Here is a 57,671-nt window from a genome sequence, read left to right as displayed (position 1 = left end):
GGTTCCTGGGAAAAATCCGGCGGCCCTATCGAGAAAGCCGATTGAATCCAGCCGGAAGCTGCGCCTCAGAGTTGGCGCAGTTTCTGGGTCACACCTTCTGCAGCGTGATGCACCAACATCCCCAATCGATCCTCGCCGCCGTCACTCATGTTGATATCAGGCAGTGAGATACCAAGCGCGGCGATTGCCTCACCGTCGGGCAACAGGATGGGGGCTCCGAAGCTCAGGATGCGGTCGCGGAACTCTCCGCGGTCAAACGCATAACCGCGTTTTAGCGTTTCCTGCATATCCTCGGCGACTTGTTCCAATGTCGTCAGGGTTTTGTCTGTGTACCGTGCCAACTGGCCCTCGAGCTTGTCGCGCAATTGATCAAAATTTCTCGACAGAATGGCCTTGCCCGTTCCTACGCAATGAATTGGGGCGCTGCCACCGACGGGATTCCAAGACCTGATTGGCTTCAGGCTTTCAACCTTGTCTATATAGATGACACTCAATCCTTCAGGCACCGCCAGATAAATCGCCTCACCGGTTTCCTGACTTAGATAGGCCATCTCAGGTGCTGCAGCAGCTCGCAGGTTGAGGTTTTCGACCGAACTGCGCCCAACCTGCCATGTCTTCAGCGTGGCGGCATAAGTCTTGTCATCAAGGTGTTTCACATACCCAAGCGTGATCAAGGTCTGCAACAGCCGGAACGTGTTCGATTTTGTCAGTTCCAGTTCGCGCGACAGTTCGGTCACTCCTTTGCTGCCCTGATGCGCTGCGAGATTCTCCAGAATGGCAAGGCCTTTGGATAGGGTCGAATCCACCTTTGGGGCTTTTGGTGCTTCACTCACTGTTCGTCCTTTCTGCGCAGTCTGTTCTGTATAGCAGAACGGGAAACGGCTTCAAATGATGGTTGATCATGAACCGTCAGATCAGGCACTTCACCTTCGAAACGGCGTATGTCCACCATGGTCGAATGTGACGCCGGGCTTTGGGTCAGGCTTGATGTGCGCAGATCATGGGTCAGGGCATTGGGGTTGCCGTGCCTGTCCCGTTCCTGAGGGGCATCATAGTCAGGGTCGTACCAGGCTCCTGTCCACAGGAAGACGCAGCCTTTCAGAATGTCCGGCGTCACACGAGCCCCGGCCAGACACCGCCCGCGATCGCTAAGAAGTTCCACGACATCGCCATCCGCGATCCCTTTGGCCGCTGCGTCGTCGGGGTGGATCAGAACTGGCTCCCGCCCCTGCACTTTCAGGCTGAGGCTATAGTCGCCATTGTCCAGCTGCGAATGCAAACGTGTGCCCGGTTGACCCGAAAGCAGATAAAGCGGCCGTGTGCCTGCTGCGGCATCGCGCGGCTCAAACCATGTCGGATGGCCGGGGCAATCCTCCAACTGAAACCCCGATATCTGATCTGAGAAAATTTCAATGCGCCCGCTTGGCGTCGGCAATGGATGCGCGTCGGGGCCGTGGCGGAACTCTGCCATGAACACCTGCGCCGGAGACGGATCGCGCAGTTCGACTATGTCGCCCTGAATGAAGGCATCCCAGTCAGGCAAGCTTTCACCGCTTGCCAATGCCGCGTCCTGTGTTTGGGTCCAGATCCGACGTAACCAGCCGTCGCAGTCCAGCCCGTCCGAGAACAGCTCGGCGTTGCCCATGCGGCTGGCGAGTTCTGTGTAGATGTCAAATTCGATCCGCGCCTCTCCGGGCGGTTCGGCGCTGGCGGGCATCGGGACCAGAGCGTTATCCGACTTGCCCCCACCAAAATCCGTCCGTTCCTGCGGGGCTGCAACTGGCAGAACGATATCGGCATGACGCGCCGTGGCAGTCCAGTTCAATTCGTTCACGATGATGGTTTCAGGGCGTTGAAAAGCCGCGTGCAGACGCCGCAGGTCCTGATGATGGTGGAACGGATTTCCTCCAGCCCACCAGATCAGGCGAATATCCGGGAAAACCCGATCTGTGCCCTTGTACGTGTAGGTGCCGCCGGGGTTAAGAAGCATGTCCGATATCATTGCCACCGGGATGAAGTCAGACACCGGGTTTTTGCCCTGCGGCAACGTCCCCCAGCGGAACGGACGCTCGATATTGCCGATATTGGCGTTCACACCGTAGCCGATCGTGTAACCGCCACCGGGCAACCCGATTTGCCCAAGCATCGCCGCCAGCGTGACCGTCATCCACAACGGCTGCTCACCATAGTCGGCCCGCTGAACTGCAGCGGCGCAGGTGATCATTGTACGGCCTGCCGCCATTTCCCGCGCCAGCGAAACGATGCGATCCGCAGGAACACCCGAGACCGACGCCGCCCATCGGGCGGATTTTGCGATCCCATCGGAGACGCCCATGAGATAGGCGGCAAACTTGTCGAATCCGACCGTATACCGGTCAAGGAATTCCGCGTCGTGCAGGCCTTCTGTCAGCAGCGTGTGCGCCAGTCCCATCATAACGGCGGTATCGGTGCCGGGCTTGGGCGGTACCCACTCTGCCCCGATCTCGGCATCGGCATCCGTTTTCAACGGGCTGAAGTTTACGAATTTCACGCCGGATGCGGCGCAGGCTTTCAGGTTGTCCACCATTCTGTGGCGCGCCACCCCGCCATCGCTGACCTGTGTGTTGCGTGTGGCCATACCGCCAAACATCACCACCAGATCAGAGTGTTTGGCAATCACCGGCCATCGGGTGGCCTGCGCAACATGCGCTCTGAACGGGCCAACAATATAAGGCATCAGCACAAGGGCCGCGTTGTAGCTGTAATTGCCCTCAGAGCGAACAAAACCGCCCTGCCCGTTCAGGAAACGCTTGAGCTGGCTTTGGGCATGGTGAAAGCGCCCCGCGCTTGACCAGCCATAGGACCCGGCAAAAATCGCCTGATTGCCATGCGCGCTGCGCACCCGGGTCAGGTCGGTGGCAATCAGATCCAGCGCATCGTCCCAACTGACTTCGACAAAATTGTCGCGTCCTCGCACCCCCTTCCCTTCCAGCCAGCCGCGACGAACCGCGGGTCGCAGAACGCGCGCTTTTCCATTCAGACTTGAAGCTATGTTGCGGTTGATCTCAGAGGGATTCGGATCATCCGGGTGCGCATGCACTGCCACCAGTTTGCCATTTCTGGTTTCAGAGATACCCGCACCCCAGTGGTTACCTGTCAAGGTTCGGGAGGTTTCTTCGGTCACGCTACTGTTCCGATATAATAAACTAATATTCCGAATATTGACACAATTTTAGCGGACTGTCATCATTCCGAAAGGCTTCAGAGGGCGCAAAAGTGCAGGACACCCCATTCAGTTTAGCAGACTGCCTGGTGCAGGATGGTCGGCCCGATCACGCAGAGGGTCGGCACGTGAACATGCCAATCGAACTTGGCTCAACAATGGTGTTTGACACCTTTGCAGCGTTCGACGCGGCCCGCGACGCCCGATACGAGAGCGGTACACTCTATTATGGGCGCTACGGAAACGCGGCAACGCACAAGCTGGAGCTGATGCTGGCAAAGCTTGAGGGTGCGGAAGCGATCACTCTGACATCTTCGGGCGTAGCGGCTATCACAACCGCGCTGATGGCCCTGACCCGGCCCGGCAGCCATGTTCTGGTCGCCGACAACGTATATGGTAATACAAGGGCCTTTTGCGACGGGTTGCTGACACAACAGGGGGTAATGGTCGAATACTTCGATCCCCTGATTGGCCGTGAGATAGGCAATCTGATTCGTTCGGAAACAGCGGCGATCATGTTTGAAAGCCCAGGCTCGGGAACGTTCGAGATGCCCGATATCCGGGGCATAGCGGCGGCTGCAAAATCGGCAAATGTGCCGACCATCCTAGATAACACATGGGGGACACCTGTTTTCAGCCAGCCCCTGTCCTGGGATGTCGACATTTTGGTGTATTCCGGCAGCAAATACATCTCGGGCCATTCCGATTGCATGCTGGGCATCACGGCAAGCAACGCGGCATATGCGCAGGTTATTCGAAAAGCGGTTATGCAGATCGGTGATAAAACCGGGGGCCAGGAGATCCTGCTGGCTCTGCGTGGCCTCAGGACCCTGAAGCTGCGGATGGAGTATTTCGACAAGGCCGGGCGCGAGATGGCGATGTGGTTTGCTGCGCAGCCGCAGGTCAAAACTGTTCTGCACCCCGCGCTGCCCTCCTGCCCGGGTCACGGGAACTGGGCGCGGGACTTTACCGGGGCAGCGGGTCTGTTCGGCGTCATCTTCCACACAACCAGCGAAAGCGCCGTCCACGCCTTTGTTGATGCACTGCATCATTTCGGAATTGGCGTCAGCTGGGGTGGATATGAAAGCCTTGCCTTGCCCGTCACGCCGGTGCGCACGGCAACGGACTGGCTGGAAACCGGCCAGCTTGTCCGCTTCAATATCGGTTTGGAGGACCTTGAGAGCCTGAAATCGGACCTCGCCCGGGCGCTTCCTTTGCTTGACGAATAAGGAACCAGAATGCTCAACAAAATTGACCACTTCGCCATCGGTGCGGACACACTTGAACAAGGCGTCGCAGCGATGAAGCAGGCCTTGGGCGTTGACGTGCCTCAAGGCTCAAAACACGACGCCATGGGTACGCATAACTGTGTCATGCAAGCCGGGAACGACAGCTTTTTCGAACTGATCGCAATTGACCCCACAACCCCCGATCCGGGCCGGGTCCGGTGGTTTACTCTGGACGATCCTGACACACAAACCCTCCTGAACGACCGCCCGCGTGCCTTGTGCTGGGTTGTGAATACCGACGATCTGGACGGCGTTATCGCTGCAAGCCCTGTCGATCTGGGCGAAGTCGTCAATTTCCAGCGCGGTGATCGAACCTGGCGTCTGACCGTTCCCAAAGACGGGCATCTGCCGGAAAACGGGCTGCTTCCGGCGTTCATTGAATGGTCTCCGGGTCCGCACCCGTCTAAGGGTCAGCAGAATCTGGGTGTCACTTTGGCCAAAGTTCAGGTTCAGACACCGGATGCCGACCGCATGAAGGACCTGTTTGCGAAGCTGCAGATCTCGCATTTGGCCGACATATCCGAGGGTCCGGCCGCGCTGTCATTTGTTCTGGAAAGCCCGAACGGGACTGTAACGCTGGATTAAACGATAGGTGCCGCATAGCGGTGCCTTCGGTCGACCTGAGCCCAAAGCCGGATGGCCAGGTATCCATTACGATCACTTAGGTCATTCGCGACGCCGCCTCTGCGACCGGTGCATTTGCTTGCGCAGGGCAGCCAGAGAAGTTGGGGGGTTACCGCTCAGCAACTTTCATGCGCCGTTTGAGGTATTCACCATACTGGCCAAGCCCGAACAGGAAGACCCAGTAGATTGCCGCGACAAAGGCCAGAACCTCGATGTAATAGGGTGCCCATTCGCCCGTGCCAAAGGCCGCATTGGCCGAGGCGAGGATATCGAAGAACCCGATGATGATGACGATGGCGGTTTCCTTGAAGGTCACAACCACATTGTTGACCGTCGCTGGCAGCGCATGGCGGAACACCTGCGGCAGCACGATCCGCCCGAGGATTTGCCAATAGCTCAGCCCCAGCGCCTTGCCCGCTTCGAACTGGCCCTTGGGGATGGCCTGAAAACCGCCACGCAGAACCTCGGCCTGATAGCAGGCGAAGAATAGGCCGAAGGCGATGATCACCCGCCAGATCTTGTCCCCTTCCAGCCAGCTGGGCAGCAGGATCGGAATCACAACAGCCGCAGTGAACAGGGTTGTCAGCAGCGGCAAAGACCGGATCAGGTCGATCACCAGCGAGGCAAAGCCACGCACCACCGGCATTTCCGAGCGGCGCATCAGCGCCAGACCCAGCCCCATCGGCATACCGATCAGCACCACGCTGGAGAACAGGAACAGCGTCAGCGCCAGCCCGCCCCACTGGTCGGTGGTGACCTGCGGCAGACCCAGCAGGCTGCCCTCCATCAAAAGGTAGTAGATCGCAAAACCGGCGATCCAGATGGTCGACAGTCGCCTGGCGGTCCAGGTCCACGGGAAACAGGAAATCACCACAGTGCCTATAATCGACAGGCATGCCAGGGTGGATCGCCAGTGCTCTTCATAAGGGTACAGGCCGAACAGGATCAGACGGTGCCGCGCGTCGATAACGGACCAGCAGGCTCCGCCATGGCCACATTGCTCCACGTCATCAGCACTCCAAACCGCATTGAGGATGCCCCAGTTCAACGCCTGCCAGACCAGCCATGCGAGGCTTGCAAAGACAACAACGGTGATAACCGAGTCCATCGGCGTGGCAAAAGAGCGACGGCGAAATTGCTGCCAGTCAAATTTCCTGGTGAGGACCGCATCAGCCATATCAATGCGCCTTCAGTTTGAGGCTTTCGTTCAGCCAGTTGACGAATTGAGCAATTGAGAAGTTGACCAGCAGAAACGCGCCCATAAGGATGGCGATCAGCTCCAGCGTCTGCCCGGATTGCGTGATCGAGGTTGAGACGATGTAGAACAGGTCCGAAAACCCGATGGCAACGCCGATCGTTGTGGCTTTCATGATGAAAATCCACTGGTTGCCAAGCGGCGGAATAATCGTTCGCAGTGCCATCGGCATCTTGATCCGCGCCCAGATCGCGCGCCGGGTCAGCCCCAGCGCCTCGCCAGCCTCGATCAGCCCCTTGGGCACTTCGGCAAGGCCGCCGCGCACAACCTCGGCGATATAGGCCGAGCCGTACAGCGTGATGGCAATGATCATGACCAGCAGTTCAGGAGAAATGGTCAGACCACCGACAAAGCGCAGCCCCTTGAGTTCAGGCCACGAGATCGCGCCCTCACCCGCGGGAACCGACAGGCCGGTTGCGATCAGGACCATGAAGAACCCCAGACCAATCAGGGCGAGCGCAATCCTGAAAACGCTGATTTTCATCCGCGCCATGAAAAACGCCGCAGCGATCAGGGCCAGCACCATGAAAAGAGCAACGGTCAGTGATACGTTCAGCAACGGGATCATCAGCCCGCGATTGGACAGAAAGATCGCCTCACCCACGGACATCGCCTGTCTGGGTCCCGGCAGGTGAATCACGATGGCGTACCAGAAGATTCCCTGAAGGATCAGCGGAATGTTCCGAAACGTCTGGATATAGACGGCAGCTGCGGTTTTCAGCGCCGGATTGCGCGCGTCACGAAACGTCCCGATGAGGAAACCGAAAACAGTGGACAGCACAATGGTCAGAAAGCCCAGAAAAACCGTGTTCATGAACCCGATTGTCAAGGTCCGGGCATAGCTGTCGTTGATATCCCGCTCGATCAGCGAGAAAGAGTAGGACCAGCCGGTAGACCGCTCGAGGAACCCAAAGCCGCTGGCAAGACCCAAAGCACTCAGGTTTATCCTGGCACTTTGGATGGCACCGATAACGATAAGCGCGGAAAAAACGATCAGCCCGCTTTGGATAATCAGCTTGCGCCTGTTGGCGCGCGCCTTCAACTCGGATGCGTCCATGGCTTTTAATCTTCTGATTTTCAGGGAGAATACGGAGCCGCAATACCACGCGGCCCCGCGTCTAGGTTAGCTTTTAGTCAAGCTGCGGCGCGTACAGAACACCGCCGTGGCTCCAGAGGTTGTTCAAACCGCGTTCCAGTTTGTACGGGCTGTTGTCGCCCAGATTGCGGTGGTAGATTTCACCATAGTTGCCCATGGCCGCGATCATCTCTTTCGCCCATGTGTCGCGCAGCCCCAGACGTTCGCCCATGCCCGGTTCGGCGCCCAGCAGACGGGCGATTTTCGGGTTGGGCGGGTTGGCTGCCATGTCTTCCACATTCTCGGACGTGATACCCTCTTCTTCGGCAATCAGAAGCGCCGCCAGCATCCAGTTGGTGAAATCGACAAAGCCCTCATCCCCCTGACGCATTGCGGCCGAGATCGGTTCGTTCGACAGTTGATCATTCAGAATGACATGCGCATCCGGGTTTTCCATCTCGGTGGCACGCAGAACGGCCAGGAACGGGCCCCATGCCACAAAGCTGTCGCACCGGTTGGCCAGATAGGCAGCACGCAGTTCGGACGCCTTTTCATAGCTGACCATGGTGTGTTCGACGGCAATGCTTTGCAGATAGTTCGCGGCAATCCGTTCAATAGTCGTACCTGCCTCGACGCAGATGGTGCCACCTTCCAGATCTTTCGCTTCGGTGATGCCCAGGTCGCCATGCGCCATGAACTGTGCGCCTCCGAAGAAATAGGGGATCGAGAACTGCAGACCCAATTCGGTGTCGCGACCCATGGTCCAGCCGGTCGCCTTGATGATGACATCGACATCACCCGATTGCAGTGCAGGGAACCGCTGCGCCCAACTCAGAGGAACAATCTGGGCTTTGCTCGGATCGCCGAGCAGCGCTGTGGTCATCGCGCGGCAGAGGTCAATATCAAGCCCTTTCCACTCGTTCTTATCGTTCACTTCGACAAAACCGAAATACGACCCGTTATGGCCCGAGCACAACATGGTGCCACGCTCTTGGATTGCCTTGATCGTCGGGCTTTCCGCCAGTGCCAGGTCAGGGAACGCCATCCCTGCCACCACAGCCAAACCTGCCGCCAAACCTTTGATTCGCATTTTTCCAACTCCACTGTTGTTCTGTATATCAGCACATTTGTATTGATATAGAGAATGTATAAGTTGACCCAGCGAGTCAATAGTTTCGAAACTGAGACTTAAGTTTTGTCGGAACGGACCGGTCGGACTTGCTCAGACTTTGAGCAATCAATGTTCGAGACCTCACGAAACGCGCCTTTGAAATCGAAATGCGAACTCCACCCGCCCTAAAAGAATCCGTCGACTTGATCGCGCGTGGGTGACTGATGTCACGTATTTGAGGACACACGGGGGTTTCGCATATCTCTGTATCGTCATCGGCCTGTTCTCTCGGCGTGTTGTCGGCTTGGCGGTCCAGTCGCGACAGACACCAGAACTTTCTTTGCAGGCTTTGCTGATGGCGATTTTGCGTAGAAAGCCCGAGCTTGGTCTGCTTATCCGCTCCGACCAAGGTGCCCAATTCACAAGCCGTGAATGGGCGGCGCTCTTGCGCGAATTCAATCTGGAACACTCCATGCACCGCAGGGGAATTTGCCATGATAACGCAGTGGCCGAGAGCTTCTTTCAGCTTCTGAAGCGGGAAAAGTCAGAGGGCCGAAGTCTCGTACCCACGCAGAAGCTAGGGGCACCTCAAACACCGATGTTAGCCAGAATACGAACCCAAACTCTTAGAACATCATGCAGTCTCCGCCCGGGGGAAGCGGCGGTGATCCTTCAGGCAAGGTGGGCGTGTAGTCAAATGTCACAATCTTCGCGCCGCCGTCGAATGCCACGAACAGTTGGTTAGATCCCGGCCTGATGGCGATGCCTTCCGGGTCAGTTCCGAATTCCAACAGACTTTGCTGGGCGAGCAGTTGGCCATCCGCCGTGAACTCATACAGGCTGTTTGATCCTTCCCAGTCATCAACGATCAGCATGTGACCGGTGCGTGGGTCAATCGCGATGCCCTGTGCCTCGCTTAAAGGGGGAGAGAGTTTCATGGTATCCAACCTCGCCGCCAAAGCACCCTCGGGAGTGAACCAGGACAACCGTTCGGGGTCATCCTCTACGGTTACGATCTGCCCCTTCGCATTGATCGCGATCCCCTCGGTGTCTGCGAACCCGCCGTCCAATCTGAAAGGTGCTCCGAGTGGCTCGCCATCTTTGGTGACACGTTGAAGACTGCCAAGACCATCGCCGAGCAACAAGTGATCCCCTTCAATAGCAATCGCTTTGATACGGAAGAGATCGCTGGATATGCGGCGCAACTCATCACCTTGCAATGTAACGAGAATGGCTTCGGGACCCTCGTTCGCAATCCACAACCCGCAAAACGTCGGATCGTAGTCGAGACTTGCGGGTTGATTGAGCTCATAACGCCCTGTTTCGCGAAGCTGCAATGCCGTGGCCGGGGTCGACACAGCAAAAATCAATAAGGCAGTGGTCCTCACAAACACTCAGTATGCTCCTAGCTGACGTAGAAAGGTGGGACGGTGTCGTGACGGGTCAATACAAAGAACGATTGATCTCCTAACACAGAGGCCACCACATTGCCTGGTCAGAGAGACAGAGAACGCCAAGAAAAGGCGCAAGGTTGCGCGAGTTCAAACTTCCCGCGCTGCCAACCAAGGTGAAGAACTGGAGCAGTTTCTTGCATCGCTGCGAGACCCGAGATGCCGTATCTCGCAACACCTATAGAGGGGTTTGTCGCGTTACCACTCCCGGCGCTAAGTGCTGCTTGGCTTTGGTGCTACCAATTGCAGAATTTGATCTGATTTATCCAAATTCACAGAAGGTTTGGTGTTGTGCCCAGAAACGCTCAAGCTTCGGCGATCAATGTGCCCCAACTGGAAAAGCCACCGTCTGTCTCGCAGATGATCGTCTCCATCCCGGTTACCGCATCGTTCCCAAAATAGCAGTCCGCAAACACACCAGTGCCAACAAATGATACGGTCAGGGCAACAAGGCCCAAAGCTGCAATCCTCTTCATGATACTCACTCCTTCAGATAAGCGTCATGTGGGAGTTGTTCTTTGCTGAAAGGACTTTGCTTTGATTAAGTTATTTTAATTTATGAGTGTCTGTGGAGTTGCCTCATCGGAAAGCAGCACGCTCTGAACGCTCGCCAAGGAACGGCGGGTTCAGCAGCCAAAATGAAGAAACCGCCCATCCGCGTTCAGGAATTGGCACTATTCGACCTCAAACGGTGTCAAGCAGACCTATTTGAAGATCACAGACTTCTCTTGGGAGGCTTTCAGTAAAACCCAATCTCGTTGACATCTACACGGGCCTCGTGATCACGCCCGTAGGCTACAACTCCAACTGAAGTGATTTCGTCAGCAACCGGAATAGCGCGCAACATGGCGCCTGAAGCCCTAAAGCCTGATAGTGGTAAGTAAACTTCGGCCCACTCGTCAGAAGTTGCGAACTCGGCCTGATAGTATTGCCACGGAAGCACCGTGCCTCGCGTTCTGAGGTGAACGAAATATGTCTCGCCATTCCCCCGCACCAATAGCCTGACGCCTGATACACCTGCATCTGGCCGATCAGACAACTTGCGCCGGAACTGGATGAAGCCGCCGTTATTTTCCGTACTGATGGTTCCGGTCAGCCGCGCGAATGCAACATCACCTTCCGAACGAAACTGCACCTGGCCTGAAGAAACTCCTCCCATGACGGTGTCGGCAACGTAGTCCCAACGCGTCTCCGGAGACTTGGAGAAGTCTTCAGTTAATTTTTCATCAGCCTGAACCATTGTGCATCCGATGATAACAAAACCTGAAACAAGCCCAATGAAATTGGCACGCATATTGTTCCTTCTCAATTCAGTATCGCAATGGAGAGGTTCAGCGCCGTGGCAAATGCGACCCATGCAAAGTAAGGCATGAAGGCCAGTGCGGAAACCCGATCTGAAGCCCTGACCCGAGCGATGAACATAGCGATCACAATCAGCAACCCGACAATGACCACAAGTGCAAACCATGGCAGTTGCAGTACGAAAAAGGCTGGGGACCACAAAAAATTCAGACCCACCTGCGCCCACCACAGTCTCATCGCAGTCGAGCTTCGGTCTGTTTCAAACTGACGCCAACCAACCATCGCGATCAAGACATATAGCACCGTCCAAACTGGTCCAAAAATCCAATTTGGTGGATTGAAAGCCGGTTTAGAAAGCTGAGCATACCATTCGCCAGGTGCGGTCAGTGTTCCGATCAGGATACCGCCGCCCACCATGAGCGCAAGGAATGCTACGCGGATCAACCAATTGAACATTTTGGGATAGCTTTCAACAGTCCTTGGTCGTCACGTTCACAAGCGCTTCGGAAGAGAAGGTCGCAGTATTGGCCTCATCCGCATCGGTATAGGACACCGTGGCGCCTTCGATCTCGGACCCCGTTACGGTGATTTCGCGTTGCCCGATAGTGTCATCTACATCAATGGTAAAGGCGAGTGTGTCCCCGGCTGCGAGAGTGGCGATCTCAAGTTCAATTGTGTCTTGCCCGTCAACGACCGCTGGAATTTGCCGCAGAGCATCAGCACCCTCCACGAATTCAAGCGGTTGGTATACCTCTACACCTGCGCCTTGTTCGGTAACGTCGAAAATCAGACGTCCCGCAGATTGCGACAAGTCAATTCTGAGGGTCGAGGCTTCAACATCGCAAGCTCCGACATTTGTCAAAACAAAACGGTCTTTGGGTGCGCCTTCTATAAAGCGAATTTGCACGCCAGCTTGAAGCGAAGTAGCTGCAAATAATCCGAGGGTCGCTGCAAGAGCACTCTTCGGGAGCATATTTATCTCCATTCTAAAGATTTCTTGGTAGATACGCTTCGGCGGGTTTCTTGGATCAGGCTTACGTCCTTTGACCATCGTGGTTCAGTCGACAGGAACTTTCGAAGCTCCATGCACCGCTATCATGGGGGTTAAGTCAAAAAATGATCGCGCAGCATCGGTCACAATAGGTTCGTTGCCGAGTTCGAAGGCGATGTAGCAATGGCGAGGACTGCATCGCCCATGAAGAGCATGGACGTCGTTAGCGCTCCGATAAAGTTACTGCGGTCGCAGCCCGCAGAGCTGCCGTTCGGTGCAACTGCTCAACTTGAGTGATGGCCAATGTCTTGAGAGCGGACTTTCGTTGTGGCAAACGCTAAGGTTTGCGGCCAAGGTCAGGCAGGCTCGGCGGCAGCCGACAATCAGGATTTTCCTCTCGGCTCCAGTCGCGCCATCCTAGCCGGTTGCGATGGATGGATCACCCGCACAAAATCCCAACAAGTGTTACTACATACTGCCAGCTTTCACCCGCAGTAAGAAGTAAGTGCTAACTAACAAGGCAATAGGTTCTAAGAAAATCAAACGGGCAGCATGGCAAATCTAAAGAGACGAAGGCAGTTCTGCCGGCACAAACGAGCGTCGGTAGGCGTGTTTCCCGGCTTCCTAACGACAAAATACCGCTATTGTGTCGGATAGCTTACCTCTGAAGGACATGCTTCGTACGTGGAACTTAAAGCTTCCGGGCATTCGATCGCGTTCAGGCTATGCGGCTCGATACAGACACTGATGCTGAAAAAATAACTCTTCCCGTCGAGATTATTGATACACTGCAATTCTGGTGTCACACCAAAGGCATCCTTTATGGCGGCTTCAATTTTCGTAGTCTTCAAAAGCGAGCCAGAACCGGGGTCACTGGGTGTAATTCCAGCGCTCGTGAGTGCGGAAGTTACATTGAATTGGTCATGCAGCTTCGCGCCGATATCGAAGTACTGCTCCATAGAGGTCATGTTTGCGTCGCACTGAATAGAACACGTTCCATGTTTGTCCCATTCATGTTCCCACGTCCAGAATTCGTACTTATCTTCCAGATCAATCTTCTTCAGAATGGGGTTGGGCCACACGCGCTTGAGCTCACCCTCAATCGGATCAAGCAGATCGGCGTCAAAAGTTTCCCCTTGGCATTGAGCAAGGTAATTCTCAGTCCCTTCGTCTTCGGGCCAAAGACCATGGACGACCCAACCGTAGGATGCATCATATGTATCGCACGAACTTGAATCCGTCTTGAGACAGAGCGTCGGTATCCAATCCTGGACAAAACGATAGTACGAAAAGCCTTCACAGCTTGTGGTGGTGCCGGAATCGCTTTGATCCAACTCTTGGCCTTGCGCCAACACAGGGTAAAAAAAGGCCAAACATACAACGCAGACCACTCTAAGGGCCAAGATCGGCATAACTAGTGTATAAGAGGACCCGTATCGCATTGTGTTGATAAACGGCATTATTTTAATAAGGTTTTGTTGCTTCATCTGAAACAATTTTGCAGATTCACTGAAACAAGTCTAGCGAACACCAAGCGACCGAGGGGATCAACCGATGCCCGAAAGCAGGAGAATTTTGTTTGCAAACTCTCAACGGATGGTTCGAAAACGAGGCAAAAAAACAGAGCCACCTAGTTTCTCTTTACTCGTGCCTGCTCACGAACCGCCTCGCCCCCTATTTTGTGTTTAGACTGCGCTACCTCTTCGCGCTGGAGGTCCTGGCGCTTTGTGTACATGTTGCTGAATTCATAATTCTCTCGGCACATCTCCCGTCGTCCAGCGTAATCCTCATCTTTCTGTTTCGTGCAGGTGCATTGACAATCAGGGGAGCTTGGTGGGGTGCATTAGAAGTAATGAGAGAGCGCATACGCGCGTTTCGAGGGCAGGAAGCAACAGACCGAACCGGTGCTGAGATTTCAGTCTGGCTTGTATTTTCGATATTCATTGGCTCCGTCTTCGCCATTGGGATGCTTGGTCTGTCGGGTTGGAGCTACATCCAGGCAGGTTCCAACGAGGCGGCATTTCTGATCTCGGTCTACATTGCCGTCATCGCGATCGAACTGGCACTGCAATTTCCAATGCAGGTGCTGCATTCAGGTATCTACGCAAGACGGCGGATTTTCCGGTCCTTTTGGTCGGTCTTGATCCCGACCGTACTTCAGATTGCCGTATTGGTCACTCTGATACCAATTGCACCAGTCGCCGCGCTGATCGTGTCAATTCTTGCATCATCCGCTTGTGCACTTGTCGTCTCGCTTGTCTACGTGCTGAGGATGTACCAGATAACCGGAATACGGGCGAAACTGTCTCTTGGTTGGTCAGGTCTACACACGTTCCTTTCCAATTTGCCAGTTCGGGCTTTCGTGATCTCTGCGATATCCGGCCTGGCCCTTCGGGTGGATGGCATTCTCGTTCTGGCCATTTTGGGGCTAAGCAATTTTGGAGGCCAATCCATCTCGCTGGCCAATGGGCATCCTCAATGGAACTCGCCGCATCTGGGCGTGTATCTGTATCTCATTCTTCCGACTGTCCGCGCCGCCTATTCTTGGACCACGTTATTCTACTTTGATCTGGTCCGGCTGCGTTTGTCCCCACTTTATACGCAGATGCGAGCGCTTCTGTTCCGCCGGCTCACTTGGACAGCGATCGTTCTCGCAACAGTTTTTTGGGGTTTGAGTTTTGCTGTTTCGAGGATTGTCTACTCAGATATTTCGGTGACTTTTCTTGTTGCTTTGCTGCCTGTCTTTATCGTGAGGGCCTGGCTTGGTCTGTTGCAGATGCGCGCCTTTACAATGGGATATCACGTGCGCGTCATCTTATCCGTTGTTACGCTTGCAATGGCAATTTTTCTGATAGCGGTCAGCGAGTTTGCCAATCCCTATGAGTTGGCCGAAGTGATAGCAGGGTTCTGCCTGGCCTGTGCGATACTTTTATGTGCCGAGTGGTTGTTCAGACCAGGCACCCCATCGGTGCAGCAATCGCTTTACGACCTCAGAGCGCTCATCGATGAACTTGACGATCAGACACCTGTGTACAGGGCTCGTCTTGAAAATGGGCTTCGAAACAGCACGCGCGCATCGATCAGCTCGATGTTCAATGAACAGTTGGAGGGGCGCGGACACTGGGCCTGGTTGCAGCACAATTCGATCCTGTACTTCGAATCAAAAACAGAAGTTGGTAAATCGATCAATCCAAGGGACCTGGTGGCATGCACCGGAGGAGGTATCTATTCAGTAGAACGATTGTGCCATCCTCTGGAGAATTCGAAAGAGCGCGCAAAGTCAAAGCGGCGCGCATGGCACGCCAAACACCAGGCGGATGTCAGCACGCTCACCAACGCGTTCAGAACTTACTGGCCGAATGGAACGGTTATTGACCTCGACGCGCCTGGCTATAGACGTGAATTAGGTGTTTTTTCCCCCGCTTTGCTACGTTCCGTTCTACCTGTCGCGTTGCGAGCATTCAAATCGGGGGAAGCGTTTGTCACACATGAGGAAACGAATATCTACCCACTCGTCACCGGCGGGCGGATTAGGATGATCTTTCTCGTAAACGCCAGCGATGGTTCACCGCTAGGCTCTCCTTGGTTGGGTGAGCTGCGTGATTGGCAAGCGGGAACTCTCGTCAAAAGAGATGTTGGCTAGGGTGATGGATAAACCACTGAACATCGACAAGGTTCTGTCGGACCCCAATGCCTACGAAGACGCCATTCGACACATCTATGAGAAGCGAAGGCTCAAGAACCAGAGCTTTAGAGAAGCCCATCTAGGCGTCAACTACATCGCCATCGATATGAAGCGCCGGAGGCTTGCACGTTTGCTCGCAAAGACTGTTGCAAGCGGTGAATACAAGCTTTCTTCTGTGGACATGTGGATGTTGGAGCATGGTGGAAAATGGCGCCCTGCCCACCGTCCAACCCTGCCGGATCTGATTGTTGGCACAGTCATCGCAAAGGTCCTGTCACAGAATGCCCGCGTCATGGGGCAGCCCGGCGTATATGCCTATCAACCTGGGCTGAGCAATTACACAGCACTCTCCGATTTTGCACGATTTGTCCGAAGGCCAGAGCACAAGAACGGTCTATTCGTCATGCAGTCAGATTTTACACGCTATGGCGAAAACATCCCAGTACACAAGGATGCAATCGTCTGGGACGAGCTACGGCGAGTCGCAGATATTGGCACCAGTTCTGGCGCATCCGAGAACGCATGGGCATTGATTGTAGGGCTGGTCCGCCCGGTTACGATTGCACCAGATGGCACATCTTTTTCGCGCTTGTTTGGTATTCCCATGGGGACCCCAATCGTGGCCGTAACAAGCAATCTTGCGATCAATCAACTCGATCTCCGCATGTCCGCGTACCCCGGTGCATTCTTCGCGCGCTTCAACGATGATTTCCTCTTTGCGCATCAAGACCCGGATGTAGTCAAAGACGCCGATACTGCCATTGACGGCATGTTAGAGACCCTCGGCGTCACCCGAAAGCCTGAGAAAACCAAGCGCAGCTACCTGAATGGGGCCGGCAAAACCCTCGAGGATTGGCCTGAATTTACGGGCCGATCCAGGATCGAGTTTCTCGGCCTCGCCGCGCATCACTCCGGGACACTTGGCTGGACGCAGGAGCGTCTCAACCGCTTTTTCAAGTTCCTTTGCAAACGGCTCGATCAGGTATCAAACAACCTCAACGGAGTGCCTATGCACGATCGTGCCAGTGTGCTGGTTGAAACGGCCAAGACGCTTCTCGATCCGGCAAGTTCATTTTCACCGGTGATCACGCAGGCGCTCATCCGTGATACAACCAACCGGGCTGTTTTGACGGATCTTGATAACCGTATCGCTAAAAAAATTGCACAACTAATCACCGGGCGTTCAGGTGTGGTCGGGTTTCGATCCTATCCGCCCAAACGACTTCGTCAAATGGGGCTGCCGTCTCTGTTAGAAATCCGAAATTTGCGTTGATGCAGATATGCACTATACAGAACACGAGGGTCGCGGCTCGCGCGATTTCGCGCTATCTATGGCCGCCCAAAGAGACTGCGGTTTTCGGGCTGCTTGTTGTTAAGTTGATCCCCGCGGCCCTCATATACCCAAAGCGAAGAATGCTTTTACTCACAGATAAGTAAGCTGCCCGTCTTCGGAGTCCTTGGGACGGATCCGCTCCGGAGTTCTTGAGTTTTGGCAGTTCGCAATCCTACTCGGCACGAAACATCCCGATTTTCTGTAAGCAGACCTTTGGTCGGCTTGAAGGATGGGGCAGTGAGGGCTCACAGCGGTCGACCGACGGTTCGGTTCGCTCAGCCTAAGCCACTGCAAGTACCGGGCCGTCCAAGAGCCGAACGAGGTCACCGAAATAGCCACCTGATCGGGCAGGCAACGTGGGATCAGAAGTTATTGCGACGGCGAGGTTGCGTTCGAAGTGTGCTGCGATGATTTGGCCGCCATAGCCTCTCGCCAGGGCATAACCGGAAGACGACAGAAACCATCCGTATCCGTATGCGAGGCCTGACCAAGGGGATCGAGCGTGGGGTTTGGTTGAAGCCGCAATCCAACTTGTCGGAATGATCTGAATCCCGTGAAATGCCCCGCGATTACGCAGTAGGGTTGCGATCTCCAACATTGCCGTGGGTCTCATAGCCATCTCGTTTCCGCCAAGATAATAGCCTTGCGGGTCCCGCGTCCATGCGGGTATCTCGATTCCCAGCGGATCACCGAGCCTTTCTCGCGCCTGCAGAAGAAGGCTCTTCCCAGTAGCTTCAGCAAGAGCAGCCCCGAGGAGATGTGTTGAACCTGTTGAGTACAGCATGCGCGTCCCGGGTTCTGCCACCATCGGACGGGTCAGAGCGTCTGCAATCCAGTTTTTTGAACTTACCCAATCACCGTAGTTGGAGCCTGAAGTCCTCTCGAGACCCGCCCGCAGTGTCACTAAGTCCTCCATCGAGATCTCGGCTGCTCCGGCAGTGGCATCTGGTGGGAGAATGCCAGGTGCGACCTCGCCAAGAGTCGAAGTGACCGATGGGATTTCGCCGTTTTTGATCGCCACTCCGAGAAGTAAGGAGACAATGCTCTTTGAGCAGGATTTGATATTTGCCAGTCGGTTGAGACCGGGGCCGCGAGGTGCTTCGGCAAAGACTATGTCGTCGCCCCTTTTGACCTGAAGGGAATGTAGTTGCGGGAGCTGGCCAATCGCTTCGCTTAGTGCACTAGACTGTGCCTTCGCGATGTACGGAGCAGTAAGTGCAGCAGTTGCGGCTAAAACAAATTGTCGGCGGCTGATCATACCTGGAAATGTGGCTACTTTTGCGGGGATTTCTAGTCGCACTGGTCCATTATGTCGCGCACGTCAATTGCTTTAGTCCCTGCGCAAGCTCCGGGCGGGCAAAGATACGCTCCGGGCTCGTTTCGGACCTCCGCGCTGTTGCAGCACAGGCCCCTGCCCCGCCACCAGTTGATAACGCAGACGGCCCTTTCCAGACCTTCATCCCATAGTATCCATGCTGCGGCGCAGCCCGTCGAACCTGATGGGGTGGATGGCTCCTGCTCCAACCGGCGCCGCAATGCGCCATAGTACTGTTGTCATGACTGCTATAAGAGGTGCCACCCAATGCAGGTTACAACAATTGGCATAGATTTCGCCAAGAACATCTTTCAGGTCCACGGCATCGCTGAAAACGGCGATATTGTTTTCAATCGCTCGATAAGGCGGGCGCAGCTTTTGGCTTTCTTTGAAGACCTTCCTGCTTGTTAGGTTGGAATGGAAGCTTGCAGTTCGGGCCATTACTGGGCGCGTCAATTGAGCGCTCTCGGGCAAGATGTCCGTTTGATCCCAGCAATTACGTGAAGCCTTACGTCAAGCGCGGCAAATCTGATGCCGCCGATGCCGAAGCGGTCTGCGAAGCCGTGAAACGCCCGACCATGCGGTTTGTTGCAATCAAAACGGAAGAACAACAATGCGTCCTATTCCTTCATCGCGCTCGTGATCTCAGCCGCCCGAGCTCACACTCAAGCATCTGGTCAGCGTGACCCACTCACTTGACCGGGCTGAACAGGTGCGCCTGTTCGACTTCTGACACCTCCGGATCCTGCGTTCCTGATACAACGTTTGCCCTCCCTGATCCGGCGAGAAAACTCCCTGTTCCAGTGCTGAGTGAGTTTCTCGTGTAAGCCACTGAAAAACATACAGCTCTAACATGAGGAACTCTGAGTTCCAGATCCGTTTCTTAGAAATTCCCTGTAAATCGATGGTTATCAGGGAAATGCCACCCAAAGCGACCCCGACAAAATGCGACACTGAGAATGGGGTCCGAATTGTGCTATGAATGTACGCTCCCCTCCGTCTGTGATTGAAACCACGTCCTTCAACGCGCGGGAAATACGCCACAATTCCGGGTCAGAAAACACAACTTAAGTGAGACAGGCATGAGTGGCAGTGCTGTCAGACAAATTCGAACTAGGCTCAACTGGGCCAATAGAGATGCCCCTTGTGCCACACCAAGTTCACGCCACCCTGCTAGAGCCGCGGCGCGCGTCAGTTTAGAGGTGCCTCTGCTGGTTAGCAATCCTTCCCGATTGAAGTGGTTGTAGATAGAGGAATGGAAGCAGGCGAATTCCTGTCGACTTCGCATGCGCCTGAAACGCGGCATGGCACGTTGCGAAGAGATGTTGCGAAGAGATAGAGGGAACGAACGTACAGCATAACAGCCAAACGGATGATCTCGGTACTAGTTTAGAAGTACTTGAATGGCGACCGACTATTCATGGATCGAGACTACGAAAACCCACTGCCGCCTCAACCCAAGCTCTCCTGATAATGCTTCTCAAAGGGCCAAGAATAGCATGCTAAGACCCTTTGAGAAATACAGGTTCTAGGATCCGAACATAGATCTAACAGCGCCTATCAAATCCGGAATTGGCCAATTTCCAGTGTTCCAGTTCTTGAATGCCCGCGCTTTGAATGAGCTTCCTGAAGATGGATGCCAGTGACGATGAGAGACCTGTTGCCCTCGGATCACCAACTCCCCCAGATTGTTCTGACGTTCGACCAGTTGTTTCACCGAGCGTCTTCCTGGCCGCTTGATGAACTGCGTTTGCAGCAGATAATGGGGTGATGATTTGAACTTCTTACTGAAAACGCCGTTGGCAAAATCACTGGTTGCCGTATAGGCAATAGGCCCGTCGGTCTTACCTGTTTCCTTAAGGTCCCAGAATCCGAAGGAAGCAACAGACTCTCCAAACAAGCTTATGATTTTGAAAAAGAACTTGCTGCCTCCTATGATCTCGTTCTTCATCGCACTCGAACATAGTTGGACAAAAGGCACCGATTGGCTTGACGTTGATATACGCCCGACGATCTCAAAACCATAATGAACATCGCCCGAAAGAACGATCAGCGGTTCGGGCTGCGCATCCAAAAACAGTTCGAATGCATCGATGAAATTGCGCGGGTTGCTGGCCCAGCTTTCCAGGTCGGCCGCAGTGCCCGACTCACGTCCAACGACGCGTTGGACCCATTCCATCGGTGGAAACCCGAAAATCGGCGCGGCTGCAATCACGATAAGGGGCTCACCGGAAGCTGAATTCTTGGATATCAGGGCGGTGAGCCGCGCACGTTCGCCGCTGTCTAACAGACGGGATGCATCCTTGAGGCGCAGAGTTGTCCAGGTGATTGGTCCGGTGAAACCCCTGTCAGCCCGATCAATATCAAGCGTTTTTGGCGATTCCTCGCGCTTAGTTCGAGTGTCAAGGAAGATCGCGGGTGGCGAGGTCGGGGCCGCAAATGACCAATCCGTTTTGATAAGGGTTGACCATGCATCTTCAGTCCCACGGCCGCGTGTTTCCGTAAACCTGCTGATGGTAGAGCGATACGTTTCGTCAAAAGCCTCAGGGTCGTTCCCCCATCCCTGAAACGCCCAATATGCCGCCATGCCATTCGTCAGAATTCTTTGCCCAGAACTGAATTTCGTGGCGTTCAGCTGCCATTCGGGATTGAGAAACCAGTCGTCGGTAACCTCGTGATCGTCGAAGATCATGTAACAAATTGAATTGGCCAGTACCCGCCTGGCGCTTTTTGCTCCCAACGCGCCGTCGAGGACTCTCTTGCCGATGATCCGGTTTGAGAAATCCGCCTTGTCGAATGACGAGAAATTCCCCGCCTTCAGCAACGGCTCCCATAGGTCACCGTTCCAGGACATGATGTAGGTCGCCGCATACTCCGCAAAAGTCAGCAGATGATGCGGCATGTGCCCGGAGGTAAAAAAATGTTCGAGAAATTTCGAGCGATCATTGGTGTCGCTGTGCGCGGCGGGACTTAAGCCCGGAATTTTTTCACGTTTGCCGTCAAAGAGCGCCTCGCGCAAGGGGCGCGTCAGGACTAGCAACTGACTGTCGACATCATCCGCATAAATCTGGTCGCCGCCGAGAAAGAAATACTGCGGCCGGTTTTTTTCGGTAGCGTCCTGCAGAATTTCATCGGCCGCTTTCATCATGTCGGGATTGGGCCCATGCAGTTTGCGACAGGAACCGTAAAGCGCCCGCAAATTGTTCTGGCCCCGGGCTCCAAGCATAAAGGTCGGCAGCCGATTTCCCTTAAGAAGGAACTGCCGGTAATCGCTGGATTTAAACAGCGGACGTTTTCCGTCAAGCCGAACATCGTAGAAATATATCCGCCCTCGGTCCAGCGGCGTGTCCGGTTTCGCACTCAGCATGTAAATCCACATGTTGTCGGCCACCGCGACGGGGTAGTATTCGATCTTCGCTTTAACCGGGCCCGGTGAGGCCGGCGAATTACCATCCGTAAAAAGCATCAGATGTGGCGGATCAAGCAATTTGCTCGTCGCGAGCCACACCCAAACTTTTTCTGGAGTAGCCCGACGCACGATCGGGCCCGCAAGGATCAATGGCAAGCGCATCTTAGCACCCGAGCGTAAGCGACGGCACAGTGATAGCGCGTTTAGTCATCAGGCTGGTCGACCGGATGCCAGCGGCCATCTTCATCTTTGACCCATTCAGGCAGCGTATTGTCTTGTCGCAATTTGACCAACGTGGTCGGCACCCTAATTTCCCAAGGATCTCCGACAGGGACTTCGCCTGATCCCTCCGGGGTGGCCAGCGGCCCATCCCCAGTTTCGCGATTCCGCGCGGCCTCCACCTCATCCAGCATCGCTGCATATTCTTCCGAGGTGACACTGGGCTCGTCACCGCCTTCCCAGACACCACCCGTTTCCAGAAAGTGCAGCACCGCCGCCTCGTAACCCGGAGAGACTGCAAAGCGCACAAGGGCCGCCCCTGCGCTTACAAATTCTGCATGCAGCGGGTCCGTATCTTCGTAGAGCATTCGCGCCCAGGTATCCCGCGAGGTCCAGAAGTAGGGGAGGAGTTCCCACTGTAACTCGTTCCACTGAATGGCCTTCTCCCAGAAGCGGGCATAAACGCCTGCGCGTTCGGCTGCGTCGAAATTGAACTCCGCCGCTTGGGGCGAAAGATGCACGCCCGTATTGGCGAAGTGCTGGCCGGTCATCATCGCGATCGACAAACGTTTAATCTCCCGCCGTTCGATCAGGCGGTTCTGGCCTGGGTTTCGGCCTTCGGGCGCGGCACCTGATCGTTCGGCTTTCAGGATCGCCAGCTTCTCTTCATAGCGTCCGCGTTGTGCATCATAACCACGCAGCAACGCGTCGTAGGTCTCAACCTGCCACTTCTCAAACGCGGCTTGTGTATGCACACAATGAATGGTCACGGTCGCCGAACAATTGAGAACGTTTACAGCATAGAATGCGACGGGCACCTCGCCAGCGATTTCGGGCAAGGTATCATGCAAATCGCTGCTGTCGGGTGAAGTTGACCCCTCGGCTCGTTTCTTGAGGTGCAGCGAATTCGATCCGACAGAGATATACGCCCGTCGTGTATCGCTGGTGAAGCCGTAGTGCAGGATTTTCGCGCTGCAGGAGACAGCCTTGAAACCCTCAGGCACATTGAGCAGCGCTTCGGAAGTGTTGTCTTCGGCCTCGCCACTTTGGGAGGTGAAGGTGAAACTCTTGCCAATGCGCGTAGCAAAAGCTGGCGGCGGTTGGACGCCTTCCGCTTCATAACGACGGACGTACTTTCCGTAGTTCGTACGTGTCAGATGCCCCGGGCCAAACGATGGCTTGATCGGTGGGGTCAAACCCTCCGGCTTGCCGATCTGATGCTCAATCGCCCGTAATAGCAGCGCCGATGGTTCGGGCACTACAAACTCGAAGAGCACCCGCAGACCGTAGTTGTAGACCTGAAGCTCATAGACACGATCGAGCCACTGATAAATGCCGGACAGATGTTCGGTGCCTTCGGTGTTGTCGAATCCGTGCTGGTTCTTCTCTTCAAACTCCTCGATAGTTTTTCGGGTTTGTTCGCGTCGTGTCCGCAGGGCAACTTTGGATGCTGTCCTTTCGGTCACCTCCTTTGCGTAGCTCGTAGCCAACTTGTTGATTTGCTCTTGTGACGTACCCGTCTCGTAGGCCGACGACACTTCGACCTGAACAAAGGGGCCATACCCGGCCGACACTGACCCGCCGATATTGAACTGCTTGTCTTCGCGCAGGGTGTTCTGCACTTCGCTTTGCATCTCCAGACGTTCGGTGGTCTGGAGGTCGCGTTCTTCCTCTTTTTTCTCCTCTTCTTCGAACACGAAGGTTTCTTCGGTCCGGCGCAGGCGTCGAGTTTCGCGGTTCCGAGATTCCGACTGCAATACATTCTCTACGTGAGAGATTTCTCCCGCCTCGTAGCGCTTGATCTGTTGGCGTGTAACCAGCAGATCACCCACACCAATGGGCTTGATGGGCCCGACCGTAGTCGGCGGCAGACTTGATGGGTCGAGTATGGTACCCATTCCCGGAAACAAAGGGCTTGCGGTTCCTGCTGCGGGCATGACGGCCGTTCCGGTGCGGATGCGCGGCCCGCCTCCATCGGCGGCATCGGTATCGGCATCGGTCAGCCTCAGCGTCGTCATCTGATGTTCAACCTCGATCCTATCCAGGACCTCGTCATATGGCATATCGGTGATTGCCAGGTTGAGTTCGCCCAGAAGTTCCTGAGTATCCGATGACAAGCGCGCCACGGCGGCCGGAGAAACACCGATAAACGAAGTTTCGTCAGACACATCATCTGCTTCATCACCGACCCGGGCGGATGCATCTGTTATGCTGCCACGGTCGGTCGTTCCACCACTCCCTGCAGCACTCAATGAATCTGGTCCGCCCGTCGAAACGCGCGCGCGACGCACCCGCTGAATACCCGAGCCGGAGAGACCGACAATTTCCGCTGCCGCCAGTTCAAGGCGTTTTGCCCGTGTCTCCATTTCTTCGATCGAGGGGTCTTCTTCAGGTTGCTCGGGCTCCTCCTCGAGTGCTATTGGGTCCGCCGGCGGGAACAGCTCTGGCGGCAAAGCAATCACCGCCTTGAGCAGCGCAGAAGGTTCCTCAAAATCAATACTCTCTGGATCCCGGACCAGCGTCTGCAACAACTCCGCGGCGCGCAGCATGTCCGCTGCGCGGCGGATCGGAACGGCTTCGGGTAGCACAGCCAGTTTCAACGCGATTATGAGATCCCTCAGAATGTCACGTATCTGGCCAAATTCATCATCTGCAACGATGTCCTGAACCGGTCGGTCAAAAATGGACAGCACCAGCGCCCGGGCTGCATCAAGGCTGCTCGGAGCTTCCCGGTCCCAAGCTGCAGCGAAACGGTTGAGCGGAAACCGACGTTCGATGTCATCTAGTTGTCGGGGCGCAGTGCTGTCGGTCAGATGCGCGCGTGCCACCGCGCGCACGGCAACCCGGGCGCGCGGTGATGCAGCGGCTGCAAGAATGTCTGAGCTGAACGAGGTGTTCAATTCCGCGAGAACCAATCTGTAGACGATCCGTCGCGGCCTAGGCGCACGGCCTACAAAGTAGCGAAAGAGTTCAATTGGGGCGACCATAAGAATACCATTTGCTTAAAAATACTACCCTGAAGCGTACACCCCTGCCTGATTCGCGCCAGAATTGAGGCGTCGTGGTGATCTTTTGAGCGGCAATTGGCCGAACCTAATGGGGCAGACGACGTGGTCGCGGGCTTGTCTGAGGTCCCTTGCGTATAGGTCGAAATGACACTCTTAGCATCTTCGGATAAGCCGATGTTCATCCACAGTGCGGCGGAGCCAACGAGACAGCCCGAAATTACCAATGCAGCGCTATGCGCGAATGTCGGCTTTGCCAAAAGCGATCTCGATATTCAGTCGGTAGTACGCCGAGCCTTTTGACAAAGCTTCGTCGCATCATGTTCTCGCACGCGCCAACAGAAAAGCACTCAACCTGTCAGGTGTGGACGAAATTTGCGACCGAACCAAAGGGGGTATTTGTCTGGAAATAGTCTGTTGAGCGCATTCGTTCTGGGGCGGATCGTAGCGCGACGCTGACCAGCAGCACAAATTGCTTCAACAAACCGCTCTGGAGGCATTTTGGAATGTTCGTCACTTATTCGAACTGATTACTGTATTCCAATCGATCACGCGTCTCATTCAATAGCGTATCGAGCCACATTGGCTTCATTCCATTCCAAGCCCAACCCCGGGCGATTTGGTGGCGTTACTGTACCGTTTATCACATCGTAGGGGTCCTTCAGGATCGGGTTTGCCCAGTCGACCCATTCCAACCAATGCGCGGCGGGATCCGCACACATCAAATGAGAACTCGCCTCAGGAAACAGATGCGACGACACCGGCCATCCTGCCGCGCGTGCAAGACTGGATGCCTCGATCCAGCCGGTAACCCCCCCGATCTTCATGACATCGATCATGACGAGATCGAGAGCGCGGGCTTGAGTGGCCCGGGCCATATCACTCGACCCCCAATGGTTCTCACCACCTTGAATCGGGATAGGGGAAATCTCGCGCAATTCTGCCAGACCAAGATAGTTGTCAAAGGCAACCGGCTCTTCGATCCAGCCCAGATCATGCGCGGCCAATGCAGCGACACGTTGTTTTGCTTCGGCGACAGACAGACCCTGATTATAGTCCGTCACTATTGTTGTCGTTTCACCAAGGGCGTCCCGAACTTCATCCAAAACCGCCAGATCCGTCGCCACATCGGGGTACCCTAGCCTGACTTTCAGCGCTGAAAACCCACCATCTGCGATCAATTCCTTGGCTTCTCCCGCGACCTTGCCAGGGCCGATCAACCCCATGCCATTCGAGTTATAGGCAGGCAGGGCCTTGGCGACACCACCCAGAACCTCACATAGTGGTTTGCCCGCCGCTCGTGCCACGCCATCCCATGCGGCCATGTCGATCCCGGCGATAGCCATCAGGGTGATCCCCTCTGCGCCCAAAAGCTTGAACTGTCCCAAGAGACGCGAGTGCAAACCGCGCGGGTCCGCGCTGCTGCCTTCGATGACCGTAGCAAGATCGCACAACAGGGCAGTCGTCGCTTTCAACGCGATTGGCGAATAGGTAAACAAGTAACTTAGGCCGACCGTACCATCACTGCGTTCAAGATCGATAAGCACCAGTGGAGCCATGGTGACCTGACCCGTCATGACAACGACCGGGCGCCGTAACGGGACCAGAACGGGGCGAGCAGTCAGTTTTTTGATGGTGACATCAGACACGAAAAGCGAGCCTTTCTTTCGTCGAGTTTTTCTACAACAGTGAAGTGAAAGGCCATTCTGGTAACATTGGCGGTTTCGTCAACTGCCAGCGCGTTGACGAATAAACCTACATCACACCAGCCTACCCTTAGCGACTGAGTCAACGAACTGAGGCGAAAGCTTGGTACGCATCAAGAATCCCAGTCGCAGCATTCTTGGCAGGCAAATCGTTTCGAGCGAAAAACATGGTCCGGACGAGGTCTTAGGAAAAGTCTTTCAACTCTTCCGTCACTACCAACCGGGCAGTGAAATCAGATATGCCTTCTGCGGCGCGAGGGCGATCCGACGGTTTCAGCAATTCTAAACGCGATTGTTGAGCCAACTGCCCGTACTTTGTTTTTCGAGAGCGCCCAATTCTCTGAGGGCAGCCTTGTCGATAGCGAGGTGGTCGATGACGATCTTATGGGCGCGACCATACCACTTCATCAGCTTTCCGAGGAAATTCAGTGCTACAGCTTTATTTCGGCGTTTGTTAACAACGCCTTCCTGCACCGCGTCTTCGTGATCAAAAGCCCGCCAAAAAAATGCCGCGTGCCAATCACCTTCAACAAAACTTCGTCCAAGCGCCGCTTCCTTCTTGAAAAGGCTCGGAGTTGCTGGACCCGTTTGTGTCTAGTCTCGGAAGCGAACATCAGGCCGAACCTGTTTCAACAGTAGCGGATAGTTTCGTGGCTCATGTAGATCCCGCGTTCATGCAGAAGATCTTCCAAATTCCGTAATGAAAGCGGAGACCTAATGTACAGCATCACAGCCGAACGGCTGATCTCGGGGCTAGTTTTGAAGTATTTGAATGGTGATCTTCATTTTATCCATAGAGGCTACGAATGCCCGCTGCCCGCCTCGCCCCAAATTCTTCTGGCAGGACCTTGAGCAAGTAAAAGTTGTCAATTGTTTTACCCATTCCCTTAGGTCTCAGAAACCGTCGTTGGATCAAGAACGTCGCGCAACACATCACCCAGCATGTTCAGACCCAGAACGGTAAGGGCAATCGCCAACCCCGGCACCAGAGCGGTCCAGGGGGCCAGATCCAGATAATCGCGCGAGGCCTGGATCATCAGCCCCCATGACGGCGTTGGCGGTTGGGTGCCAAGACCCAGAAAGGATAGACCGGCCTCAGCCAGGATCGCAAAGGCGATTGAGATCGTGGCCTGCACGATCACCGGCGGCAGGATGTTGGGCAGGACATGCAGGCGGATGATCCGCCAATTGGTCGCCCCCTGGCTCCGCGCCGCCTCGATGAACGGCAGGCCCGAGACGCGCAGAACCTCTCCGCGCACGATCCGCGCCAGATAGGGGGTAAACGCGATCCCGATGGCCAGAATGGTGTTTTGCAGGTTCGGGCCCAGAACGGCGGCGATGGTCAGCGCCAGCAGAAGGGCGGGGAAGCTGAGGAACGTATCGACAATCCGCATCAGGATATTGTCGGTCCAGCCACCATAATAGCCCGAAATGATGCCCAAAGGCAGACCGACCAGAATCGACAATCCGACCGAAGTCACTGCGATCAATAGCGAGGTAGAGGCTCCCAGAAGCACGCGCCACAATAGCTCGCGCCCCAACTGATCGGTGCCCAGCAGATGCTCGGGGGACGGGGGTTTCAATCGTGCGCGCACGTTGATGCCGGTGGTCAGTTCCTCGGGGATAAAGATCGGCGACAGGATCGCCATCAGCACGAAAATCGCGACAAGGGTCAGCCCGATCATGCCTTTCAGGGTCAGAAGTGCGCGCATTTAGCTGAGCTCCACCCTTGGATCGAGGACCTTGTACAGGATATCGACCACAAGATTGGTCAGCATCACGACCGCTGCGATGACAAAGACGCTGGACTGGATCAGCGGGATGTCCCGATTGACCAGCGCCTGATAGGTCAACCACCCCATGCCGGTGAAGTTGAACAGAGTTTCAATCACGATGATAGACCCGAACAGATATCCTAGTTGCAGGCCAGCGACCGTCAGCACCGGAGCAATGGAATTGCGCAGTGCGTGGCGGAAGATCACCGCGCCCTCGGCCAGACCCTTGGCGCGGCAGACGCGGATGAAATCCTGACTCAGCACCTCAAGCATCGTCGAGCGTGTCATGCGGGTCAGTTGCGCCATCAGCGACAGACCGAGCGCGATGGAAGGCAAAAGCGCGTGTTGAACGGCCAGCCAGAAATCCTCGGCCGGGGAGGCATAGCCCGAGGACGGCAGCCAGCCCAGCCATTTGGCAAAGACTAGGATCAACACGATGCCCCAGAAGAAGTCGGGCAGCGAAATACCCGCCAGTGCAAGGCCGGAACCGGTTGCATCTTGCCAACGGTCGCGGTTGATGGCGCTCCAGACCCCTAAGGGGATCGCGCAGATGATGGCGATGGACAAAGACATCACCACGATCAAGGAACTGGCCACGATCTTTTGTCCGATCAGGGGGCCTATTGGCTCTTTGTAACGCAACGATACGCCCCAATCCCCCTGCAAGATGCCCCCGATCCAGCGCCCGTATTGTACGATCAAGGGATCATTCAGCCCCAGGGACTCCCGAAGCCCGGCAAGGGCTTCGGGGTTGGACTGGGTGCCCATAATCATCGTTGCAACATCCCCGGGCAGGATGTTGGTGATGACAAACGTGGCGATAGAGATCAGGAAAAGCGTCAGGATCAAAAGCGCCACGCGTCGGACGAGATAGGTCATCTACGGATTGCCGTCACTGGTTTGGGTCTGGCCGGATCACCCCTCCAGCCAAATATTCTTGAATTGCAGGTTCGATCCGTTGGGATGCACCAACTTGTCCAGCCCGCCGACGCCTTGACGCGCGCCGACCGTGCCGTTGCGGAACCACAGCACAACGTCATGGGTTTCGTCCTGCACACGTTGCTGGATGTCTTTGTAAATCTGCGCCCTCTCGTTCGGATCGACCACGCGGCGCGCGGCGGCCGTCATCTCATCCAGTTTGGGGTCGCTGATCTGGCGATAGTTGAACGCGCCCTCGGAATTCCACAGCGAGTAGTAGAGGAAATCAGGCTCCCACAGAGTGAAGAAATTCATCATCGTCACCTCGTAATCCCGATCCACCCAGCACTGGCTGAGCCAGTCGGACCAGCTGAGCTGTTCGATCGTCGCATTCGCGCCACCCATGCGGAACCATTCCACAAGGATCTGCGTGGCCTCGACATGCCATGGATAGTTCGTGGTGACTTTGAAGACGAACTCCAATTCGCCCGGTGCAAACCCGGCCTCGGCCAACAGCGCCTTGGCTTTCTCAAAGTCCTGCGGGCGCGCCTTGAGGTCGGCGTTATGGGTGGGCGATGATGGGAAGCTGGGCGAGCCGGTCACGACCCCCTGCCCCCACAGCGCGCCCTCGACCAGCGTTTCCTTGTCGATCATGTAATCCAGCGCTTGCCGCACTTTCGGATTGTCGAAAGGCGGCTTGTCATGGTTCATGTTCAGGAACGCCCAGCTGAGCGGGAACCACGTCAGAATCTGCAGGTCAGAGTTGCCTTTCAACACCTCAACACGATCCAGCGGGATGTCGTTGATCAGATGGAACTCACCTGTTTCAAGACCGGTCAGACGCACGGTAGGTTCCGTCACCTCGCGCGACAGGACCCCGTCCAGATAGGGCGCACCGTCCCAATAGTCGTCAAAGCGTACCAGTTCGACTTCGTTCCCGAACTCGCGCCGGACAAACTTGAAGGGGCCGCAGCCCACGGGCTGTGTGCCTTGCACCTCGCCCGACCCTTCGGGCATCACCACGCCCGCGCCGTTTTCGGCCAGCCGTGACAGGAAAGGAGCGTTCACCTGTTTCATGGTCACGACGACGGTGTAATCGTCCGGCGTTTCGATGCTTTCCACATCGTTGAAGACCTCGAAATTCACCGCGCCGGTGTCCGGGTTGCGGCAGCGGTCGAAGGAATACTTCACATCCGCAGATGTCATGTCGGAGCCGTCGTGGAATTTCACCCCCTGCCGCAGATGGAAGGTATAGGTCAGCCCGTCATCCGATTGCTCGAACCGTTCGGCTAAGCTGGGGATGACCTGAAAGTTTTCATCTATCGTGACGATGGCGTCATGCACGTTTTGCATCAGCCGTCCGGTTGACGCGGTACCGGTCTGGTGCATGTCCAGGTTCTGCGTCGTTTCCGAGTGGCCCCAGATCAGCGTACCGCCCGATTTGGGCTCGGCCCGGACAGTACCCGGAAAGACAGAAATACCTGCGCCAAAGGCCGATGCGCCTGCCATTATGCTTGTTGATTTCAGAAAATCTCTGCGTTTCATGGTCGATCTCCTATAGGTGCGGCCCACCCAGAACCGAAGGCCGCGTGTGCTTGGAACGTCGCATTTGAATGATCTTGCCCTACCGTAAAGAGCGGATAAGATATGTCAAAGTTAAATCCCCAGCTTTGGACTCTGCAGGGCTGTGCCCGGGAAGGAGCCGCCCGTTTGGTGGAGAAAATAAGCAAAAATAGAACTTTGGACCCCTTGCTCAGCGTGCGTGACCTGCGGGTGCGTTTTCGCACGGATGCGGGGATCGTCCGGGCGGTCAACGGGGTGTCCTTCGATGTTCTGCCCGGTGAGACGCTGGCCATCGTGGGGGAATCCGGCAGCGGCAAATCCGTGACCTCTCTGGCGCTGATGCGGCTGTTGCCCCAGCGCATTGCCGAGATCGAATCCGGCTCGGCCATGTTCGGCAACCGCGATTTGCTGCAGCTACCCGAAGCGCAGATGCGCGATATTCGCGGCGATGACATTGCGATGATCTTTCAGGAACCGATGACCTCGCTCGATCCAGTAATGACCGTGGGTCGTCAGATTGCCGAGGCGATCAGGGTGCATCAGGGGTTGAACCGAAAAGACGCCATGGCCGCCGCGATTGAGGCGCTCGATCTGGTCCGTGTCCCCGAGCCCGCCAAACGGGCGCGGCAGTACCCGTTTCAACTGTCTGGAGGCTTACGACAGCGTGTGATGATCGCGATGGCCATGTCATGTCATCCGAAAATCCTGATTGCGGATGAACCGACCACGGCTTTGGATGTGACGATTCAGGCGCAAATTCTGAACCTGATGGAGGAATTGCAGGATCGTATCGGCGCGGCGATTGTTTTGATTACGCACGATCTGGGGGTCGTTGCCGACATGGCCGACCGTGTGGCAGTGATGTATGCGGGGTCAGTTGTGGAACACGCGCCAGTGGCGGCGCTGTTCGATCAGCCACTGCACCCCTACACACAGGGCCTGCTTGGATCGGTACCCCGGCTCTATTCGTCGCTTGAGGTCGAAACCGCGCCGCGTCTGCAGGAAATCAGCGGCACCGTTCCCTCCATGCGCGAAGAACTTACCGGCTGCCCTTTTGCCCCACGCTGCAGTAAAGCTACCGATATCTGCCTGCGCGACGCACCCGCTCTGCAAGCGGCCGGAACCGGGCATGAGGTCGCCTGCTGGAACGCAATTTCCCCCGAGGTGGCCCATGCTTGATACTGGTCGAACATCCGAACCGGTGTTGGAGGTCGACGGGCTGGTCAAAACCTTCCCGGTCAATCAGGGCTTGCTTGGCGGCGGTGGCGGCGTTGTGCGCGCCGTTGATGGTGTCAGCCTGACGGTCCGGGCGGGCGAAACCCTTGGCATTGTTGGCGAAAGCGGCTGCGGAAAGACCACGCTTGGCAAGACGATCATGCGGCTGTTGCGGCCGGACGCGGGGCGGATCACCTTGCAGGGCAACGACATCACCCATCTGGATGAGGCCGGTTTACGCCCTCAGCGGCGCAACATTCAGATGGTGTTTCAAGACCCGTTTTCCTCGTTGAACCCGCGTCTCAAGAATGGCCGCATCGTGCGCGAGCCGCTGGAGATTCACGGGATCGGCACCGCATCTGACCGCAAAGCGATGGTCCTGGACGCCTTTGCCAAAGTGGGTCTGCGGGCCGAGCAGGCCGACCGCTATCCCCACCAATTGTCTGGCGGACAACGGCAGCGCCTTGGACTGGCGCGGGCCCTCGTGCTGGAACCCTCGGTGATCGTCGCGGATGAGCCGGTCTCGGCGCTGGATGTCTCGGTTCAGGCGCAGGTTTTGAACCTGATGATGGATTTGCAGCGCGATATGGGACTGGCCTATCTGTTCATCTCGCACGATCTGGCCGTGGTAGAACATATCGCGCATCACGTCGCGGTCATGTATTTGGGTCGGATCGTCGAGATCGCGGATAAGCGCAAGCTGTTCTCCGCCCCCCAGCACCCCTATACCGAAGCGCTGTTGGCCGCTGTACCGGTTCCACGCCCGGGCGCGAAAGGCAAACGCCAGATACTCAGCGGCGATGTCCCCAGCCCTGTGAATCCACCCGCCGGATGCGCCTTTCATTCCCGCTGCCCGCTGGCCCAGCCCATCTGCGCGCAAACGCCTCCGGCGCTGGTGCAGACAGACGACAGCCACAGCGTCGCCTGCCACGTGCGCGCACCCGGCTAGAAGGTCGGACGTTCGGCGGCGACGCCCAGCTTTGCCTCAAGCGCGCGGCCAAGGGTTATTAACCGCGCCTCATCAAACAACCCACCCCACAGCGATATTCCCTGCGGTACGTGATAGGTTTGCGGCGCGGCGCCTTTCTCTTCCACGACAAGTTTGCCATGGGCCAGCGACGGGTCCGATCTGGTCTCGGTCTGCAGGAAGCCTGCGCGCAGGTGCAGGCAGGGATGACCGGTGAAATTGGTCGCCACCAGCATCGGACCAGTCATGAACGGCCCGATCATCGCATCGACCTGCCCGAAGACATCGTCAAACACCTGCATCACCTTGAACCGCAGCCGATCCAGTTGCACGTGATCTACGGCAGACAGAAACCGCGCCTTGCGGAAGGTGTTTGGCCATGCGCCCGCGTCCTGCCAAACAAGCTCATCATCACGGTCGCTCAGGGTCAACTCCTCAAACGCAGCGGCGGCTTCGGCGAAAAGGATAGACATCAGCGATCCATAAGGCAGGTCTGGCAGGGTCAGAGGGACGACCTCAACGCCCAGACTGCGCATCGCCTCAAGCGCGGCGTGATCCACCTCGGTCGCGCCTTCATCTTCGAAAGCGGCGGGTAAATAGCCGACGCGCATGCCTTGGATAGTGGCGGTGGGGTCAAAGCCGAACGGAACGTCGATGCAGCTGAGGTCTGCCGGATCACCCCCGTTGATTGCGGCCAGAACCAGCGCGCAATCCTCGACCGACCGGCAAATCGGCCCGATCTTGTCCAGCGACCAGCACAGCGCCATGCCGCCTGCGCGGCTGACCCTGCCAAAGGTGGGGCGCAGACCGGTGGTGCCGCAGCGTTGCGAGGGGGACGTGATCGACCCCAGCGTCTCGGTCCCGATGGAAAAGCCGCACAGCCCCGCCGCCGTTGCCGAGGCCGACCCGGCGCTTGATCCGCTGGAGCCCTCTTCGATGTTGAAAGGGTTGCGGGTTTTGCCGTTAAACCAGATGTCGCCATAGGCCAGCGCCCCAAGCGTTGTCTTGCCCAACAGCACGGCACCTGCCGCGCGCAACATCTGCACGATCCGGGCATCCCTGTTCGGCACCTGATCCTTGTAGGGCGTGGCCCCCCAGCTTGTGCGGATGTCTTTGGTGTCGAACAGATCCTTTAGCCCATAGGGGATGCCGTGCAGCGGCCCAAGCCAGACACCTGCCCCAAGCTGCGCATCCGCTGCGTCCGCTTCGGCTCGCGCAAGCTCGGGCGTGACGGTGACGAAACATTCCAGTTTCGGGCCCAGCCGTTCGATCCGTTCAAGATAGATGTCGGTCAGCCTGCGACTCGTCAGATGGCCCTGCCTGATCCACTCGGCCTGTTGGGTGACAGGAGCAAAGGCGATATCCTCGTCACTGTCCGGCAACGGCCCCGCATCGGGCAGCGCCCAAGGCCCGCTGGCCGGTTGGCGCGGCGGGACAAACCCGGGCAGGCGCGGGTCGAACCGGCTGGCCATCGGCAGGCTGTTGGGCAAAGGGGTCTTGCGCCGCTCCAGCGCCGAAAGGATCTGACCTTCGAAATTGTCGAGCATCTGTGCCCGCTCATCCGAGGTGTATTCGACCCCCAGCAGCGCCTCGGCTGCCGCAATCATGTCAGCTGTAATGTCAGTCATAATCCGCCTTTTACTGATGTTCTGTCGAAACGAATGGCTTTGCCCAGCAAAGGCATCGCGGTAAAGGTTTGGAGTTATTTCAACCGGATCATAGACGTCAGACCGGCGGACCGGCAAGCCAGCAGGCGGTAAATAGCGCCGAGGGCCTAGAGCTTTACAGGCTGACCATGCGGTTGCTGTCAGACGAGTTCGAAGCAGTCTCAGTTTACTGCAGAAACTGTGAACCTATCCGAAACAAAGTGACGCCACTTGGCCAAAGCGGCGATGCCTGTCAAGTTGAAGGTTGCTCGGCTGGTCAGAAATCTTTCCGAGTTGACGTGGTTGTGTGTCGAGGAATGGACGGAAGCGAAACTTGTTGTCTCGCGCAAATCAATCGGGTTTCAACTGAGAAAGGGAAAACGAAGAGGCGTCAAGCTGTTCCATTGGAAAGTCCATCATATCAGCGCTTAGACCGAGCGCTGCAATGTAGTCGCCGATGCGCTCGCTGCCATACAGGTGATCGAGTACGGAAAAACCCTGCGCAGCAGCAAAGTCAGATACTTCGTCGGGGGCAACGTTGAACAGAAAGGGTTCTCCTGCCCCCGCAACGGCTTCTCCGATGCTGTCGCTTTCGCCCATCGATTTGGAAAAACTCGCAGAAGAGGCAAAACTTGTCAGAAAACGGGTTACAGGCGACTGGTTAGACTTAACCATCTGATAGACTTTTGCGACCTCAGCAGGTGGAACATACTCCAATGAGACTTCGGCGATAAATACAGTACCGGCATTGTGGTCATAGCCGTGCTCCAAAAGCCTATTCAGCGTCGTCTCTTTCGCAAAATCTACTGCGGTATAGCGGATATTCGGCGGAACACCGAAATTACGGGAAATCAGAAAGCGTTTGGCGGCGATCGTTTCAGGCCGATCAACTTCAAAAACAGGGACTTGGCTGTACCTGCCCGACAAGCGCAGCCCAAGTGTGTCAAGCCCGGAACCAAGGACCACGATTTGTTCAGCGCCATTGGCCACAGCTTGTTCGGCCCGGCTCTGCATGAAAGTTTTGCGCCACAAAACGGAAACGACAAGTCGCCGTGCAATACCATTTTCATCTGCAAAAGCGAGCACGGATGGCCAGTCGGTCAACCCGTCAAGAATGCGCTGACCATCAACCGCCCCTTCGGCAAACAACCGCTCCGCAAAAGGATCATAAAAGACATCGCGATAGGCCGGGTTTCTATTCACCATGGCGCAAAAGGCACATACGCCAAGCGCCGTTCGGCTCAAACCGGGTTGGGTTGTTTCCGGGACATAGAACACGGAGGTTTCCCGCGAGTTTACTAGCTTAATTCTCTTGAGATCATCTTTTGTGGTTCAAGTCAAAGATAGGAGGTCAACTCAAGGGGACATTCCAGCGTCCTCATTGAGGATTACAGGACATAATAGGATTGAAAACAAAATGCCCTTGACCGCATAGTTTCATGCCGAAGACCATTCGCGGTCTGGATGTTCTGCAGTTCTGACATTCAAACAACCTGGGACGTCGGTTAGTTTGGGCTCGATAGCCGTCATTCGCTCGGGCGCAAGGAATGTGTAGTTTGGTATGACACGAAACTGCCGATGGCTGATGCTCCTTCAAGTCCGCTTTCGTTGTGACTCGTTATCCTCGATGCAGAGTCTAGCTCGACACTCAAACCAGCGGCCAAGCCAAAAAACCGTTGGCGCACGGCCTCGGCGTATGGATTGGACTTCTCAATCGCTTCGAATACTTCTGGCGCATCGTCCTGAACCATGGAAATAGCCTCAGATAACAAGTCAAAGCTCTTCGTTGTCATGCGCGTTGGCAGCGGCCCCATTCTAGTGAGCACTTTGGCGATGAGGTGCGTGAGCCCTTGGACGACAGCAGCTTCTCGGTCATGTTCTTCTGGTGTCGTCATGATCACAACCAGACCGAGCGACTTGCGTAAGAAAGCTGCCAGCCTCAAATCTCGCTTTCCCTGAATGGAGCAGACTGCAATTTTGAGACCCTCAACACCTTTCGTGGCACTCTGAGGGCCGAACAAGGGGTGCGTGGCTACGATATCCACATAGTTCGGTAGCAAGCGTCGCATGATTTCAGTGGGAATTACTTTGACTGAACCAACATCGACAATCAGCGCGCCAGGTCTACATGCAACCGCGATCTCGCTGACAACCTGCTCAAATGAGGAGACAGGCGCCGCAATGAGGACCACATCAGCCTGCGATACGTCGCGCAATGATGCCAGGCGTACTCCTAGTTGCTTTGCGACCTTAGCAAGGCCGGTAGAGGGATCATAGGCTGAGATCTCGAAGTGTTGGCCGAGATGAAGGGCTGCGAGTTGTCCGAACGCACCGAAGCCCACGATGCCTAGCGACGTTTTTTGACTTATGCTTTTGTTGTGCATTTTGCGACCTTTGAGTTTGCCACCCGGCACAAGGTCGTTTGCATGTTGACCGCTGTCAGGGGCAGCGGAAAACCAATGATAAATTGCCCGCAGCTATCGAAGCTGAGGATAATAGACCTGCGATGCAAAGAACGATTTGATCATGAGACCAGCGATAAAGCACTCAAGAGAGCAGAGTCAACGATGTTGCAGTCTGGCGTCTGTCGGCTGGAGTGTGGCTTTCGGGAGGTATGGGCTCTGAACAGACCTCTGCAACAAAGCAGCATCCGTCCTAAACGTCCCTTTCTGGGGCTGAGGACGGCCCAGGGCCAGCATCCATCGGCTTGTCTCGATGCCGCAGTTACACAGATGTAGCTGTAGTTCGTCGCGCGTGTGAAACCCTGTAGAACTTCAACTTACGATCTGCAGACAAAGCCGCAGTTTGATCTTGAACGAATGCGTGTAAGTTCAAGGATAATCGAGGCAGCTTTGATCCACATTTCGAAATCATCCGGCACTTCGACAATCGCGCACCCTAAGAAAACCAACGCAACAGCCCCGGAGGACAATATGACAAAGATGACCAAACTGGCCCTAGCTGCCGTACCCTTTTGGGCCATGAGCGGGCCGAGCCTTGCGCAGGATGTCACAATCACCCTACAATCGGCTTTTCCGACCAGCCTTCCGGTCGTCAACACGATCCGGCAGTTCGAAGCAGACGTCGAGGCAGCCTCCGGCGGGACAATCCAGATCGAGTTGGCGGAACCTGGCGCGGTTGTCCCACCGTTCGACATTCAACAGGCGGTCTCTGACGGCCAGATCGAAGCGGGCTATACCGCTGCGGCCTACCTTCATGGGTCCTTGCCCGTTGCGTCGTTTTTCACGTCGATGCCGTTCGGGCCTCAGGCACTTGATTATATGGCTTGGTTCTACGAAGGCGGCGGGCTCGAACTCAATCAGCGTATGTATGACGACGCGGGCTTTGACCTTGTGACTATACCTGTAACTTTCACCGGCATGGAGTCGGGAGGTTGGTTCAACACACCCATCGAAGGGGCCGACGATTTTGCCGGGCTCAAGCTGCGCTGGACGGGGCTGGCCTCGGAAGTGCTGGCACGCATGGGTGCGGATACCGTGCTGATCGCAGGCGGAGAGATCTTTCCATCACTTGAAAGTGGCGCCATCGAAGGGACCGAGTTCAGCTTTCCCCAAGTGGATCTCGCGCTGAATTTTCCGGACGTGGCTTCTTTCTACTACTTCCCCGGCTGGCACCAACCCTCGACGATGCTTGAGTTGGTCATCAACCGCGACGTCTGGGACGGCCTGACAGACAGCCAGCGCACGATCATCGACATGGCGGCCAGAACCAACGCGATGCGTTCGGTCCTGCAGATGGAATACTCACAAGCCGCCGCCGTCGCGCAATTGGCAGAACAGGGCGTGGACGTCCGCCTTTATAGCCCCGAGACCCTGGACGGCCTCCGAGTAGCCTGGGACGCGCTTGTCTCCGAGATGACCACGGCTGACCCCTTTGTGGCAGAGGTCTGGGACAGCTTGCAGGCCGCGCGAACGCAAGAAGACGCCTGGGACGCGTTAACCGAAACACCTATGCAGCGCCCATGATCGACCGTCCCCGCGCGATCCTTGGGCCTCTGCGCCCGGGGGCAGAGTTGAGAGCCTATTGCGCAACATGAGTCGGGCCACAAAGGCCTCAGAGTCGTTCTCCGCGCTTGCATGATTGGCTAGTTGCAGCGCAAAGGACGCGGAAATGTGACCGCAGCGCGCATTAGTGGTCGCTTTTTGAAAGCGGTCCGTTGCGGGCCTTGAGTTTAACGTTTGATTTCTGCATTCGCAGCTCGCATTCCAGACATTCGTCACAGACGCCCAATCCTTATGCTTTGATGGCGCCAGATGGGACCCGCGCGCACATTGATTGAAATGCCACTAGCTATTCGATACTTCGAGTTCGTAAGCCCCGATCATCTCCTGACCTGTTTGAAAAAAGAAGTTTTTGTAAACAAGATTGGTTACTCCATAGCGTTTGAGCTCTGCCTGCACAGATGGTTCAGCGTAGAGAAACACGACCCCAATGCCACTGTCATTGAGTGTCTGGATGGTTGATTTCAAAACGTACCCGGCGGTGTAGTCGACGTCGTCAATTGCAGAAGCGTCGATACAGAACCAGCGCGTCTTGTCTTCGATCGCGGCGACGACCTGAGTGACCTCATTGGCAAATCGCTGCGCATTTGCATAGTACATTCCGTGTGAGAAGCGGTACACAATAAGCCCGGGCTCGAATTGCCCGGGTTGGTCGAGTGGTTGCGCCAACCACTCCCCATCAGGTGTTTTGGTGATGATGGAGTTCTTGGGCCGATATCCTTTGCGTGTATGATCGATCAGGGAAAGGACCATCGCAAAAATGATGCCCTGTTCAACCCCGGCGGCGACGACCACCGCGGCGGTGCCTATCGCGATCCAGAACTCGATGGGTGCCTGCACGAAGATAACGCGCAATCCGCGCAGGTCTATCAGCTTTAGACCAATCAGGAATACGACAGCAGACAGCACAGCCTCGGGCAAAAATGCAAGCGGCTGCGTCAGGAACAAGAGAACGAACAATACAACCAGCGCCGTGGTCAGTTGCGCGATCTGGCTTTGACCTCCGGCACCGGCAACCATCTCGGTCTTGGTCGGGCTGCCGTTGACGACGAATGTGGCGCTGAAAGCCGCGCCGATATTGGCAATACCAAGCCCGACGAGATCAGTGTTCTCGCTGAACTTTTCCCCGTAGCGCATGGCATAGGCCCGAGAGGTGGCGGCACTCTGCGCGAGGATCACCACGAGGATCGCCAGCGCTGTCGGCAGCAGTTGTTTGTATGTTGCCCATGTCCAGTCAACATCAGGGATCGAAAGCGAGGGCAGCCCGCCGGGCACGGCACCCAGCAGCGCGATCCCGCGCGCGTCGAAATCAAAATACCAACTGAGGCCGATGATCCCGATAACGGCAATCAAAGGCCCCGGAACCTTTGGGGACAGGCGTTTCGCCGCGATCACGATGAACAAGACCGCCGCAGCGATCAGAAACGTCGCCCAACTGAGCTGGCCGATGTTTTGATAGGCGCTTGAAAGCTTCTGGATCGTACCATGACCGCTTGTTTCAATGCCGAAGAGACCGGGCAATTCGCCCAAAGCGACCTGAATACCTACACCTGTCAGGAAACCGACCAGAACCGTTCGCGACAGGAAATCGGCAAGAAACCCAAGGCCGATGACTCGGGCGGCGATCAGCAGAATACCTGCCATCAGTGCCAAAAGCGAAGCAAGCGCCATGTACTCGGACGGGCCGCTCACGGCCATGCCCGCCAAGGCTGAGGCCGTGATGGCAGCGGTTGCCGAGTCTGCGCCGACAACAAGGTGGCGCGAGGATCCGAATATCGCGAACAGGGTCATCGGAATCAGGATCGTATAGAGGCCGGTAATCACCGGTGTTCCTGCAATTTTCGTGTACCCCATGACCTCGGGTATCGCGAGGCATGCAAAGGTTATGCCAGCGAGGATTTCAGCCGGAAGTTTGCCCGCATTAATCGGCAGAACGCCCTGCAGAACCGGAAGGGATGATCCATGAGCATGGGGCGTTTTGTCAGACATTCAGATGCAGCACTTTCGGGTCAGCGCCGCCCTTGATCGGCGGCGGAAGCTATTTCTCGTGATCGCGTTGGCGTCTTTCGGCGGCATGGAACTTTTTGCGGATATCTTCGATTTCGACTGTGGGGTTGGGGAATTCCATATGCAGCGATTCCAGATATTCGCTGACAATTCTGGATATGGCCAGATTGCGAAACCATTTGTGGTTGGCCGGGATGACAAACCAAGGTGCCGCTTCGGTACTGCATTTCGTCAGCGCCGCCTCAAAGGCTTTGGTATAGTCGTCCCAGAAAGGGCGTTCGGCATAATCGCTTTCACTGATCTTCCAATGCCGCGCAGGATCGTCAAGACGTTCACCAAACCGGCGTAATTGTTCCTCGGGGCTGATGTGCAGGTAGAATTTCAGAATATGCGTATCGCTGTCGCGCAGCAGCGCCTCGAATGCGTTGATGTGGTCGTATCGCTTTTCCCAGACGTCTTTAGGCAGAAGATTGTGCACCCGGACAACAAGGACATCTTCGTAATGTGAGCGGTTGAAGATCGCAACCTGACCGTTGGCGGGCGTGGCTTTGTGATAGCGCCACAGAAAGTCATGGGCGGCTTCTTCTTTGGTTGGAACCTTAAACCCGCTGACGGTGCAGCCCTGAGGATTCATCGCCGCAAGGACATGGTTTATGGTTCCGTCTTTCCCAGCCGCGTCGCGCCCCTGCAGACAGATCAAAAGCGAACGTTTCTTTTCCGCGTTTAGCAGGTATTGAAGCGCGCCGATCTTTCTGGAATACGCTTCGATCTCAGGCAGGGCGTGCTGATGGTCTTCGTGCTTGTCCCTAAAGTCAGCATCGATATCGTCGAGCTTGATCTTGCTGCCCGGCGTCACGCGAAATTTGTTGAAATAGTGCATGGGTCAGCCTTTCTATGCGTTTCAAGCCATTCGGCCAGCCGCGTTCTTAGAGGTCTGCAACCGGTGCATCATGGCCAGCTTTGCGACATCGAGAATAACCAGCCAGATCAGCATGTAGACCCAGACCAGACCGATCACCGCCCACGGGATCTGTTCGACAAACCACCCGAATCCGCACAGCGCGACCGCAATGGCTTGCGTGCCGATGATCGAGATCAACAGCGGGCGCGCAGGCCAGGGTCGGGCAAAGAAAGCCCCTCTTGATCGGACAACGAACAACAAAAGATGTCCGCCCGCTGCAAGTTGCAGAAACAAAACCGTCTGAACCTGCTCCTGTGTCAGCGAAATCCAAGCCTGCAGAGATGTGCTGTTAATCCAGTGCATCCCTATCAGCAAAAGGCCAAAAGTCTGAATGATCGAAAGCAGCCCCATCAGGCTGGCACCAAGCAGAATACGCCGCATGTCCCAGCGGATGGGCTTTTTGGGCAAATAGGTGTTGTCATAGGCGATTGTCATGATCGGAACGTCATCAAGCAGCGCCAGCATAATGATCATGATGGGCGTCAACGGAGAGAAGCCGAATATGATCGTCGCCATCACCACGACGAACATGATGTCCAGCGTCATGGCGACCCGGTAGACGATGTAGTTCAGGATTCTCTCGAAGATGCGCCGTGCCTCTTCGATGGCATCGATGATGGTCGATAGACCGGGTGCGGTCAGAACCAGTGCCGCGGCGGCGCGTGCGGCGTCTGTCGCGCCGCTCACGGCAACCCCGCAATCGGCCTGCTTCAGCGCCGGGGCGTCATTCACACCATCACCGGTCATCGCCACGACATGACCGCGATCCTGCAATGCCTTTACGATGGCGTATTTATGCTCGGGAAAGACCCGCGCGAACCCATCCGCCCGTTCAACATTTTGCCCGACTTGTTCAGGCAGATGGCTCATGTCCATGTTGGATGTGAACAGGTCCGAAGCCGCCTGAAGATGTGCGCCCATCCCCAGCTGAGCGGCGATCTGGTCGCCGATTGCCACATCATCACCGGTTATCATCTTAACCGAAAGCCCGTGGTCCTTGGCCCGCTGAATTGTCTCCTTCGAGTCGTCGCGGGGCGGGTCGTAGAGTGACAGGATACCCAGAAACACCCAGGTTTTCCCGTTGTCATCCGAACGGGCGACACCAAGGGCGCGCATCCCTTTTGACGCAAGGTTCTCGACGTCATCTTGCGCTTTGCTAAGCTCTGCCGACCCCAGCGTGCACAGTTCCAGAATGACCTGCGGTGCCCCTTTGGTATAGCTTGCGTTCTTGTTCTTCAAATCGCTTACGTCGGCCTGAGTTCGTTTCGAAACCGGGTCGAAAGGAACAAACTTGGTCTGCTTGTACCCGGACAGGGCGTTAGCCTCGGGCAACCCCGCGATCACGGCCGCATCAATCGGATCGTCGCCATCGAACTGCGAAGCCAGCGCACCAGCCAGGATCAGTTCCTTTGCGTCCTTTGCGCCAAAGACCACGGGGCCGTCCAGGCTCAGCTGGTTCTTCGTCAGGGTTCCGGTCTTGTCCGAGCACAAAACATCGACACCGGCCAGTTCCTCAATGGCTTCCAACCGCGAAACGATTGCCTTCTTCTTGGATAGGTTCATGGCGCCCAGAGCGTTTGTGACGGTCATGACAGTGGGCATCGCCACCGGAATCGATGCGACGAGCAACGCCAGAACGGTCCTGAGGATATCCGTCGCCGAGGACCATCTCAACGAATGATCAACCACCATGTCGCGATAGAGTTCGGTGCCCACCAGAAGGAAGGCCAGCGCGATTGACAGGATGATCAGGAAATCACCGATATGCGTGACAGCAAGTTGGGAATGTGATGCACCTTTGCCCGCACCCGCCACGAGGCTGGCGGTTCGCCCAAAAAAAGTGTCCGCTCCGGTGGCGATGACCACAGCGCTCATCTCACCCTTTTTGGCGATGCTGCCGGAATAGCCAACGTCACCCACTGCCTTCGAGACCGGAAGGGATTCACCTGTCAGCGCGGCCTGATCGATACTGACATAGTCGCCGTCGATGAACCGCACATCGGCCGGGACAACATCCCCCAGCTTAATACGCACCACATCGCCGGGGACGATTGTTGCGGCATCAACTTGCGAATACGCGCCATCTCGCAAAGCCATGGCTTTGGGGGCCATCCCTGCCTTAAGCGCCTCGAGCGCGTCCGCGGCTTTGCGTTCTTGCCAGAAGCCGGAGGCGGCGTTGTAGGCCAGCAATACCATGATGATGAAAAAGTCGGACCAATGACCGATCGTCGCCGACAAGACGGCGGCAACCTCAATCATCCAAGGGATCGGACCCCATAGATAACCGAACAGCCTCTGAAGGTCGCTAACGTGTTTTTCAGCCAGCTCATTGCGGCCATATTTGGTCAGCCGATCCGATGCCTCCGCCGACGTAAGACCGCTATCGGTGGTTGTAAGCTCTTTGAAAACGGCCTTCAGATCGGCGTTTTCCAGCCCAGGCCCAGTTCTTTGCCTTGGTGTGGATTGTGTCGACATCTATCCCACCCTCGGCACAAACCTGCAACAAAACAGCTTGCCTTGCAATTGCTTACGCAGGTTTGCAGTTTGCACAGAAACGGTATGAACTGAGCCTGCAGATAGCCTATTCACCCAGCCTTTCCATCAACCGAGCATAGGCTGTTTGCCCGCGTCGGAATGTTGGCAGGCGGAAGAACTCATCCGGGGCGTGTTGGTTTTCATCCTCGTGTCCGAAGGCAAACATGACGGCATGCAGGCCCAGCTCATCCAGCAAGGTCGACATCACGGGGATCGAACCACCAACGCGGGTTTTGTACGCGGGTTTGCCGTAAACCTCTTCGAGAACCTGTCCCGCGATGGCGGTTGCGTTGTGTCCGGCCGGTACAAGAAACGGGTCTGCGCGCCCCGGGTTGCGCGATACCTGAGCGGTGACACCCTGCGGGCAGTGGGCCTCGACATGGGCGGAAATCAGATCAAAGATCTTTTCAGGGTTCTGATTGGCTACCAAACGACACGTGACCTTGGCCGAAGCAACCGCGGGCAAAACGGTCTTTGTGCCTTCCCCCTGCCAACCGCTGGTCAGCCCATTGACCTCAAGCGTTGGACGAGCCCACAGGTTTTCACGTGTGGAGTACCCCGGCTCGCCCAAGGTTGCCGACGCTCCGGTCTGGGCCAGATAGGCCGCCTCATCCCAAGGCACCCGCGCAATTGCCGCGCGGTCTTCATCCGTCAACTCGACGACATCGTCATAGAAGCCATCCACCGTGATCCGACCATCGGGCGATTTCATGCTGGCCAGCAACTGGGCCAATGCCATCGCCGGATTTGCGACACCGCCGCCGTGCATACCAGAGTGCAAGTCCGATTTCGCACCTTGAACCGAGATCTCAAGCGAGGTGAGCCCTTTCAGGCCCAGGACCAGCTGCGGCGTCTCCGTATCCCACTGGCTGCCATCGGCGGAAAAGATCATATCAGCCTGAAGGCGATCGAGATTTGCTTCGATAAAGGGTGGAAGGTCAGGAGATCCGATTTCTTCCTGACCTTCAAAGAAAAACCGCACGTTGACTGGCAGTTTCCCGGTCTCCGCCAGCAAAGCCTCGGCCGCAAGGATCGGGATAAACATGGCACCCTTGTCATCGGTCGCCCCACGCCCGTAAATCCGGTCCCCGCGGATCGTCGGCTCGAACGGAGGTGATGACCAGAGCTCAAATGGTTCAGCCGGTTGCACGTCAAAATGGCCGTAGATCAGGATTGTGGGCGCATCGGGCCCAGCATGCAGCCAATCGGCGCAGACCACCGGATGGCCTGCGGTCTCCATCATCTGAACGTTTTCCATTCCTGCCGCGACCAACCGGTCAACGACCCACTGCCCGGCTTTTCGAACATCGCCCGCGTTTTCGGGCTTGGCTGAAACCGATGGTATACGAATGAAATCGCACAACTCTTCGACAAAGCGCGATTGGTGTGTGTCGAGATATTCGGTCCAGCTCATATCATGCCCTCTCTGATGCCACGCTTAACTTACGACACCAGATGTCGCCTGCAAGCCTGCTGAAGACTACCTAATACGCGTAACAACCCGGAATGGGCTAGCGGGACTAGTCGGCCCTTCCCGGACCTTAACCCCATAGTTTCCATGCGGCGGCGCGGCCCGTCGAACCTGCAGTTCGCTGCAAACGCAAAACGAACCATCGTACGTATTCACAGATCGCGGGCAATGTGAGCTTTCGCTGCGTTCGGGCCAGTGGCCGCTGGTTAGTTGTAGTAAGGTGAATAGGCTTTCTGGAAGATTGTGAACGGAATGCTTAAATGCTTCGAGAATAGGGACAACAGACCCGATTGGACACCGATCGATGATAAGGAAACTGCTAGCTTTGACTTTAGCCGTACTAGCGGGAAACTCTTCCGCAATTGCAAACGAAAACGAAGTTTCACGCATGGCGCTTATTTCTGCATTCGAGCCAGAAATTGAAGTATTGCGAAGCCGTTTGGAAAACCCGCAGAGTCACCAAATAATAGGGCGCGAGTTTGTATCAGGTGAGCTTTCGGGAATTCCTGTCTTGGTGTTCTCCTCCGGGGTTTCAATGGTCAACGCTGCTATGACAACACAGTTGGCGCTTGATCATTTTGAAATCAGCGGGATTGTTGTTTCGGGCGTCGCAGGAGGCGCCGACCCTACGTTGTCGATAGGGGATATCGCCGTTCCGACCCAGTGGGGTCAATATATGGAGATGGCCTATGCCAGACAGACTGAAAATGGATACGAACTTCCTCCTTTTCTATCGTCTGATTTCCCCAACTTTGGAATGATGTACACGCTTAATATTGGCGTTTTTGAAGAGCTTGCCGGACATGGTGAGAGCCGCTTTTGGTTTCCCGCCGATAAAGACTTCTTGGAAGCCGCCAAAAGAGCGGCAGAGACTGTAAGTCTTACGAGTACGGATGCCGACGGTCGAGAATTGGAACATAAACCAGTAGTTCATATCGGGGGAGGCGGTGTGACGGGAACAGCTTTCGTTGACAATGCAGAGTTCCGCGAGTGGGCTCACAGTACATTTGATGCACGGGTCTTGGACATGGAAACAGGTGCGATTGCTCAGGTCGCCGATGCCAACGGTGTTCCTTTCCTCGCTTTCCGAGCCTTATCTGATCTCGCAGGTGGTGAATCCGGCGATAACCAGTTTGACATCTTTATGAACTTGGCGGGAGGAAATCTTGCCAATTTGGTCGAAGCCTTCTTAGACGAACTCAAGTAGAGCCTCTATTTAGGGCGAGGGCTCATAGCCAGCAGGTGACGGTAGCTGCCAACGCGATGGCTGAGAGGAGACCTTTGGGCACCTGTCGTATCGCGTCGCCAAACGACGCCATTCTTTCAGCCTTCCAAAAATAATCTCGATCCGAAGGCGACGTTTTTTGTATTTCACTGCTTTCTTTCGCTGCTTACGGCATGGGGTGCACGCGCGTACCCCTTTGTCTTTCACAGGTTCCCAGAACCATTCAGCGTCCAATCCGCGCTCCCCAAGCAGCCAAACGGGAATCAATGGATCCTGATCCTAGTGAAATCCTTCAATCGGCCCGGAGTTACAACCGATTTAGCCTCCATCTCGCTTCCGGCCGGTGCCGACTTTAGGCTTGGCCTTAGCTGCTGCAGTCCCAGCCCGCTATGTGGGTATCCTGGCAATATGCGGTGTTAAGAACGATCTCGCTGAGCCGATCTCAAGCTTTCTTGCCGTAGCCTTCTCCGTTAGCGCATAGAATCTTGCTAAGTAACTAAAGATCTACCTGAACTGCTTGCTTTGACCGCAGTAAGTGATTTGAAATTTGAACCCCTCAGAGAATTGTTTGCAAAGTGACTTGCAGCGCTGAAGTCGCGCACTGCAGTTCAATTAATGACCATTTTGGAACCAAGCCTGGTTCGTTTGTATTTTGTTTCTTCTGGCAAGGCTGCACTGTACCTTCCAGACAAGGGCGCTTCTAAAAAGTACTAGTGATGTACAGCAACGATGATTGGACGCTATGAAGGTGATTGTACGAATAGTCGGACGTGCCCTCTTGTCAGGCGCTATTATGATCGCGCTCTTGGGGTCTTTTTTGGCCCTACCTTTTTTCTCCGGCCTTCGCATTCCGGTTTTGGAACGCATGCTTTCAGAACAGATCGGCCAAGCTTTGTATATTCGAGGAGATGCCAGCATCGTTCTGGGTGCGACGAGCCATATCCGTGCAACTGACGTGGAAGTCCCCAGCGAGACCATGGGCGATGTGAATTTGGCGGAATTGAAGGTCCTAAAGCTGGAATTGAACCTGCCTGCGTTGTTTTCAGGCCAGATTGATATCGACAACTTGATTTTGGATGGTTTGAAAGTTCGCATGCTGACCAACACAGATGGGAAGCACAGTTGGACGGCGAACAACCGGCCAGAGGTCAGCCTAACAGCTTTGGGACAGCAGAATGACACTGGCGGTATTCTTGATTTCCTGAGCGACAAAACAGCAGCATTCACATCAATTGCACTCGTCGTCGACAACGAGGCAACAGGCTTCGATTTCGATTTCCAGTTAACAAGCCTCAACCTGGATCAGGTGGATGATGATGCCGGTGTCACCGTGACAAGCCAAGGCACTGTGAATGGTCAGAACTTCCAGATCACAGGGGACTATCCACGGGGCAAGCCATTCAAGACAACCGCAGCTTTCGGAGCGATGGCTCTCGATTTCAACGGAACCCCGATCACCTCCCAGAATGGTGGCGGTTTCGAAGGCAAACTAACGTTAAATACTGGCGAAATTGGAGATTTGCTCGAAGTACTCAAGCTGGATCGTGATTTTGAAGGTCAGGCATCCCTGGAAGCAGAAATACGCAGCCAGAACCCAAAGTTGCAAGCTACTGATATCTCTACAGTCATTAACCTTTCAAACGGCCAGTTGCTAACAGCTAAGGGAGCTATCGAAGATCTGCTGGGTTTTGAGGGTATCGACATGGCGGTTGATGGACGCTTCTATCCTGACGGAAATCCGCCAGAAACGGCCACGGATTTGAAGGATTTGAAGCTAACTGATCTTTCAACCCAAATCGTTGGTCGGGGCAATTCCCTTGAGTTTCAAGATTTCATTCTAACAACAAATGCTTTTGACAATGAGCTCAAGCAAATCGGCCCAGTTAGTATTGGTCGGGTATTTCGCTCTGATGATGGCAATTTGATGCTGGAAGACATAGCGTTGCTCGCCGGGCCGCAGGATCGGCCATACATCAACGCCCGAGGCAACATCAGAGACCTGCTGCGGCTGAAAGAGATCGACTTCAGCGGGACTTTGTCGATGCCAGCAACCTTGTTTTTTCGAGCTAAGAACGAGAAAAAAGCTAAATCACTTGGGAACATCGAAGGAAGCTTTTCTGTAGATGATCTGCAAGGACACCTCAGCCTCAATGAGTTCGAGGCACAGACGGTTGAAACAGACATTTGGGACCTGAAAACTCAGGCAAAACTTGGAAACGTTAATGACTTCGAAAACCTTTCCTTCAACCTCAACCTTGACGTCAAAGACAGTTCCCAATTCCTGACATCAATAGGTCTGAATGAAATCAATGCCGGGCCGCTGCAGTTCAGTTTGTCGGCAAATGGAAAAAAAGACGAATTCTCAAGCGTTATTGGAATTACATCAGGAAAATCAAAACTGAGTGCAGAACTGAAGACCTCAGTCACCGAAGCGCAACCAATTACGCAAGGCAGTGTCTCCAGCCAGAGTATCGTGCTGAAGGACGTTCAGAATGCTATTGCCGTTATTTCGCAGCTTGGAACTGGTTTCCATCGAACCGACACCAAGGCGGCAAAAGCTACTGATATGATGGAATTGGAGGATTTCTTGCTCGACCAAGATGTCGACGTATCCATTGATATCAGAAGGATTGAAGGTCAGCGAGCGGTAACCAGCCTGTCGAGCCAGCTCACGGCGAAGAATGGCCTTGCCCAACTTGGGCCTGTCGACGTCACATATGATGGCGGCCACTTCTCTGGTTCGGCAAAGATGAACATGGTGAAGTCCCCGGAATTACTGTCAGTCCAAGGCACAATGAAAGATTGGAACTTGGTGGACGTTTTGAACGCGCTCAATGCTAAACTTGCGGCTGAGGGGCGGCTACATGGGAATTTTGAGTTCACCGGAAACAGGCGTTCAATAAACGCTTTCACTAACTCAATGAGAGGATCTGCTTCGATCCTGATGTCAAATGGTGGGATTTCCACCAGCCTTCTCGAATTGTCCGGTCTAGGCATATTTCCGTGGTTAATTTCTGAAGAACTCAGAAACGGGTACAGCAAGGTGGCATGCCTTGCCGCGCCCATCAAAATCGATGCTGGCTACGTTTCTTTCAATTCGTTTGTCGCAGAAACCAGGAAAGTCCAACTTGTTGCCCATGGCGATCTGGATTGGAAAAAGAACTCGATTTCAATCCAAGCCGAGGCCCGAAAACTTGGCAGGCCTTTGTCGCGGAGCGCCTGGCCTTTCGAAGTCGTAGGCACGCTAACGCATCCGAAGATCAAACTTCTTCACCACAATATTTATCAGAAACGCGCTGATGGCGCGACACAGTTACCCCTGCACCGAAAATCCTGCATTCCGGACATAAACCAGTTGAGGCAATGATTACCGCTCGCCCCAGCGCACTATAACCATCTGTTCAAACCGCCCAAGAGAGAGTTGCTGCGGTGGATACTTACTTCGTTGCGGTGTAGGTGCAGGAAGGACGCATTTGCTTAGATCGCATGGCGCACAGTCGTATCCCGTATCCGATGCTTTAGAGGTACCAACACACGTGCTGCGCCCAGAGCACAAGTTCGTTTCTCTTCCAAATCTGGGTCAGACCTTAGTCGGAGCAAGCGCCACGGACCTAAACTCAATCCGAGGGTGCGACGAGCTGGATCAAACGGTTCACTAAGGATCGATCAGACGGAATGAGCCCCGAGCGGTTGTTGATCACACCTCGGACTTCCGACTATGCAGCAGGTGGCGAACTGCACAGTCCGAAGGTTTGAAACAGCTGGCAAGCGGCAGATAGTGGGCAGACGCAAACCTTTACACACGTTGCCTCAGTGGCCGCAAAGCCTTGTGGAAGGTTTTGGCGTGTATCTATTTGTCGTTGCCTTCTGCCTTCAGGATTCCGTCAGCCGAAGCGCCTGCAGTCAGATCGGCATCAGAAAAGGATCTGGTTTCCGGGAGCTCCAGGTGTAGAGAAGAGGTATGGTCAATTTCCAGTCGACCGTTGGCAAGGGTGTAGTCCAATACGTGCCCACCTTTACTCAAGTCGGTCGAAATAAAGTGAAGGTGATAACCTGGCACACCGATACCGACCGCATAGTCCGGACACCGAAAACCCAGAATTGCACCGTCCACATCAGTCAACTCAAACTCTGCCTGAGTTTTCACGACCTCCAGCAGAGGTTTATAGGGTTTGTCCTGCCGCACGACATTTCTATATTTGATGTGTTGGATGCGCCCATCAAATCGAACGGCGTAAAACAGATTTTTAGCTTCTGCTAACCCATCCAGCTGACTTTCAAAGGCCCGTTTTTCCATCGACCCATCCAGCGAAAGGAACACTGTGGGTTCGAAATTGATGACGGCGGCATAGGGGGTCAGGGCATCGTCACTTGCAACCATTGCTCTCCCGTTACAGTCAAGCCGGTAGGCCACACCGTCTATTACAATCATCTCCCCGTCGAGCGCATTGAATGTGCCGAGACCAAAGTCTCCGTGTTTCAGCAATTCACCGATAGTGACCGTTCCATCGTAAACACCCTGCATCACAGCACTCAGCAGCGATGCCTGATAGTACTCGTGCGCATGGTCGTTAGGCTCAAATCGCTGTTTGTTGCTATGGCTGGCGGCGGCCGTTGCAAAGGTGAGTTCTGTGTCCATAGTCATGAAACTCCATCACCTGGCCTTTCAGGTCAATTTATTCAATTTGAGTTGGTAGCGACCCGGCCCAGTGTCTCGCCCTTCGTACAATCGATAATACCATAAGCATCTTTGGCTTCCTCGCGCCTCGACGACTAGTTTGGAGCGCAAAACAGACGACTGAAACGCGCACAAGCCTGACACCAATAGATACCAATCCAACAACCGCTTCGCGGAGCGATTGCCAATCGCGGCCTCCAAGTCAATCGACATCAATTGATAGTGCTCTGGCGACTTCACGAATTAAGTTATTATTTTCCTTAACGAAATCTTGGCTTGTGTTGCGAATTGAAGTGATCGCTGACTTTGTATGCTCGAAACCGGAAACGCCCTCAACGTCATCTGGCGCTAGGAAGAAGGACTGTGTGGTAACGGAAGTGTCAATTTTCGACAGCTGTTCCAGTGTGTCCTGACTTATTGTGTCCTCGCCGCTGAACACAATTTGTAGTATTGGCGCCAACCAATCGATCACTCCGCCCGATTCGGCCGTTCTGGAAGACACGATCGGCTGCGGTTTTGTACCAATCGACACAACAACAAAGTTCTTGTGATCCGGTAGATTTGTTCGCGCTTGCAAGTAGGCGATCTCACCCGGCGAGTTTAGAACTAAACCGGCATCAAAGAATGCACCGGTTGCATGCTCTCCTTTAAAGGTTATCGCAGGAAAGAACATCGGAGCGCTTGTCGCAGCGCCGATCAAAGCGCGCAGATGAATGTTGCTGTCAACTTTGTCCCAATTTCGAAACGATCGGATTCTGTTTTCCTCCTGAGAAAAGACAGGGAATAGTGCGGGGCGCAGCAATTCATTGAATCGCGAGTCTCCAAACCCGTCTCGAAAGACCTTCAGACGGCCTTGATTTGGTATTACGGGGCCGAACAAGCCTCGACCTGTCAGTACGGCATGATAGACGGGAATACCCAAAATATCCCTTGCGTACTCGTCGTAGATGTCGATGGCTTCTGCGGCGGTAGGTGGCGGGCTGCCGTCCAAACCGGGTTTGAACAACAGGGCCCCGATAATTGCACCTGTCGATGCACCCGTTACAAAATCAAAAAGCTCATGGGTGCGTTTTCCCGTTTCTTCTTCTATGGCTTTCAATATCTCAAGCTGCGACAAGCCATACAAAGCACCGCCATCCATTGCCAGAATTCGCACGACATTTGGGCTATCCGTTTTCCAATCGACCGGGTCGGTGAAATCAGAAGTCTCTGGCCAGCCTGTCATCTGCACCCGATTCTCGATCAAATAGTTGGAGTAAGCTAGGACGCCGACGGCATATAGTCCCAGAGCCAGAACAAGCCAAATGAAGGCTTTTCCACAGGTTTCAAATAGGCGTTTCATTGTAGTGTTACGGTTCGGCTCTGCGGGTAAAGGGAATCGAGTTTGTCATGTTTAAACGTAGTCCGACTTTCGATGATGTTTGCTTAGAGATTCTAGAATTCGCCAGGAGCAGGTACATTTGCTCGATTAACAAGCATCAACGGCATGCGGCGTACGGCTAAGTTAATTTTGATTAAAAGTACTCAAGGCACACTTGCAAGAGCGGGTGGATCAGCTAGGACTGGTCTCCGATGTATGAAATCGTTTTAGTCGCGCTGCAGGTTGTTGGTTTGTTGTTGCTTGCGGATTTCGCCAGTGGATTTTGGCATTGGGCGATGGATACGCTGGGCACTGTTGACGCACCGATCTGGGGTCCAAATTTCGCTTTTCCAAATACGCGACACCATGTTGATCCAACTGATATTCTCAAAATCCACTGGCTACACGACAGTGCCCTGCTATTTACAATTGCTGTTCTAATAGCTTCTATTTCTTGGTTCTTCGGCGTTCTATCTTGGCAATTGGTCGTTTTTCTGCTGATAGGCAGCCTCTCTGAGCAAATTCACCGTTTCGCGCACGCACCGACTGTTCGACTGCCGGTGGTGGTTTCTTACCTTCAGCGCTTGGGTATCCTTCAAGATGGACGTCATCACTGGCGTCATCACACAGCTCCAAACACGACCCACTATTGTGTGATCACACCATGGGTAAACCCTGTGCTAGAGAGCATTAGGTTTTGGCGCGCGCTTGAACGTGTTTTAGTGCCGGTTTTTGGCGCTCCCCGCAGACCTGATCTTCAGAACCGTCCTTGGTACCGCGATCGTGCCGTTTGGAACTGAGTTCTGAGCTTTTGCTATTTGTGCTCACACACGAAGCAGATTTTTCACAATGAGTGACTTATGAATTGCAGTAGTAGGACGCACGCATCTGTGGCCTTGGGGTCTACAAGACAACATTGCTATCTGCAGAATCGTCTCGTTAAATCAAATCGAAAGAGATCATAGGCCAAACGCTCAGCATTCTGTGATGGTTAGGACCGTTTGTGCACTATCATGTTACTTTTGCTTTTGTGACGATCTCAGCGACATTTTGAAGTAAGATGGGACGCAGCTGCCACTTTACACTTTTGGCAAGAACCCTGAAAAGCTTTGGCTACATCGTTCTAGTCTTTAGTGGAGTGGCCATTATGGGTCATGCTGAAAAATGCCAATGCAGCTAACGACCCAAAGCCGAACTTGGCTTCGGGGAAAAGCTGCAATCGCATTGTGCAAAGCGGGTATTCGTTGTGAAAGCGACCACGACTCTGTTTCGTAGAAAATAAGAACTGCTGCAAGAACACAAAAGAGTAAGAGTGGAACAGTCTTACATAGACCTGTAATACTAGCGGCATGCACAAGTCCTACCGCAGCCAGACGATCCTCCCGGGTGTTGAAACGATATCCATTTTCTCCGATCGTTCGTTTCCGCGCCACTCTCATGACGAGTTCGGTTTCGGGTACATCGCAAAAGGAGGCCAGAGAAGTTGGAGTCAACGCGGGATGGTGGTGGCTCAGGCTGGCGACACAATGACCGTCAACCCTGACGAGATGCATGACGGTCTGGTCCGCCAGGGTGAGCCCCGCGAATGGCATATGATATTTCTGACCAAAGAAGCGCTGTCCCAGTTGAATGATGTCCATCCCGACAAGGCTGAATTCACACTTCCAGTTAATCGCTCTAAAGAAACCTTTTTGCGTACAAAAAAGGCTTTCTCAGTGTTGCAGTCTGAAGGCACCGACAGCAACGAAGCTGAGCAAGTGTTGATGTTGGCGCTTGCCCAGCAACTGGACCGGCGCCAAACGAACAAACCATCGGTCGTCCTGAACCGCTCGCGAGAGGTCCAGATCGCAATTGATATGATCTGTCAAAGCTGGCAAATCCCCCTGTCGTTGGCAGACTTGGCTAACGCAACCGGGACCAGTCGGTTTCAGATCCTGCGAAGATTTTCCGACGAAGTCGGAACAACCCCTTACGCGTTCCTCACGCAGCATCGGCTAAAACGAGCCAGAGACATGATTTTGCTCGGAGTCCCATTGGCCGAAACAGCGGTTGCGTGCGGCTTTTCGGACCAAAGCCATCTAACCCGCAAATTCTCCCGCCAGTATGGCGTGACGCCCGGCAGCTTTGCCCGCAGAGCCACGTCCTAAGCTGCAATATCGTTCAATCCGACATCAATCGGATCTCCTAGTTTGGAAAAAAGACAAGGTGATCCATGCGCTTCGAATACTCGCCCTTCATTCAAACGAATTTCCCGGCCCTTACTACCTGTGTCATCGAACTCTCGGGCGTGCGGCCTGACTTCGACAGCTCAGCTTCGGTGGCGAAGTTCATTGCAATGGCGCTTAAACGTTTGGAACGAGAAAGCGAGGGTGCGTTCGTTGAAATCCAAGCATGGCGTCGCGCCTATGCAAAAATGGGTCTGAAGCCGACACAGTACCGATGCGCTGCCGAAGCCTTGCTTCGCCGACTAAGAAAAAGCGGAGACCTACCAAAGCTGCATCCGCTGATCGATCTTTGCAATGCAGTTTCCGTTGCCTTCGCTGTTCCGGTTGCCGTTTTCGACATGGATCGTATTTCAGGTGATCTGTGTGTTCGACCCGCCGACGGCGACGAGACCTACCTAGCGTTCTCTGGGCAGCGTGAAACACCCGATCCGGGAGAAGTCATTTTTGCCGATCAGGATGGGAATGCTCATGCAAGGCGTTGGGCCAACCGCCAAAGCCTCAGCTCTGCTGTCTCACCCGAGACTACACGCGCCCTGATCGTTGCCGAAGCGCAGCATGAAGACGCTATCACCCAGATGCGCGCGCTACGAGACGATCTCATCACCACGATTGCCGATGTGTTTGGCGCCCAGGCCAATGGGCGTCTGCTGGATCAGCCAGGTGATGTTTTCGTTTCAAATATTTTGAAGGGCTTCTCCGGTGTGGATTGAGTACCTTATCACGTCCTTCGTTGTCGTCATCGCGCCAGGCACAGGCGTGATCTATACCGTTGCGGTGGGGTTGGCACGAGGGGTTGCGGCCAGCCTTGCGGCCGCGATCGGATGTACTTTGGGTATCGTTCCTCACATGATGGCTGCAATCGCGGGATTGGCCGCGCTGTTGCACACAAGTGCGGTTCTTTTTCAGGCATTGAAGTGGCTTGGCATATTGTACTTGCTGTCCCTAGCGTGGCGGATTTTGAGAGATGACGGTCCTATGAAGTTCGATGCTCAGGTCGACCGGACATCGTATCTCAAGGTTGCAACTACAGGTTTTCTGATCAACATATTGAATCCAAAGCTGTCGATATTCTTCCTGGCGTTTCTTCCACAATTCGTTACCGCAGGTTCAGCAACGGCTGTGCATCAGATGCTGCTCCTCAGCGTCGTATTCATGGTCCTGACGTTTGCGGTCTTCATCTGTTACGGTGGCTTCGCCTCAAAGGTTCGTTCGCGTATCGAACAGACGCCTCTGTTCCTTGACTGGATGAAGCGTGGCTTCGCTGCAGCGTTCGCGATCCTCGGTCTACGGCTCGCTTTTGAAAGCCGCTAGCCCGCGGAACTGGGGGCCGTAACAGTATCCAAAGTCAGTCAAAGTGAAACGAACGTTATGATTACACCTGAGTTCGCAGCAACGATGTCCCGCTACAATCAATGGCAGAACCGATCACTCATCGTCGCGGCGAGCCCTTTGACGCATGCGGATCGCTGGAAAGACCGAGGTGCATTTTTCAGATCAATAGCAGAGACATTGAATCACATTCTGTGGGACGATCGCATCTGGTTGGCACGGTTTCGCGACGATACCCAAACCGTTGCCGAGATTGCAGCGCGACATCCGTATACAAACACGCCCGTAGATTGGTCGGACTATGTCGAACAGCGGGAAGCATTGGATGAAAAGATCGTTGGCTGGGCCGATCTGCTCACACCACAGGACCTCTCGTCCATCGTCACCTGGCAACGAGGGCATGACTGCGTTCAAACGACACTCGGTTTCAATCTGGTTCACATGATCAACCATCAGACTCATCATCGTGGTCAGGTTCATTCATTGCTGACGCAGGCGGGTGCAACGACGGAATCGACAGACCTTCAGATGCTTGGGGTCAAATAGCTATAGATGTAGATTGCATGCCAATGCCATGGACTTAAAGACATGCGTCGAAAGAGCGCCAGGCGTTTCTTGGTGACGCCAAAGACCACATTTCTCTAGGGTGCTGCCAGACGAATTCGAACCAGCCTCAGTTTACTGCCGAAGCCGCGAACCCATCTGGAACAGAGTTGACGCCACTCGCTAAGAGCGGCGGCGCGGGTCAGCTTGAAGGTGTCTCGACTGGCTAACGATCTTTCCTGGTTGAAGTGGTTGTAAA

The 57,671-nt window shown here is 55.0% G+C and carries 42 protein-coding genes and 6 pseudogenes (1 of these 48 running past the window's edge); 17 read left to right on the top strand and 31 right to left on the bottom strand.

Features of this window, described 5'->3' with window-relative positions; genetic code table 11:
• A protein-coding gene (locus ACR0KM_RS18175) for a rhodanese-like domain-containing protein (RefSeq protein WP_480825027.1) crosses the window boundary here: on the top strand, positions 1-45 show its 3' portion. It extends 351 nt beyond the left edge of the window; 45 of the gene's 396 nt are visible here — the last part of the coding sequence; its start codon lies beyond the left edge, outside the window; its stop codon occupies positions 43-45.
• Between the two features lie 20 nt (positions 46-65).
• On the opposite strand, the gene ACR0KM_RS18170 is transcribed toward ACR0KM_RS18175, so the two are convergent.
• Positions 66-833, bottom strand: a complete 768-nt coding sequence (locus ACR0KM_RS18170) for an IclR family transcriptional regulator (RefSeq protein WP_480825029.1) — start codon at positions 831-833, stop codon at positions 66-68.
• Entirely contained in the window at positions 830-3,163 is a 2,334-nt protein-coding gene (locus ACR0KM_RS18165; RefSeq protein WP_480861053.1) for a molybdopterin-dependent oxidoreductase, read from the bottom strand. The genes ACR0KM_RS18170 and ACR0KM_RS18165 overlap by 4 nt, the downstream gene beginning before the upstream one ends.
• 92 nt (positions 3,164-3,255) lie before the next feature.
• On the opposite strand from ACR0KM_RS18165, the gene metC reads away from it, so the two are divergent.
• Both metC and ACR0KM_RS18155 read left to right on the top strand, forming a co-directional pair.
• Entirely contained in the window at positions 3,256-4,431 is a 1,176-nt protein-coding gene (metC, locus tag ACR0KM_RS18160) for a cystathionine beta-lyase (RefSeq protein ID WP_480865533.1), read from the top strand.
• Positions 4,432-4,440: 9 nt separating this feature from the next.
• A complete protein-coding gene (locus ACR0KM_RS18155; protein WP_480861055.1) occupies positions 4,441-5,076 on the top strand; it encodes a VOC family protein in 636 nt (211 codons plus the stop codon).
• A gap of 148 nt (positions 5,077-5,224) precedes the next feature.
• Here ACR0KM_RS18155 and ACR0KM_RS18150 read toward each other — a convergent pair whose 3' ends face one another.
• The 3 genes from ACR0KM_RS18150 to ACR0KM_RS18140 form a co-directional block, all read right to left on the bottom strand.
• Positions 5,225-6,292 carry an amino acid ABC transporter permease gene (locus ACR0KM_RS18150; RefSeq protein WP_480861056.1) on the bottom strand — a complete coding sequence of 356 codons (1,068 nt, stop codon included), beginning with the start codon at positions 6,290-6,292 and terminating at the stop codon, positions 5,225-5,227.
• A 1-nt stretch (position 6,293) separates the two neighbouring features.
• Positions 6,294-7,427 carry an ABC transporter permease subunit gene (locus tag ACR0KM_RS18145; protein ID WP_480861058.1) on the bottom strand — a complete coding sequence of 378 codons (1,134 nt, stop codon included), beginning with the start codon at positions 7,425-7,427 and terminating at the stop codon, positions 6,294-6,296.
• 73 nt (positions 7,428-7,500) lie between these two features.
• Positions 7,501-8,535: a transporter substrate-binding domain-containing protein gene (locus ACR0KM_RS18140; RefSeq protein ID WP_480825039.1), complete on the bottom strand. Its 1,035-nt coding sequence runs from the start codon at positions 8,533-8,535 to the stop codon at positions 7,501-7,503.
• A 226-nt stretch (positions 8,536-8,761) separates the two neighbouring features.
• On the opposite strand from ACR0KM_RS18140, the pseudogene ACR0KM_RS18135 reads away from it, so the two are divergent.
• Positions 8,762-9,115 (top strand): annotated as a pseudogene (locus ACR0KM_RS18135) (transposase); the annotation flags it as partial.
• Positions 9,116-9,182: 67 nt separating this feature from the next.
• Here ACR0KM_RS18135 and ACR0KM_RS18130 read toward each other — a convergent pair.
• From ACR0KM_RS18130 to ACR0KM_RS18105, 6 genes are all read right to left on the bottom strand, one after another.
• Positions 9,183-9,950, bottom strand: a complete 768-nt coding sequence (locus tag ACR0KM_RS18130) for a hypothetical protein (RefSeq protein WP_480861060.1) — start codon at positions 9,948-9,950, stop codon at positions 9,183-9,185.
• Between the two features lie 362 nt (positions 9,951-10,312).
• Positions 10,313-10,483 (bottom strand): hypothetical protein, encoded by a 171-nt coding sequence (locus ACR0KM_RS18125; RefSeq protein ID WP_480861062.1) that lies wholly within the window; start codon positions 10,481-10,483, stop codon positions 10,313-10,315.
• 263 nt (positions 10,484-10,746) lie between these two features.
• Positions 10,747-11,301 (bottom strand): CIA30 family protein, encoded by a 555-nt coding sequence (locus ACR0KM_RS18120; protein ID WP_480861064.1) that lies wholly within the window; start codon positions 11,299-11,301, stop codon positions 10,747-10,749.
• An 11-nt stretch (positions 11,302-11,312) separates the two neighbouring features.
• Positions 11,313-11,765: a TspO/MBR family protein gene (locus ACR0KM_RS18115; protein ID WP_480861065.1), complete on the bottom strand. Its 453-nt coding sequence runs from the start codon at positions 11,763-11,765 to the stop codon at positions 11,313-11,315.
• Between the two features lie 13 nt (positions 11,766-11,778).
• Complete coding sequence (locus ACR0KM_RS18110; protein ID WP_480861067.1) at positions 11,779-12,360, bottom strand: aggregation factor core; 582 nt, start codon at positions 12,358-12,360, stop codon at positions 11,779-11,781.
• A gap of 581 nt (positions 12,361-12,941) precedes the next feature.
• Positions 12,942-13,634: a T2 family ribonuclease gene (locus ACR0KM_RS18105; protein ID WP_480861068.1), complete on the bottom strand. Its 693-nt coding sequence runs from the start codon at positions 13,632-13,634 to the stop codon at positions 12,942-12,944.
• A 245-nt stretch (positions 13,635-13,879) separates the two neighbouring features.
• Here ACR0KM_RS18105 and ACR0KM_RS18100 point away from each other — a divergent pair, with 245 nt between their 5' ends.
• Together ACR0KM_RS18100 and ACR0KM_RS18095 are read left to right on the top strand one after the other, a co-directional pair.
• A complete protein-coding gene (locus tag ACR0KM_RS18100) occupies positions 13,880-15,943 on the top strand; it encodes a hypothetical protein (protein ID WP_480861070.1) in 2,064 nt (687 codons plus the stop codon).
• 4 nt (positions 15,944-15,947) lie between these two features.
• Positions 15,948-17,258, top strand: a complete 1,311-nt coding sequence (locus ACR0KM_RS18095; protein ID WP_480861072.1) for an RNA-dependent RNA polymerase family protein — start codon at positions 15,948-15,950, stop codon at positions 17,256-17,258.
• 340 nt (positions 17,259-17,598) lie between these two features.
• On the opposite strand, the gene ACR0KM_RS18090 is transcribed toward ACR0KM_RS18095, so the two are convergent.
• Entirely contained in the window at positions 17,599-18,576 is a 978-nt protein-coding gene (locus tag ACR0KM_RS18090; protein WP_480861074.1) for a serine hydrolase domain-containing protein, read from the bottom strand.
• Between the two features lie 324 nt (positions 18,577-18,900).
• Between ACR0KM_RS18090 and ACR0KM_RS18085 the strand changes: the two are divergent.
• A pseudogene (locus ACR0KM_RS18085) lies at positions 18,901-19,280 on the top strand (IS110 family transposase); the annotation flags it as partial.
• A gap of 503 nt (positions 19,281-19,783) precedes the next feature.
• Here the strand turns inward: ACR0KM_RS18085 and ACR0KM_RS18080 are convergent.
• The 8 genes and pseudogenes from ACR0KM_RS18080 to ACR0KM_RS18045 form a co-directional block, all read right to left on the bottom strand.
• A pseudogene (locus ACR0KM_RS18080) lies at positions 19,784-19,948 on the bottom strand (IS6 family transposase); the annotation flags it as partial.
• A 213-nt stretch (positions 19,949-20,161) separates the two neighbouring features.
• Positions 20,162-22,204 carry a metallophosphoesterase family protein gene (locus tag ACR0KM_RS18075; RefSeq protein WP_480861076.1) on the bottom strand — a complete coding sequence of 681 codons (2,043 nt, stop codon included), beginning with the start codon at positions 22,202-22,204 and terminating at the stop codon, positions 20,162-20,164.
• Positions 22,205-22,245: 41 nt separating this feature from the next.
• On the bottom strand, positions 22,246-25,176 hold the full coding sequence (locus tag ACR0KM_RS18070; protein WP_480861078.1) for a hypothetical protein: 2,931 nt from the start codon (positions 25,174-25,176) through the stop codon (positions 22,246-22,248).
• A 647-nt stretch (positions 25,177-25,823) separates the two neighbouring features.
• Positions 25,824-26,915 (bottom strand): enolase C-terminal domain-like protein, encoded by a 1,092-nt coding sequence (locus tag ACR0KM_RS18065; protein WP_480861080.1) that lies wholly within the window; start codon positions 26,913-26,915, stop codon positions 25,824-25,826.
• Between the two features lie 342 nt (positions 26,916-27,257).
• Positions 27,258-27,718 (bottom strand): annotated as a pseudogene (locus ACR0KM_RS18060) (DDE-type integrase/transposase/recombinase); the annotation flags it as partial.
• 141 nt (positions 27,719-27,859) lie between these two features.
• A complete protein-coding gene (locus tag ACR0KM_RS18055) occupies positions 27,860-28,684 on the bottom strand; it encodes an ABC transporter permease (RefSeq protein WP_480825077.1) in 825 nt (274 codons plus the stop codon).
• On the bottom strand, positions 28,685-29,626 hold the full coding sequence (locus ACR0KM_RS18050) for an ABC transporter permease (RefSeq protein ID WP_480861082.1): 942 nt from the start codon (positions 29,624-29,626) through the stop codon (positions 28,685-28,687).
• 36 nt (positions 29,627-29,662) lie between these two features.
• Positions 29,663-31,210, bottom strand: coding sequence for an ABC transporter substrate-binding protein (locus ACR0KM_RS18045; RefSeq protein WP_480861084.1), 1,548 nt, complete (start codon positions 31,208-31,210; stop codon positions 29,663-29,665).
• 195 nt (positions 31,211-31,405) lie between these two features.
• Here ACR0KM_RS18045 and ACR0KM_RS18040 point away from each other — a divergent pair, with 195 nt between their 5' ends.
• Both ACR0KM_RS18040 and ACR0KM_RS18035 read left to right on the top strand, forming a co-directional pair.
• Positions 31,406-32,407: an ABC transporter ATP-binding protein gene (locus tag ACR0KM_RS18040; RefSeq protein ID WP_480861086.1), complete on the top strand. Its 1,002-nt coding sequence runs from the start codon at positions 31,406-31,408 to the stop codon at positions 32,405-32,407.
• Positions 32,400-33,392: an ABC transporter ATP-binding protein gene (locus ACR0KM_RS18035; RefSeq protein ID WP_480861088.1), complete on the top strand. Its 993-nt coding sequence runs from the start codon at positions 32,400-32,402 to the stop codon at positions 33,390-33,392. The genes ACR0KM_RS18040 and ACR0KM_RS18035 overlap by 8 nt, the downstream gene beginning before the upstream one ends.
• On the opposite strand, the gene ACR0KM_RS18030 is transcribed toward ACR0KM_RS18035, so the two are convergent.
• The 3 genes from ACR0KM_RS18030 to ACR0KM_RS18020 form a co-directional block, all read right to left on the bottom strand.
• A complete protein-coding gene (locus ACR0KM_RS18030; protein WP_480861090.1) occupies positions 33,389-35,038 on the bottom strand; it encodes an amidase in 1,650 nt (549 codons plus the stop codon). The two genes, ACR0KM_RS18035 and ACR0KM_RS18030, sit on opposite strands and share 4 nt — an antisense overlap.
• A 369-nt stretch (positions 35,039-35,407) precedes the next feature.
• Positions 35,408-36,334 (bottom strand): class I SAM-dependent methyltransferase, encoded by a 927-nt coding sequence (locus ACR0KM_RS18025; protein ID WP_480861092.1) that lies wholly within the window; start codon positions 36,332-36,334, stop codon positions 35,408-35,410.
• Between the two features lie 248 nt (positions 36,335-36,582).
• A complete protein-coding gene (locus ACR0KM_RS18020) occupies positions 36,583-37,470 on the bottom strand; it encodes a prephenate dehydrogenase/arogenate dehydrogenase family protein (RefSeq protein ID WP_480861094.1) in 888 nt (295 codons plus the stop codon).
• 519 nt (positions 37,471-37,989) lie between these two features.
• On the opposite strand from ACR0KM_RS18020, the gene ACR0KM_RS18015 reads away from it, so the two are divergent.
• Entirely contained in the window at positions 37,990-39,042 is a 1,053-nt protein-coding gene (locus tag ACR0KM_RS18015) for a TRAP transporter substrate-binding protein (protein ID WP_480861095.1), read from the top strand.
• A 321-nt stretch (positions 39,043-39,363) separates the two neighbouring features.
• Here ACR0KM_RS18015 and ACR0KM_RS18010 read toward each other — a convergent pair whose 3' ends face one another.
• The 4 genes from ACR0KM_RS18010 to ACR0KM_RS17995 all read right to left on the bottom strand — a co-directional run bounded on the left by ACR0KM_RS18010 (position 39,364) and on the right by ACR0KM_RS17995 (position 45,995).
• Positions 39,364-41,067, bottom strand: a complete 1,704-nt coding sequence (locus ACR0KM_RS18010; protein WP_480861097.1) for a SulP family inorganic anion transporter — start codon at positions 41,065-41,067, stop codon at positions 39,364-39,366.
• 49 nt (positions 41,068-41,116) lie between these two features.
• Complete coding sequence (locus ACR0KM_RS18005) at positions 41,117-41,965, bottom strand: polyphosphate kinase 2 family protein (RefSeq protein ID WP_480861099.1); 849 nt, start codon at positions 41,963-41,965, stop codon at positions 41,117-41,119.
• A 21-nt stretch (positions 41,966-41,986) separates the two neighbouring features.
• Entirely contained in the window at positions 41,987-44,521 is a 2,535-nt protein-coding gene (locus ACR0KM_RS18000) for a plasma-membrane proton-efflux P-type ATPase (protein ID WP_480861101.1), read from the bottom strand.
• Positions 44,522-44,627: 106 nt separating this feature from the next.
• Positions 44,628-45,995: a dipeptidase gene (locus tag ACR0KM_RS17995; protein ID WP_480861103.1), complete on the bottom strand. Its 1,368-nt coding sequence runs from the start codon at positions 45,993-45,995 to the stop codon at positions 44,628-44,630.
• A 361-nt stretch (positions 45,996-46,356) separates the two neighbouring features.
• Here ACR0KM_RS17995 and ACR0KM_RS17990 point away from each other — a divergent pair, with 361 nt between their 5' ends.
• On the top strand, positions 46,357-47,259 hold the full coding sequence (locus ACR0KM_RS17990; protein ID WP_480825103.1) for a 5'-methylthioadenosine/S-adenosylhomocysteine nucleosidase: 903 nt from the start codon (positions 46,357-46,359) through the stop codon (positions 47,257-47,259).
• 22 nt (positions 47,260-47,281) lie between these two features.
• On the opposite strand, the pseudogene ACR0KM_RS17985 reads toward ACR0KM_RS17990, so the two are convergent.
• A pseudogene (locus ACR0KM_RS17985) lies at positions 47,282-47,532 on the bottom strand (transposase); the annotation flags it as partial.
• Positions 47,533-48,019: 487 nt separating this feature from the next.
• On the opposite strand from ACR0KM_RS17985, the gene ACR0KM_RS17980 reads away from it, so the two are divergent.
• The gene (locus ACR0KM_RS17980) at positions 48,020-50,644 is read left to right on the top strand and encodes an AsmA family protein (RefSeq protein WP_480861105.1); all 2,625 of its coding nucleotides are present in this window, start codon (positions 48,020-48,022) and stop codon (positions 50,642-50,644) included.
• Positions 50,645-51,127: 483 nt separating this feature from the next.
• Here ACR0KM_RS17980 and budA read toward each other — a convergent pair whose 3' ends face one another.
• Positions 51,128-51,922 carry an acetolactate decarboxylase gene (budA, locus tag ACR0KM_RS17975; RefSeq protein ID WP_480861107.1) on the bottom strand — a complete coding sequence of 265 codons (795 nt, stop codon included), beginning with the start codon at positions 51,920-51,922 and terminating at the stop codon, positions 51,128-51,130.
• Positions 51,923-52,157: 235 nt separating this feature from the next.
• Entirely contained in the window at positions 52,158-53,297 is a 1,140-nt protein-coding gene (locus tag ACR0KM_RS17970) for a patatin-like phospholipase family protein (RefSeq protein ID WP_480861109.1), read from the bottom strand.
• A 230-nt stretch (positions 53,298-53,527) separates the two neighbouring features.
• Here ACR0KM_RS17970 and ACR0KM_RS17965 point away from each other — a divergent pair, with 230 nt between their 5' ends.
• The 5 genes from ACR0KM_RS17965 to ACR0KM_RS17945 all read left to right on the top strand — a co-directional run bounded on the left by ACR0KM_RS17965 (position 53,528) and on the right by ACR0KM_RS17945 (position 57,415).
• Entirely contained in the window at positions 53,528-54,115 is a 588-nt protein-coding gene (locus tag ACR0KM_RS17965; RefSeq protein WP_480861111.1) for a fatty acid desaturase CarF family protein, read from the top strand.
• A gap of 549 nt (positions 54,116-54,664) precedes the next feature.
• On the top strand, positions 54,665-55,462 hold the full coding sequence (locus tag ACR0KM_RS17960; RefSeq protein ID WP_480861113.1) for an AraC family transcriptional regulator: 798 nt from the start codon (positions 54,665-54,667) through the stop codon (positions 55,460-55,462).
• A gap of 65 nt (positions 55,463-55,527) precedes the next feature.
• On the top strand, positions 55,528-56,250 hold the full coding sequence (locus tag ACR0KM_RS17955) for a B3/B4 domain-containing protein (RefSeq protein WP_480861115.1): 723 nt from the start codon (positions 55,528-55,530) through the stop codon (positions 56,248-56,250).
• Positions 56,240-56,851, top strand: a complete 612-nt coding sequence (locus ACR0KM_RS17950) for a LysE family translocator (RefSeq protein ID WP_480861117.1) — start codon at positions 56,240-56,242, stop codon at positions 56,849-56,851. Before ACR0KM_RS17955 ends, ACR0KM_RS17950 begins: the two co-directional genes overlap by 11 nt.
• Positions 56,852-56,908: 57 nt before the next feature.
• Positions 56,909-57,415, top strand: a complete 507-nt coding sequence (locus ACR0KM_RS17945) for a DinB family protein (protein ID WP_480865530.1) — start codon at positions 56,909-56,911, stop codon at positions 57,413-57,415.
• 158 nt (positions 57,416-57,573) lie between these two features.
• Here the strand turns inward: ACR0KM_RS17945 and ACR0KM_RS17940 are convergent.
• Positions 57,574-57,671, bottom strand: a pseudogene (locus ACR0KM_RS17940) (IS6 family transposase); the annotation flags it as partial.

Source organism: Ruegeria sp. G10 (assembly GCF_056533645.1).
Note: the sequence above shows the minus strand (reverse complement) of the source record. Positions and strands in the feature narration are given on the sequence as shown.

Bases quoted from the DNA above. Each gene is read 5' to 3' on its own strand.
- ACR0KM_RS17990 (WP_480825103.1), top strand. From the start codon at position 46,357: ATGATAAGGAAACTGCTAGCTTTGACTTTAGCCGTACTAGCGGGAAAC.
- ACR0KM_RS18155 (WP_480861055.1), top strand. From the start codon at position 4,441: ATGCTCAACAAAATTGACCACTTCGCCATCGGTGCGGACACACTTGAA.
- ACR0KM_RS18010 (WP_480861097.1), bottom strand. From the start codon at position 41,067: ATGTCTGACAAAACGCCCCATGCTCATGGATCATCCCTTCCGGTTCTG.
- ACR0KM_RS18035 (WP_480861088.1), top strand. From the start codon at position 32,400: ATGCTTGATACTGGTCGAACATCCGAACCGGTGTTGGAGGTCGACGGG.
- ACR0KM_RS17955 (WP_480861115.1), top strand. From the start codon at position 55,528: ATGCGCTTCGAATACTCGCCCTTCATTCAAACGAATTTCCCGGCCCTT.
- ACR0KM_RS18000 (WP_480861101.1), bottom strand. From the start codon at position 44,521: ATGTCGACACAATCCACACCAAGGCAAAGAACTGGGCCTGGGCTGGAA.
- ACR0KM_RS17995 (WP_480861103.1), bottom strand. From the start codon at position 45,995: ATGAGCTGGACCGAATATCTCGACACACACCAATCGCGCTTTGTCGAA.
- ACR0KM_RS18150 (WP_480861056.1), bottom strand. From the start codon at position 6,292: ATGGCTGATGCGGTCCTCACCAGGAAATTTGACTGGCAGCAATTTCGC.
- ACR0KM_RS18075 (WP_480861076.1), bottom strand. From the start codon at position 22,204: ATGCGCTTGCCATTGATCCTTGCGGGCCCGATCGTGCGTCGGGCTACT.
- ACR0KM_RS17970 (WP_480861109.1), bottom strand. From the start codon at position 53,297: ATGAAACGCCTATTTGAAACCTGTGGAAAAGCCTTCATTTGGCTTGTT.
- ACR0KM_RS17960 (WP_480861113.1), top strand. From the start codon at position 54,665: ATGCACAAGTCCTACCGCAGCCAGACGATCCTCCCGGGTGTTGAAACG.
- ACR0KM_RS18110 (WP_480861067.1), bottom strand. From the start codon at position 12,360: ATGGTCAAAGGACGTAAGCCTGATCCAAGAAACCCGCCGAAGCGTATC.
- ACR0KM_RS17965 (WP_480861111.1), top strand. From the start codon at position 53,528: ATGTATGAAATCGTTTTAGTCGCGCTGCAGGTTGTTGGTTTGTTGTTG.
- ACR0KM_RS18145 (WP_480861058.1), bottom strand. From the start codon at position 7,427: ATGGACGCATCCGAGTTGAAGGCGCGCGCCAACAGGCGCAAGCTGATT.
- ACR0KM_RS18095 (WP_480861072.1), top strand. From the start codon at position 15,948: ATGGATAAACCACTGAACATCGACAAGGTTCTGTCGGACCCCAATGCC.
- ACR0KM_RS18115 (WP_480861065.1), bottom strand. From the start codon at position 11,765: ATGTTCAATTGGTTGATCCGCGTAGCATTCCTTGCGCTCATGGTGGGC.
- ACR0KM_RS17945 (WP_480865530.1), top strand. From the start codon at position 56,909: ATGATTACACCTGAGTTCGCAGCAACGATGTCCCGCTACAATCAATGG.
- ACR0KM_RS18005 (WP_480861099.1), bottom strand. From the start codon at position 41,965: ATGCACTATTTCAACAAATTTCGCGTGACGCCGGGCAGCAAGATCAAG.
- budA (WP_480861107.1), bottom strand. From the start codon at position 51,922: ATGACTATGGACACAGAACTCACCTTTGCAACGGCCGCCGCCAGCCAT.
- ACR0KM_RS18055 (WP_480825077.1), bottom strand. From the start codon at position 28,684: ATGCGCGCACTTCTGACCCTGAAAGGCATGATCGGGCTGACCCTTGTC.
- ACR0KM_RS18030 (WP_480861090.1), bottom strand. From the start codon at position 35,038: ATGACTGACATTACAGCTGACATGATTGCGGCAGCCGAGGCGCTGCTG.
- ACR0KM_RS18120 (WP_480861064.1), bottom strand. From the start codon at position 11,301: ATGCGTGCCAATTTCATTGGGCTTGTTTCAGGTTTTGTTATCATCGGA.
- ACR0KM_RS18045 (WP_480861084.1), bottom strand. From the start codon at position 31,210: ATGAAACGCAGAGATTTTCTGAAATCAACAAGCATAATGGCAGGCGCA.
- ACR0KM_RS18050 (WP_480861082.1), bottom strand. From the start codon at position 29,626: ATGACCTATCTCGTCCGACGCGTGGCGCTTTTGATCCTGACGCTTTTC.
- ACR0KM_RS18140 (WP_480825039.1), bottom strand. From the start codon at position 8,535: ATGCGAATCAAAGGTTTGGCGGCAGGTTTGGCTGTGGTGGCAGGGATG.
- ACR0KM_RS18015 (WP_480861095.1), top strand. From the start codon at position 37,990: ATGACAAAGATGACCAAACTGGCCCTAGCTGCCGTACCCTTTTGGGCC.
- ACR0KM_RS18090 (WP_480861074.1), bottom strand. From the start codon at position 18,576: ATGATCAGCCGCCGACAATTTGTTTTAGCCGCAACTGCTGCACTTACT.
- ACR0KM_RS17980 (WP_480861105.1), top strand. From the start codon at position 48,020: ATGAAGGTGATTGTACGAATAGTCGGACGTGCCCTCTTGTCAGGCGCT.
- ACR0KM_RS18125 (WP_480861062.1), bottom strand. From the start codon at position 10,483: ATGAAGAGGATTGCAGCTTTGGGCCTTGTTGCCCTGACCGTATCATTT.